Source organism: Rhodococcus mengyinensis, from assembly GCF_048381435.1.
GTDB classification, from domain to species: Bacteria; Actinomycetota; Actinomycetes; order Mycobacteriales; family Mycobacteriaceae; genus Rhodococcus_F; species Rhodococcus_F opacus_D.
Genome location: NZ_JBLWIT010000091.1, coordinates 110,789 through 168,261, shown reverse-complemented (window position 1 = coordinate 168,261; position 57,473 = coordinate 110,789). Strand labels below are relative to the sequence as shown.

The following is a 57,473-nucleotide window of genomic DNA, read 5'->3' as shown; positions in this document are numbered from 1 at the left end:
CCGCGTCGACGGATCGGCCTGGTACCGGCTGCATCCGCTGTTCGCCGAGGTGCTCCGCGCGCACCTCTCCCAGCGGTACCCCGGCCTCGAACCCCACCTGCGCGCCCAGGCGGCGCGCTGGTTCGCCGACACCGGGCGCGTCGCCGATGCCGTCACACAGGCCGCCGCCGCCGGTGACTGGCAGTTCGCCGCCGGTCAGCTGGTCGACAACCGTGCGGTCGGCTGGCTCCTCACCGGACTCGACACCGCACGACTCGCTCACGCGTTCGCCGCGATGCCGGCGGACCTGCCCGGCGCGGCTCCGGCGCTGGTGGACGCCGCCCTCCGACTCGCCGATGAAGACCTGACCGGTTGCACGGCCGCGCTGACCCGGGCCGATGAGTTCCTGCGCGCCGGGCCCGCGGCCCCGGCACCCCAGCTGGTCCGTTCGATGGTCGGGGTGCTCGCGGGACGGGCCGCCGGCGATCTGGCGGCCACCCGGCAGGCGGCAACCACCGCCGACCGGCTGCTCCACACGGTGCCGCAGCCCCTGCGCGGGCAACACCCCGAGATCCCCGCGATGGTGCTGGGCGGGCTCGGCTCGGCCGAACTCGGCGCCGGCCATCTCGACCGCGCCGAACAGATACTCACCGACGCGGTCACCGCGAGCGAGCAAACCGGAACCGAACAGCCGCTGCGGGATTCGCTGGGCTCCCTCGCCCTGGTCGAGCTGCTGCGGGGACGTCTGAGACAAGCCCTGGCACACTCGCGCCGAGCGCTCGCCGTCGCCGAGCGCTCGGCGGTGCCGCCGGACGACCTGGTCCGGCTCAGTCACCTCGTCCTGGCCGGAGTCGCGGCCGAACACGACGACCGCGTGGCCGCCCACACCCATCTCGACCTGGCAATCGAGCCCGGATCCCGGCCCGACCCCATGACGACGGCCACGGCCGCCGTCATCTGCTCCCGGCTTGCCACCGCCGACGGTGATTGGCGCGGCGCCCTCGAGATCCTGCGCACCGCGGAAACAGCTCTGGTCCACCCCCCGCCGCGGTGGGCGGCGGATGAATTGGTCATCGCCGCATCCTGCGCCCACCTCGCGCACGCCGACACCCGGGCGGCCCTCGATGTCCTCGACGCCGCACCCTCCGGCCGTCCGGAGCACGCCGTGGCACGGGCCCGGGTACAGCTCGCCACCGGTCACGACAACGCCCGCGCGCTGGAAGTCCTCGCGGACGTGCCGGCGGGCACATCGGTCCCGACCCGGGTGCAGGCGTGCCTGCTGCGGTCCCAGGCCGCTGCCGACGACGGGCACACCGACCAGGCCCGCCGACTGCTCCAGCAGGCGCTCGGCCTCGCCCGCCCGCAAAAGTTGCGGCGGGTCTTCGTCGAGAGCGGGCCCTGGGTGCACCACTGGCTCCGGCAGAATCCGCAACGGGCGAACGGACACGACTGGTTGCCCACCCCCCTCCGCCCTGATCCGCTCCCGGCCGGCGACCCGGCACTGCCCGCCGTGATCGAGCCCCCGACCCCACGAGAACTCGACGTGCTGCGCCAGGTCGCGGCGATGCTGACCACCGAGGAGATCGCGGCCGAATTGTCGATCTCGACCAACACCGTCAAGACGCACCTGCTGCGCATCTACCGCAAGCTCGGCGTCACGCGCCGCCGCGAGGCCGTCCACCGCGCCCGCGACCTCGGGATTCTGTAGCGGCGGGTCGCCCATACCGGGTGATCCCAACAGGCCCGGGCGGGGCAGATGATGAGGACAACTCGCCTTCGGCTCCGAGAATCGAGCTCACATGCGTTACGAATTCCGTGTCGCCGGCGTCGTGTCGCAGGCACTGACCGACGCCTTCCCCGAACTCGACCACGTCCGCATGCCCGATCAAACCCTGTTCTTCGGCGACGTGACCGACGAAGCCCACCTGTACGGGCTGCTCAACCGCTTCCAAAATCTCGGCCTGCAGGTCCTCGAGATGCGGCAGCTACCCGCCTCACGTGCCGGCCCACCCCCGGACGAATGAGCGTCTTTCGACACCGAACCTGCTCGCGCCCCGCCCGCCACAACGCATTCACCGCCTGACCATCCGAATCGGAGAAACCCAGATGAGCATCGACAGAAAAGTCTTGGAATCGCTCTCCGCCCCCGACCACCTCGAGACCCCATTAGGGGCACTCGAATTCACCGACGGCGCCCCGTCCAAAGAAACCGTGGAGAAGGCGTATGACCACCTCGATCTGATGCACGGAGTGAACGTTTTCCTCAACGCCTTTCCGGGCGCATCCACCTGGGCGATGCGTCAAGGTTTCCTCGGTATCGGCGCCGAAGACAACACGGTCGTGATGTTCTCCGAACTGATGGATTCCCAGTCCCTGTTCCTGACCGCCAACGCCGACACCGTCTATTACCTCTCGTTCGTGGATCTCAGTAGCGGGCCGATGGTGGTCGAGACGCCGCCGATGGCGTTGGGCGTCTTCGACGACATGTGGTTCCACTGGATCATCGACTTCGGCCTCCCCGGCCCCGATCGGGGCGAGGGCGGCCGGTTCCTACTCCTTCCCCCGGGTTACGACGGGCCCCTGCCCGACAGCGGATTCCATGTGGGCCAGTCGCAGACCAACCGCGCCCTGCTGCTCGGCCGGTCGTTCATGCAGGACAGCGACCCGAAGCCGACGGTCGAGGAGATCAAGGACCGGCTGAAGATCTACCCCTACGTGCCGGGTACATACGGGACCAGTGTCGCGACATTGCTGGAAGGAAAGGTCCCCCCGGGAAAGTCGGCGACGCCGCCGAAAACCAACTTCGTCGAGGCCAGCGGGAAGGCGTTCAACACCATCCCGCCGTCCGACTTCGGTTTCTACGAGACGCTCAACGCGATGGTCCAGGAAGAGCCCGCCACCGCCACCGACCCAGAGACGATGGGACAGCTGGCCGCGATCGGGATCGTCAAGGGTGAAAAGTTCGACCCGGACGAGCGGATGCGCAAGATTCTGCAGGAGGCGGCCGCGGTGGGCCATGCGACCTCGCGGTCATTGATGTTCGACGCCCGCGAGTCGGAGGGACATATCTACTACCCGGGATCGGCGTGGACCGCCATGCTCTTCCCCGGGGGCTACACCTTCGAGACACCCCCTCCGCTGGTCACCGAGGAGGGCATCAAACCGTTCCCGCCCGGCGGCGCGAAGAAGCTGCACCTGCGGACGTTGTTCTTCTACGGCTACACCGGCATCACCCCGGCGATGTGCATGCGACTGACCGGTATCGGATCGCAATACCTGGTGGCGTTCAAGGATTCCGAGAACAACTTCTTCGACGGCGCCAAGCACTACACGGTGACACTGCCCCCTGATATCCCCGCGGCGCGTTTCTGGTCGATCACCTTGTACGACAACCAGACCCGGTCGATGCTGCAGACGCAGCAACGCTTCCCGAGGTCCGGCAGTCAGAGCTACCCCACCCCGGCCGCGGAGGCTGATGCCGACGGGTCGACCACGGTCCACTTCTCTCCCGACAAGCCCGACGGTGTCGGCGAGGGCAACTGGATCCAGAGTGACCCGAACAAGGGATATTTTGTCATCCTGCGCCTCTACAGCCCGCTGCAAAACTTCTTCGACAAGACCTGGCGACCCAGCGAGGTCGATCCGGTGCGATGAGGCGGTGACACCGTGACGTGGGCATTTCCCGCAATCGCCGGAGTGCTGCTCGTCTTCGCCGCCATCTCCGGCCGCATCGAGGGTAGACCGATCACGGCCCCGATCGTCTTCACCGGTAGTGGCCTCGTCCTCGGTGCCAGCGTGGCCGGGCTGATCGACGTGGAAGCCACCGGCGAGATCATCAAACTCCTCGCCGAGGTGACGCTGGCACTGGTGCTGTTCTCCGATGCCTCCCACGTGGACCTGCCGGCGCTCCGCGCCGAGATCTCCCTGCCCGCACGACTGCTCGGCATCGGGCTGCCGTTGACCATCGCGGCAGGTTTCGGCGCCGCGGTGGTGATGCTCGGTGACTTCGCCTGGCCCGAGGCGCTGCTCCTCGCGGTGATCCTCGCCCCCACCGACGCCGCGCTCGGGCAGGCCGTGGTCACGCTCCCGCTTCTCCCGTCCCGGGTACGCCAGGGCTTGAACGTCGAGAGCGGTCTCAACGACGGAATCTGCGTGCCACTGTTTCTGGTCGTGCTGGCGATCGCCCAGGCCGAGTCGGGGACGATCGGGGGCGGCGCGGCCGTCCGGTTGGTCGCCGAACAGATCGGGTACGGCATCGTGGCCGGCCTCGGCGCCGGGGCGGTCGCCGCCGCGATCCTGATCACCGCCCAACGGCGCGGAACGATCGACCCGTTGTGGGCGCAGATCGTTCCCGTCGCGGCTGCTGTCCTCGCCTACACCTTCGCCGTGCCGCTGGGCGGGTCGGGATTCATTGCCGCGTTCGTCGGCGGACTGACCTTCGGGACCATCCGCCGCCGCAAGGCGGCCGGCAGTGACGGTGCGGGTCTCCTCGACGAGTCCGGGGACGTGTTCAACGCCGTGACCTTCATCGTCTTCGGCGCCATCCTGCTAGGCCCCGCCCTCGGTCACCTGTCCTGGGCGGTGCTCGGCTACGCGGTGGTGAGCCTGACCGTCGTCCGCATGATCCCGGTGGCGTTGTCGATGATCGGGATGCACGCCCGCGCACCGACCGTCGGCTTCATCGGCTGGTTCGGCCCACGCGGGCTCGCCACCATCGTCTTCGCCATTCTCATCCTCGAAGAACCGGGCGAACTACCCCACGAGGAACTGCTCCTGACCACCGCGATCGTCACGATCGGCCTCTCGGTCCTGGCCCACGGACTCAGCGCCTCGCCGCTGGCCAACCGCTACGCCACCTGGTTCCGCAACAACCCCCGCGGTGAGACACAACCAGCCCAGCAAACGACACCCTCGACATGACACATGACACATGACAACCGGGCACCGAACACACAAGGGAGAAGATCCGATGGCCACAGAATTCCGGGAGAGGGCCCGCCGGCTGCGCAACGCACTCGAACCCGTGGCGGCCGGGGTGTACTTCGCCCCCGAGGCGCACGCGGCGTACGAGAAACTCGGTTTCGCGGGCAGTCCCGTCACCCACGAAGGCGCCGCCCGCCCGGAAATGACGGCGTACTTCACCAGCCGCAGCGCCTGCATGGGCGACGTACCGGGGGAAGTGGTCGCCGCCGCCTTCGGCTGCTTCAACCCGAAGGTGGTTGTGCCCGCCGTCGAGAAAGGACGGCAGCTCGCCGACCGCGAAACAATCCTCGCAGCCCGGGAAAAGGGGGCGACCGCCATGCTGGCGCGGGTGCTCGGCGATAAGCCCGAGGGGCTCGCTCGGGTGACCGACCTGCTCCGCCGCGGCGCCGACGCGGCCCGGTGGGAAGCGCACCCGATCTACGGGGGCCTGCGCTCGCTCGGCTTCCCCGGCACCCCGATCGGTGACTTGTGGCGGGCGGCGGACCTGCTGAGGGAGCACCGAGGCGACAGCCACGTCATCGCCTGGGCGGTCGGCGGCGTCGACGCGGTCGAGATCCTCCTGCTGACCGAACAGTGGTGGGGACTCCCGGCCCGCGCCTACGCCCCGACCCGCGGCTGGAAAGCGGCCGATATGGACGCCGGCTTCGAGCGACTCGAGAAACGTGGACTTGTGACCGGCGACGAGAAGCTCACCGACGCCGGCCGCGCATTCCGCGAGGAAATCGAGGTCCGCACCGACGAACTCGAACGGTCCGTGCTGGACGCACTCGGCGACGACCTCGACGAACTGCTCTCACACCTCGACCCCTGGTCCGAGGCCGTCGTCGCCGCCAAGTCCTACCCCAAGCGGATCGCCGGTATCTACAACGTCGGCGGTGGGCCGCATTTCGGCTCCGGATTGACCATCGACACCGCGGCCGAAAAGTACGAGAACAAGGCATGAACCGCCCTGGCCGATAGCCAGCGTTAAGAGTGGAAGGGAACCGTCAGATGAGTGTCGACCGAAAAACCCTGGAATCGATCTCCGCGCCCGCCCGGATGGACACCCGGCTCGGCGCCGTGGACTTCACCGACGGCGCACCGAGCCGGGAGACCGTGGAAAAGGCGTACGACCACCTCGACTTCCTGCACGGGGTGAACGTCTACCTGAACGCGTTCCCGGGAGCATCCACCTGGGCGCTGCGCCAAGGCTTCCTCGACGCCGGCGCCGAGGACAACTCGATCCTCATCTTTTCGGAGCTATTGGATTCGCAGTCACTGTTCCTGACCGCCAACGCCGACACCGTCTACTTCTGGTCGATCGTGGATCTGAACGGCGGCCCGATGGTGGTCGAGACACCGCCGATGGCGTTGGGCGTCTTCGACGACATGTGGTTTCACTGGATCAGCGACTTCGGACTGCCTGGCCCCGACCGGGGCGAGGGCGGCCGATTCCTGCTCATCCCCCCGGGTCACGACGGTCCCCTGCCCGACAGCGGCTTCCATCTGGGCCACTCGCGGACCAACCGCGTCATGCTGATCGGCCGGTCGTTCATGCAGGACAGCGACCCGAAACCCACGGTCGCGGTGATCAAGAACACCCTGAAGCTGTACCCGTACGTGCCCGGTGGGTACGGCACCGCCGTCGCGACGCTGCTGGAAGGGAAGGTCCGGCCAGGGAAGTCGGCGGCGCCGCCGGAGACCCGGTTCGTCGAGGCGAGTGGGAAGGAGTTCAACACGATTCCGCCCTCGGACTTCGGGTTCTACGAACTGCTCGACGCATTGGTCCAGGAAGAGCCCGCCACTGCCACCGATGCCGAAACGCTGGGGCAGCTGGCCGCGATCGGCATCGTGAAGGGTGAAAAGTTCGACCCGGACGAGCGGATGCGCAAGATCCTGGAGGAGGCGGCCGCGGTGGGCCACGCGACCTCGCGGTCGTTGATGTTCGATGCCCGCGAGGCGGAGGGGCACGTGTATTACCCGGGGTCGGCGTGGACCAACATGCTCTTCCCAGGCGGCTACACCTTCGAAACGCCGCCGCCGCTCGTCACCGAGGAAGGCATCAAACCCTTCCCGCCCGGCGGTGCGAAGAAGCTGCACCTGCGGACGATGTTCTTCTACGGCTACACCGCGATCACCCCGGCGATGTGCATGCTGCTGACCGGCATCGGGTCGCAATACCTGGTTGCGTTCAAAGATAGCGAGAACGCCTATTACGACGGTGCGAAGACGCACACGATGTCGTTGCCGCCCGACATCCCCGCGGCCCGGTTCTGGTCGGTCACGTTGTACGACAACCAGACCCGGTCGATGCTGCAGACACCGCAACGCTTCCCGAGGGCAGGTAGCCAGAGTTACCCGTCCCCGGCCGCCGACGCCGACGCCGACGGGTCGACCACGGTCTACTTCGCCCCCGAAAAACCGGACGGTGTGGGCGAGGGCAACTGGATCCAGACCGTTCCGGGCAAGGGCTGGTTCGTCATCCTGCGCCTGTACAGCCCGCTGCAATCCTTCTTCGACAAGACCTGGCGACCGAGCGAAATCGAGCGGGTGCAGTAACGCGGTTGGGAAGTCTTCCGCGAGTGTCCCAGGGAGGCGACCTGATGTTCGACCACTCACCGGCGCCGACACGCGCGAGCCGGCGCGCACAGCTGCGCGGAGCGATTCTGCGTCCGATACTGACAACGGCACTGCTACTTGCGCTGTATTTTACTGTGCCACTGGACAATGTGAACGATCCACGGAGCTGGCTGCTGCTCGTCGGGACGATTTGCGTGTTCGGTGCGGTGACCACGTGGCAGTTCCGCCGGATCCTGCGATCGCGGTACCCGGTGCCCCAGGCCGTCGAGGCGATCGCCACCGTCCTGCCGCTCTACCTGCTCGGATTCTCGATCATGTACTACCTGATGGCGGCGGTGAACCCGGGCAGCTTCTCGGCCGCGCTGTCCCGGATGGCGTCGCTGTATTTCACCGTCACCGTCTTCTCGACCGTCGGATTCGGGGACATCCTGGCCGTCTCGGACACCGGACGGGCGGTGGTCACCACCCAGATGGTCACCAACCTGGTGCTCTTGGGGATCGGCGGCAAACTCCTCTACGGCGCCATCGAGCGCTCACGGAAGCGCCGAGAGCCCACGGACCCCGTCTAGAAGAATCGGGCTCGCCCTCGACGTCGTGCGACCGGAGGCGCGAGGCGTCGAACCGTCGTGTCGGTGCAATTCTCAGGATTTGGAGGCCTCGTCGATCTCCTTGCTGACCTGCTCCGTGTCCGCCTCTAGCTGCTTCTTGGTCACCTTGGAGGCGCGTTCGAGCGCCTTCTCGACGCGCGCCTCGAGGTCCGTCGCCGCAACGACGATCAGTCCGCTGTCACCCGCGTCGAGCAGCTCACCCACCTCCTTGAGGTCGGAGCGGCTCATCCCGGCCGCGACGTGCCCGCCGAGGGCCCCGAGACCAGCGCCGCCGGCGCCACCCAACAACAGCCCGGCCCCGAGCCCTACGGCTGGGAACAGGGCAACGAGCGCACCCCCGACCAGGCCGATGCCGAGTCCGCCCCAGGCGCCCTGCCGGGTCGGCTGCTCATGCTTCTTGACTATCTTGACCTTGCCTTTGTCCGTTCTGGTGATGACGGCGGCGTCGTAGGTATCGACCAGGCCCGTCTCGACGTAGAGCTCGTGCACGGCGTCGTAGTCGGCGATCGCGGCGTCCTGCGAGTCGTAGGTCGCCGCCAGGAGGGCGAATGTATCGAGGGCCATGGTTTCCTCCAATTGATGTGGATGACGGTGGGTCAGTGAAGGCGCGGGCTAGGTCGGCCACCAGGCCGGTGGGTCGCCCGGCTCGGCCAGTAGTTGGCCTTCGCGCGGAATGGCTCCGACCAATCGCGGATATCGATTGACGTCACCTCGATCCGGTTGTGCATGCTGTAGCCGCCTCGCATTGTTGTCCGGCTTCCAGCCTCGACACCCGCAGCGCCGGTCACATCCCCCGAAACGGGTGACTACCAGGCGACCACCCGGGTAGTGGGTGCGTGCTCATGAGGCTTACCGACATGTCGCGATTGCTCGTCGGGGTTGTTCACCCCTGTGCTGCCACATCGCGCCGGTGGCCTATTGGCCGACGTGTGGAGCAGTAACGCCTTTTCCGCAATGTCGGAGGCTGCGGAAATGTCTGGGGGAGAAAGGAAGTCGTCGGTGCCGTAGGCGGGATCGGGATAGTTGTAGTATCCCCGTCCTGTCTGCAATCCCAGCAGACCCTGATCGAGGAAGTTCTTCTCGATGTAGTGAGCATTCCGGAGCATCTGCTCGTCGTTGTTCACATGCCCCCAGTGGTCGAGAACATTGAACACGGTGGTCATACCGACGACGTCCATCAGCCCCAATGGGCCCATGGAGCAGCCTCGATTGACGATCATGTAGGTGCGGTCGACGTCCTCGGCGGTTGCGACATCGTTTGTCACGAGGGTTTGTGCGGCATTCAGCAGGGGAACGAGCCAGGTATTGATGGCGTACCCATTCTGCTGCTTCTGTATCGGGACGGGGACCATGCCGATTTCGATGCCGAACTCCGTTGCCGCGATCAACGTATCTCGCGCGGTCTCCGGGTGCGCCATGATCTCCACTGCATTCAGTTTCCAGATGAGATTGGCGAAATGCAGCGCGCAGTATTTTTCCGGACGGCCGGTCGCTGCTGCAAAGTCCTGCGGCAACAATGTCGACGAGTTCGTCGCGATCAACGTGTGTTCGGGGAGGTGCGGTGCCATGGTCTCGTAGACGCTGGTCTTCACGTCGGGCCTCTCCGATACCGCTTCGATGACCAAGTCTGCATGCTGAACGGCCTCGGAAATATCGGTGCTGTAGGTCAACCGTTTCCGGGTCTTCGCGATGTCCTCGTCGGTGGCGGCGACGTCCACGCGGTAGATGTCGGCGTACATTTCGTGCGCAGCACGGCAATTGTCGATGGCCTTCTGGTGTAGGTCGTAGACGACTACGTCCTTCCCTTTGAACGCGCTGTGCCATGCGATCTGCCCGCCGAGGACGCCTGCGCCCAATACGGTGACCCGATTCAGGTCTGACATAACTTCTCCATTCGTGTTCGGTGATGCATATTTCTGATGTGCGGTGGGTGCCGTCTCACATCGTCAGCGACGGCGTGCTGCGGACGGGGTCGAGGACTCGGTGCAGAAAGGCGAGCTGGTCGGCCAGTGCCTGCTGCTGCCAGGGCCCCTGATAGACGTCGAAGTGATCGACGGGGTACTCGCGCAGTTGCGCGAGCGGACCGGCCTTCGCGGCGGTCCGGCGCGCCGCGTCGGGCGGCGCGATGCGGTCGCGCGTGCCGACCTGCACCAGGATCGGGCAGGTGAGATGACGGGCGAAGGTAGTGGGCCGGTTCAAACCGACCTCCAGTGCGGTGCGTGCACACACTTCGTTGCGCCAGGTCGCGCCCGCCATGGAGGTGTAGGCCTCCTCGGCGCCAGGCGTGCTGATGATCGCCGCCGACCCGGGCTGACCGACCACCGGAACGTGGTGCGGCGCGCGCTTGGTCAGCGCACGGGCGACGTCCCGCAGCCCGTGTCCGGTGGCGCGAACCAGCTGGCCGGGGCCGGCGTAGCGGGCGATCTGCACCAGGGCGGCCAGCCCGTCGGTGGCCGGTGTCATGGAAACGACCGCCGAGACGCGCCCATCCTCCGCCGCGACCGCGATGACGTGACCACCGGAGTACGACGTCCCCCACAGTGCGATCCGGTCCGGGTCGACGCCCGGCAGGCGGCGGGCCGCATCGATCGCGGCACGGTAATCCTGTCGCTGACGCCGGAACGAAACATCCTGGCGTGGACTGCCGTCCGAGTCACCGAAGCCGCGGTAGTCGAAGACGAACGCATCGATGCCTGCCTGAGCGAATGCCTCGGCGTAGCCCAGCAGGCCGGTGTCCCGGGTGCCGCCGAAGCCGTGTGCCATGACCACGCACGGCCGGCCGGGTTCCCGGTCCAGCGCGTCGGTGGTGGCCGAAACGTGCCAGGCCGCACAGGTGACGCCGTGGCTGGTGAAGGTGATCTCGTTCTTCATCGTGCTCACTCCGATCACGAGGCCAGCAGAGCCGGCTGGCTGGCGGTGAACCGCAGGTCGCGGTCCTCGATCGGCCCCTCACGCAGCCGCTCGACGTCCTTCTCGTAGGCCATCGCGGCCGTCCACGGGCCGCTGGTGCCTGCACGGGGGAACGCGGCGACCGCACGCTGGACGTATCCGGAGGTGAGGTCGAGCAACGGGACCCGTTCCATGCCCGGATCGGTGAGGACCGGTTCGACGGTGGTGTAGCCGCGCTCGTCCATGTGGTCGAGCAGTCGGCAGAAGTGCTCGCTGATGAGGTCGACCTTGAGCGTCCAGGAGATGTTCGTGTAGCCGAGTGCGAACACGAAGTTCGGTAGGCCGCTGAGCATCATCGACTTGTAGACGGTCGTGTCGGGCGGATTCACCGGCTCTCCGTCGACTCTGATCTGGATCGCACCGAACGCGAGCATGTTCAAACCGGTGGCGGTGACGACGATGTCGGCCTCGAGTTCCTGGCCGGACTCGAGCCGGATCCCGGTTTCGGTGAAACGCTCGATCCGGTCCGTCACCACCGAGGCCTGGCCTGTCGAGATCGCCTTGAACAGGTCGCCGTTGGGCACCATGCACAGGCGCTGATCCCAGGGGTTGTAGCGGGGGGTGAAGTGGGTGTCGACGTCGAAGTTCTTGGGCAGCTGGCGGCGGACGTTGGCGATCAACAGCTTGCGCATGAGCTTCGGGGAGCGGCGGCAGGCCTTGAAGATCCCGCGGTGCATCATGATGTTCTTGCGCCGGATGATCGGGTAGGCCCGCTTCGGGCCGATCAGCTTGTTGAGCGTGTTCGCGATCGCGTCCTCGGCCGGCAGCGAGAGCACGTAGCTCGGCGAGCGCTGCAACATCGTGATGTGCTGGGCGGTGCCGGCCATCGCGGGGATCAGCGTTGCCGCGGTCGCGCCGCTGCCGATGACAACCACCTTCTTGCCGGAGTAGTCGAGCTCTTCGGGCCAGTGCTGGGGATGAACCACCCGGCCGGTGAAGTCCTCGATGCCGTCGAACTCGGGCGTGAAGCCGGTTTCGTGGTTGTAGTAGCCGGTGCCGGAGAACAGGAATCGCGCGGTGATCTGCACGGTCTCGTCGCTGCCGGAACGTTGCGCGGTCACGGTCCAGCGCCCTTCCGACGAGGAGAATTCCGCCGACGACACCCGGTATCCGAATCGGATGTGCTCGTCGATGTGGTTCTCGGTGACGGTCTCCTGCAGGTAGTCCAGGATGATGTGCGCGTCGGCGATCGCCTTCTTGTGCGTCCACGGCTTGAAGCCGAAGCCGAAGGTCGGCATGTCCGAGTCCGAGCGGATCCCCGGGTAGCGGAACTGGGTCCACGTCCCGCCGATCGCGTCCTTACCCTCCAGGATCGCGAACGTCGTGTCCGGCCGGCGGGTCTTCAGGTGGTAGGCCGCACCGATTCCGGAGATGCCGGCGCCGATGATCAACACATCGAAGTCCATGGTCTCCACCTCGGGGATGGTCGTGATCGTCACTGGGGTCTCCTGGTCGCTGTCGTGCGAGGTTGTGATGTGTTTCACAGTAGGTCTGCACCCGCACCCAGCGACATGTCCGCTCGCCTAATCCTTGCCTCCGGCTATGTGCGGTAGCACACTCTTCTCATGACCAGCGGAACGACCCCCGCGGTGATCGTCGGTCTCATGGGTGATGTCGCCGAGTCGATGCTCGCCGAACTCGATCAGTTCGTCGAAGACATGGACGCCGAGGAGGTCAAGCTGGCCCCAGCGCTGGGCGCCGATGCAGCAATCGCGGCGGAGATGTCGGCAAGCAACCGCGCGAACGTCGCGCGCCTACTCACTACACTCGCACGCCGCGACGGCCGCGCCGCACCGATCGACGTCCCACCGGAGGCGCTGGATGTGGTCCGCACCGTCGTTCGCCGCGGCATCGACCTCGACGTGATCTTCCACGCCTACCGCCGAGGGCAGAACCTGGTGTGGCAGAGCTTCATCGCGCACGCAGCTCGGGTCGTCCCACCGGGCCCGCAGCTCGTCGAGTTGTTGGAGGCGTTCTCGCAGCACCTGTTCGAATACGTCGACCACGTGATCGGCCGTGTCATTGCCGACGCGCAGCGCGAGCGCGAGGAGGTGCTCGGTGGTGCGCTCGCACGCCGCGCCGAGACCATTCGTCTGATCCTCGACGGTGCCCCGATCGACAGCCGCCGCGCCGGCGAACGCCTGGGGTACGAACTGGCCCGGCGCCATACCGCACTCGTGTTGTGGGCCCAACCGCCCGGCGAGGTGCAGGGCGCGCTGGAGTCCGCCGCCACCAGCCTCGCCCGCGCCGCCGGTGCGCGCCCTCCGCTGACCCTCCCCGCCGGGATCTCGACGCTGTGGGCATGGTTCGGCACCGACTCCGACCCCGCGCTCGACGCACTGCGCGACGCGCTCACCCGAGCGCAACCCAATGTCCGCGTCGCGGTCGGCCCCACCCAGCCCGGCATCACCGGGTTCCGCCGCTCACATGATGCGGCGCTGACCATCCAGCGGCTGCTCAGCGGGCACCCGAGCGGTGCGCGCCTGGCGCTCTACCGCGACCTCGAAGTCACGGCGCTGGCAGCGCAAAACCACGACCGCGCGGCCGATTTCGTCGCCACGACGCTGGGCCCGCTCGCCGCGGACACACCCGGCGCGGCTCGGCTCCGCGAGACCTTGCGGGTGTTTCTCGACGAAGCCGACAACGCACCCCGCGCCGCCGTCCGCCTGCACACCCACCGCAACACCGTCCTGCAACGCGTCGCGCGTGCAACCGAACTCCTCGGTCACCATCCCGGCGAACGCCGGCTGGCGCTCGAGCTCGCGCTCGAGCTCGCCCACCAGATCGGGCCACGGGTCCTCACCCGGACATGACGAACGATTCAGGATCTTGGGTCCGCGTGCGGACACTGGTCTCACAGGTCGCCGATGACGCCGGGGTGAGCAGATTCGGCCGAAATGCGAACATCCCACGTGGGCTTCGGTGTTCGGGACGTGGTGTGATTGCGGATTGCCGTCGATCGCGACTCTGTGACGGCTACGCTTGGTAGGTGCCGAACGATGTGATCGATGGTGCACCCGAGCGCGAAGCCGGTCCTGTCCGGCCACCCGGGCATCGCCGCTGGCTTCCCGACCGCTATGCCTTCGAGGGGCTGGTGGTCGCCGTGCTGTTCGTGTGGCTGTCGTTGACGCCGACACTGCTGCCGCGCGGTCCGTTCTTCCAGGGATTGGTCACCGGCGTCTCGGCGGCGATCGGCTACGCCATCGGAACCTCGGTTCCAAGTTGGTCCGCTACCTCGTGCAGCGGGAGGCGCCCACCCATGTGAAGACAATGGTGCGCCGGGTGGCGTCGGTGATCGGAATCGTCGGAACCGCGGCGATATTGGTGTGGTTCTGGGATTGGCAGTCGCAGTTGCGGGCGATCATGAGTGCCGCACCATTCCCGTGGTTCGGCTATCTCGTCATGGTGGTCGTGGCGGTGCTGATCTATGTCGGGTTGGTGGCGCTTGCCCGGGTTCTGCTGCGGGCGGTGCGGTGGGTCGAACGCAAGATCAGCCGGGTGGTGCCGCGGCGGATCTCGGCGACGGTCATCGGCGTACTGGTGGTGGCGCTGCTGTTCGCACTCGTCAACGGCGCGGCGGTGCGGGTGATCATGTCGGGGTTGAACAATTCGTTCGCCGCCGTCAACCAGGAGACGAAGGCCGGTGACGAGCCGCCGACGTCGTCGCTGCGCTCGGGCGGGCCGGACTCGCTCGTCACGTGGGATTCGCTGGGCCGGCAGGGCCGTTCTTTCATGTCGCGTGGTCCCACCGTCGACGAATTGTCCGCGTTCAATGGCGGGCGGCCCGCGGTGGAGCCGATCCGGACTTACGCCGGGCTCGCCAGCGGCGGCGATTCGATCAGCGGGAACGCCCAGCTGGCAGCGGACGAACTCGAACGCGCCGGCGGGTTCGATCGTGCGGTCGTGGGCGTGGCCACGACCACCGGTACCGGGTGGATCAACGAGAGCCTCGCCTCCTCGCTGGAGTACATGTACAACGGGGACACCGCGATGGTCGGATTGCAGTACTCCTATCTGCCGAGTTGGCTGTCCTTCCTGGTGGACAAGGAGCGTGCCCACCAGGCCGGGGAGGCATTGTTCGACGCTGTGTACGACAAGTGGAAGGTATTGCCACCGGAAACTCGTCCGAAACTCGTCGTCATGGGGGAGAGCCTCGGATCGTTCGGGGGCGAAAGTGCATTCGGCAGTGTCGACGACGTCGAGGCTCGCACCGACGGTGTGTTGTTCACGGGACCGCCGAACGCGAACGAGATCTGGACCGACGTCACCACGAACCGCGATCCGGGCTCGCCCGAATGGCTGCCGATCTACGAGCACGGCGAGACCGTCCGCTTCGGAGCACGCGCACCGGAGGACCTGCCGCGCCCCGACGCCCCGTGGGGACGGCCACGGATGGTCTACCTCCAACACCCATCGGACCCGATCGTCTGGTGGTCACCCGAACTCCTGCTGAGCGAGCCCGACTGGCTGAAGGAGGACCGTGGCTACGACGTCCTCGACAGCACACAGTGGTTCCCGTTCGTGACGTTCCTTCAGGTGGCGGCCGACATGGCGGTGTCGACGGGCGTTCCCGACGGGCACGGACACACGTACGTCGTCGACATCGCCGACGCGTGGAGCGCAATCCTGTCGCCCGACAGCTGGACCCCGGCGGACACCGAGCGCCTGCGGACGACGCTCGCCGAGATGGGGGAGGACGGCTGACCTGTCGCGTGCGCCGACGGCTACGGCGACGCGAGGAAGGACCTGACAGCGGGTGCGAGATCGGTTGCGTTGGTGACGATGTCGAGGTGACCGCCGGGGTGCAGGTGCAGCGTCGCGTGCGGCAGGAGCGCGTTCATGATGTGGGCGTTGGCGATGGGAATGATCGGGTCGTCTGTGCCCGCGACGATCAGTGTGGGCTGCCGGATGAGCGGAAGTATCGGCAGGCTCGTCCACATCGCCCCCGCGAGGAGTTGATGGAGATAACCGATGCGGGAGCCCGTGTGCATCTGTTTTCTGAAGACTCGCGCAACGGCTTCACCGCCGAGGCGCGCCGTGCCACCGTACAGGTCGCCGGCGATGGCAGCCGCATAGCCGGTGTCGGTGAACCGCCTCGGAGTCAGCATCTTCGCGAGCACACGCGGGTGGCCCGGAATCATCAGGGCCCCGGTCCCGGTGGCGACGAGGACGACGCGCCGACAGCGCCGCGGATTCTGCAGGGCGAACTGCTGGGCCAGCGCTCCGCCCCAGGACAAGCCGAGGATGTCGACGACATCGACCCCGATCTCGGTGAGGAGGCGGCTCAGGCCGCACGCGAGGGCAGGAATCCCGTACGGGACCGGTGAGGCCGGCGAACCCCCGGTACCGGGCACGTCGAAACTGATGATCGTCGCCGCCGGATCCATTGCGGCGACCAGCGGGTCCAGTACTTCCAGGCCCGCTCCGATGCCGTTGCACAGAACCAGGGGCACACCGGTCCCGCGGCGGATCCGCACCCGGATCCGCCGACCCCCGACCGGAACGACCCTGTCTTCGAACCGGTCGCCCCTGCCGAACAATTCGGTCACGCTCACGTGTAGAGCACCACGACGTCCGCGATGCATACCGGACGCGTTCCGCCGTCGATCTCGTAGGTCAACCCGAAGACTGCCTCGATGCCGGCCGGTTTCCGTTGCGCGGCGATCACGGACACTGTGACGCGCAGCGCGGAACCGACGGGCACGGGCGCCGGGAACCGCACCTTGTTCAGGCCGTAATTGAGGGCGGCGTGGACGCCGTCGACGGTGAGAACCTCGGCGAGGATGCTCGGCGCCAACGACAGCGTGAGATAGCCGTGCGCGATCGTGCAGCCGAAGGGGCCATGGGCCGCGCGTTCGGGATCGGTGTGGATCCACTGGTGGTCCCCGGTCGCGTCGGCGAACAGATTCACCTGATCCTGAGCAATTTTGAGCGTGCCGGTGGTTCCGACGGTCTGTCCGACGAGCCCGAGGAGATCGGTGGGGTGGGCAAGGTTCATGGTCATGGTGTGCCTCTGATCGTGTCGTGCGGGTCAGCTGTGATGGACGTAGGTGCCCGGTGCCGGGGCGAGTGGCGGGAACTGCCGGGCACCGAGGCCGTGGGGTGCGTCGATGTCGGGTCCGCTGCGCTCGGCCAGCCAGCGGGCGTAGTCGGGCCACCACGAGTCGGACGCGGTCTCCGCCGCGGCCAGCCACTCGTCCGGAGTCTCCGGGTCGGGCTGCCCGAATCGGAAGGACGCCCGCGGATTGCCCGGCGGATTCACGAGTGAGGCGATGTGACCGTTCGACGACAGCACGAAGCGGGAGTCCTTGCTGCCGAGAAGGCGAGCGCTCCGGTAGGTGGACTGCCACGGGCAGAGGTGGTCGGCGGAGCCGCCGACGACGTACGCGTCGGCGGTCACGGTGGCCAGGTCGACGGGTGTGCCGAGCATGGTCGCAGCGCCCGGCGTCGTCAGCGCGTTGCGCAGCCCGAGCAGGACGAGATCGCGGTGCAGTGCCGCCGCCATGCGGGTGGTGTCGGAGTTCCAGAACAGCACGTCGAAGGCGGCAGGAGCCCGGCCCTGCACGTAGTTGTTCACCCAGTACCGCCAGACCAGGTCGGTCGGACGCAGCCAGGCGAACATCTCGGCGAGGGTGCGGCCGTCGAGATATCCCTTGGCGGCCGAGTCGCGGATCGCGGCCGCGGCGGCGCGCTCGCTCATGACGGCAGCCGCGGTGCCGGCCTGGGTCTGGTCGAGGACGGTGACGGCCAGGGTGAGGCCGGCGATGCGGTCGCCCTCACCGATCTCGGCGAGATGTGCCGCGACCATCGCCGCGAGAATCCCACCCGAGCAGGTGCCCAGGACGTGGGCGCTGTCGGTCCCGGCAATGCACTGCGCCGTATCGAGCGCCTCCACGATCGCCGCGCCGTAGGTGTCGGCATCCCAGTCCCGGTGCCGGGCGTGGGGGTTGCGCCAGGAGATCGCGAAGACCTGCTGACCCTGCTGCAGGAGGTACTCGATCAGACTGCGGCCCGGTGCGATGTCGAGGATGTAGTACTTGTTGATGACGGGCGGGACGATCAACAGCGGTGTGGCGCGGACCTTCTCCGTCTGCGGCGTGTAGTGGATCAGTTCGAAGGTGCGAGTCTGCAGGACCACGGCACCCTTCGTCGCAGCCACGTCCTCCCCGACGGCGAACGCGTCGGGTTCGACCATGGCAGGCACGCGCGGTTTCGACAGCATGTCGCGGACGAGCGCGCGGACTCCGCGTGCCGCACTGAGGCCGCCCGTGTCCACCATTGCCTTCCAGCCCAGCGGGTTGAGAAGTGGATTGTTGGTGGGGGACAGGCCTTCGACGAGGTTGTCGAGGACGAACCGCATCCGCTCGTGGTCACGCCAGTCCAGTTCGGCGTCGTCGAGCAGGGCCGCAGCGGTGTGCGACGTCGCGAGATACGCCTGCATCGCCCGGCGCAGGGCCGGATTCTGCTGCCACGCGGCGTCGCCGAAGCGTTTGTCCGACTTCGCGGGAGTTCGATCCGAGGTGCCGACGGCGATGGCGCCGAGTTCGCGGACGAGGGCGCCGCCGCGCCGGGCAACGGTACCCGGCCGGCCGGCGAGGCCGACCCCGAGACGGGTCCACGAGCTGTCGGGGAGCATGCGGGCGGCCACGCCGCGGGTTCCGCTGGTGAGGAGAAGGTCGAGGGGAGCGGTGAGCTCGTCGGGGATGGTGGGGAGGGGAGTGTCGCTCACGCTTGTGCTTCCGGTATCAGAGTGCGGCCGCGGCGCGGCCGAGTTCGCGTTTGAGGATCTTGCCGGTGGCGGTCATGGGAAGGGTGGTGACGAATTCGACGGTGCGGGGGTACTTGTAGCTCGCCATCTGCTGCTTGGCCCAGGCGATCACATCGTCCGCGGTGACCCGTGCGCCGGGCTCGAGGATGACGTACGCCTTGATCTCCTCGCCGTGACTGTCGTCGGGGATGCCGACGACGGCGGCGAGAGAGATGGCGTCGTGGCCGAGGAGGACTTCTTCGATCTCACGGGGGTACACGTTGAATCCGCCGCGCACGATCAGGTCCTTGGCCCGGTCGACGATGTAGTAGAAGCCGTCGTTGTCGACGCGGGCGAGGTCGCCGGTCCGGAACCAGCCGTCCCGCAGCACTTCTGCCGTGGCGTCCGGGCGGTTGTAGTAGCCCTTCATGATGTTGTGGCCGCGCAACGCGATCTCGCCGATGTCACCGGCTCCGGTGACGGTGTTCCAGTCCTTGTCGACGAGCCGGGCCTCGATTCCCCACACGGGGACACCGATCGAGCCGGGCCGTGGATCGCCGCCGGGATCGCTGAACGTCGCGAGCGGCGAGGTCTCGGACAGTCCGTATCCCTCGAGGATCTGCACACCGAAGCGGTCGGCGAACCGGGTGAGGATCTCCACCGGCAGCGCGGCGCCGCCGGATATCGCGAGTCGCATGTTGCCGGCGATGCGGTCGATGTCGGCGGGGTGTTCGTCGAGGGCGCCGAGCAGACCCCAGTACATGGTGGGTACCCCGGCGAAAACGGTGATGTTCTCCCGTTCGATGAGATCGAGTGCGGCGGCGGCCTCGAACCGGGGCAGCAGCACGAGAGTCGCCCCGACCGAGATGCCGGCGTTGAGGGTGACGGTCTGGCCGAACGAGTGGAACAGCGGCAGGGTCACGAGGTACCGGTCGTGGGTGGCCGGTGTGCTGTCGAAGAGACGATTGGCGGTCAGCGCGTTGAGCACCATGTTGGCGTGGGTGAGCTCGGCGCCCTTGGGTTTTCCGGTGGTCCCGCTCGTGTAGAGGATGACAGCGGTGTCCCCGGGTTCGCGGACCACGGTCTCGCACTCGGTGGTGTGATCCGCGAGGGCGTCCGCGAGCGTTCCGATGCCGTCGATCGTGGCGGGAGCGTCCGGGTCGGTGGTGATGCGGAACATGGTGTGGCAGTGCGGACTCTGCGTGAACGCGGAGCGCCCGTACTCGCCCATCGGCAGGTCGGGGGTGCCGTCGTAGCACACGTACGCCTTGGCATCGGAATCTGCGAGGTGGTAAGCGATCTCGCGGTCCTTGAGGAGGACGTTGAGCGGTACGACCACGGCGCCGGCCTTGAGGATGCCGTAGTAGACCACGGGGAACTGGGGGATGTTGGGGCAGGAGAGCGCGACCTTGTCGCCGGGTTCGATGCCGCACGACATCAGCAGGTTCGCGACCTGGTTCGACCGGGCGGTGAGGTCGGCGTAGGTCATCCGTGCGTCGCCGAGGATCAAGGCATCACGGTCGGGGAATCGGCGGGCGGAGTCTTCGAGAAGGACGGAAAGGTTCAGCACGGGAGACTTTCTCGTGGTGGGAGGGTGGGAGAAGCGCTACGACAGCCCCGCTGCGGTGGCGGCGCGCACCAGGTCTTCGGTGACCCCGGGCGCGCACTCGCGCAACACGAGACCGGAGTCGGTGACGTCGACGACGGCCAGGTTGGTGATGATCCGGTGCACGACACCGCGTCCGGTGAGAGGCAGGGTGCAGCGCTCGACGATCTTCGGGGCACCGGACTTGTCGCAGTGCTCCATGACCACGATGACTTTGCGGGCGCCGTGCACGAGGTCCATCGCACCGCCCATGCCCTTGACCATCTTTCCCGGAACCATCCAGTTCGCGAGGTCGCCTGCCGCGGAGACCTGCATTCCGCCGAGGACGGCGGTGTCGATGTGGGCGCCGCGGATCATCCCGAAGCTGAGCGCCGAATCGAAGAACGACGCGCCCGCGTTGACGGTGACCGTTTCCTTGCCGGCGTTGATCAGATCCGCGTCCACCGCGTCCTCGTCCGGATACGGTCCGGTGCCGAGGATGCCGTTCTCGCTGTGCAGCGTCACGTCGAACCCCGCGGGCAGGAAGTTCGGGATCAGTGTGGGCAGCCCGATACCGAGGTTGACGTACTCACCCGGCGACAGTTCCCGGGCCGCACGGGCTGCCATGTCCTCGCGGGTCCAACCGATCGTCTCGACGATGGTCGTCATGTCAGTCCTTCCTCGCGGCGACGGTGCGCTTCTCGATCTGCTTGTCCTGAGCCCCGGTGTGAACGATCCGGTCGACGAAGATCCCCGGCAGGTGCACCCGCGCCGGGTCGAGGACCCCGGGCTCGACGAGCTGCTCGACCTGCGCGATGCAGATGCGGCCGGCCATCGCGGCGAGCGGGTTGAAGTTGCCTGCGGCCTTGGCGAAGACGAGGTTGCCTTCGGCGTCGCCGATGCGGGCGTGGACGAGTGCGAAGTCGGCGGTGATCGACTCCTCGAGCACGTACTGGCGGCCCGCGAACTCGCGCACCTCCTTCGGCGGAGACGCGACGGCCACCGATCCGTCGGCGGCGTACCGCCACGGCAGCCCGCCGTCGGACACGGGCGTTCCGACCCCGGCGGGGGTGAAGAACGCGGGGATCCCCGCACCGCCGGCACGCAGTTTCTCGGCCAGGGTGCCCTGCGGCGTCAGTTCGACCTCGAGTTCACCCGACAGGTACTGGCGGGCGAATTCCTTGTTCTCCCCGACATATGACGCGGTGACGCGGCGAATCCGGTTGCGGGTGAGCAGGATCCCGAGCCCGCGGTCGTCGACGCCGCAGTTGTTGGAGTACACCTCCAGGTCGGTGGCGTCACCGGCGGCGATCGCGGCGATCAGCTCGTCCGGGATGCCGCACAACCCGAACCCGCCGACCGCCAGCGACGCACCGGGCCCGATGTCCGCGACGGCGTCGGCGGCCGAACCGAACACTTTGCGCGTCATCGGGCATCTGCGTTCGCGAGGCCGGGGACGACCGTGCTCTCGATCAGTTCCCGAAGCAGTTCCTCGGCGTACGGCCAGTACCCGTAGCCGGCGGCGGGATTGAGGTGGCCGACCGCGCCGAGGTCGACGAGCTTGCTGCCCCACGACTCGGCCATCCCGGCGACCCGACGGAATCGGGCCATCGGATCGTTGGTGCTGGCGGCGACGACGCTGGGGAACGGCAGCCGGCCCCGGGGGACGGGATCCCAGCCACCCTGCTCGAGTTCCCCGGGGGTGGGATACCCCGCGGGCAGTGGTTCCTCGAGGTCCGGTGGGGTGACCAGCAGGGCGCCCTGGACCGGGCGGGTGGACTGCTGCGCCCAGTGGACGGTGATCGCCACTCCCGCACTGTGAGCGACCAGCACGACCGGGCCGTCGATGTCGGCGAGGACGGTGTCGAGGGCGGCGACCCGGGCCGCGAGGCTGAGCTTGTCCCGTTCGAGCGGCGGCACCGTCCGCGCGGTGTCGAGTCTCTCGGCGAGCAAGGTCTGCCAGTGGTCGGCGACGTGGTCCCGCAGTCCGGGCACGATCACCACGGTCGGTGCGGTGGAGGTGGAGGTGGTCACGGTCGACTCCAGTTCTTCGGAGGTGGATCAGGCGGGTGCGGTGGTGAGGGCGGCGAGCTTGCGGCGTCCGGCCGGGTAGGCGCGCTTGCCGAGGACGAGGGCGATGATCGCGACGATGTAGATCAGGGGAGCGATCTGCAAGGCAGTGACGAGCCCGAAGCGGTCGGCAAGCACCCCGACGACGAAGGGTCCCAGTGCCAGTCCGAGGAGGTTGTTCGCCAGAGTGAGCGTGCCGAAGGCCGAGGCGCGCACCGACGAGTGCGTGAGGTTCGCGACCATCGCGGCGATGGGGCCGGACGAGCCGGCGGAGAAGAAGGCTCCGATGCCGATCAGGACCAGTTGGGGCGTGCCGGTCGGCAACTGGAACCCGGCACCGAGGAAGACGAGGGAGATCACTCCGAAGACCACCGCGGTGGTCCATTTCCGAGCGGGATCGTTGCGGCTCACGCGGTCGGTGATGATGCCGCACACCACCATGCCGCTGCCGACGAGGAGGACGAAGATCGAGGCCATCGCACCGGCCTTGTCGAGTGCGAGACCATAGGATCGGTTGAAGAAGCTCGGCAGCCACGCCAGAAGCACACCTGCGGTGAACATCTGGAGACCACCACCGATGTAGGCGAACACGACGGCGGGGGTGGTGAACAGGCTCGAGATCGGCGCCCGGAATCCGGCGGGGCCGGGTGCGTCGGCCGGGTCGTCGTCGGCCGCATGCTGAGCAAGTTTGCGTTCGGAGACCAGAGCCCGGAACAGGGCGACGAGCATGAGCCCGAACACGGCCATGGCGGCGAACGACCAGCGCCAGCCGAGGTTGACGGCGATCACGCCGCCGAGGGCGACGCCGATCACGGACCCGAACGATCCGCCGCCCATGAAGGCGCCGCTGAGCGTGGAGTGCACTCGCGGGGCGAACACGCTGAGAACCACCGCGATGCCGACGCTGCCGTAGGCGGCTTCACCGACGCCGACCAGGAAGCGGGCTCCGAGCATCTGCTCGTAGCTGCTCGCCACGGCGCAGAGCAGTGTGGCGATGCTCCAGAGCACGGCCATCAGGACGAGGCTCTTCACGCGACCCCACCGGTCGGCGAGCAGCGACAGCGGGAGGGTCAGCAGTCCGACCATCAGCGCGACGACGCTGCTGAGCGACGCGAGCTGGGAATCTGTCAGCGTCCATTCGGTTTTGAGGAGCGGGAAGACGGCACTGAGGACCTGCCGGGACATGTAGTCCGACAGCAGCAGACCGAAGGTGAGTGCGAAGACGATCCACGGATAGAACCGGGACCGGGAGGCCGGGGCGGTGCTCCCGGTGGTGGCATTCGGGGTGGTGGTGTTCAGGGCGGTGGTGGCAGGCAGTCCCATGAGGCCTCCTATGGCCGTCAGGAGTGATAAAGGGGTGGGGGAGAGAGCCGGCCGTGCTCGTGTGAGCGGCGGTCTGTCCGGCTCTCTCCCCGGCGTGATGCAAATCCCCCGGCGCCGAAAAATCAGGCGTGGTGGGTGAAGCCGACCTGTCCGGGACGGCGGTTGGGCGCGTAGCCGAGCTTGGCGAGGGTTTCGTCGGCATCGGCGTAGGTCTGGCCGATCCGGTAGATGTCGCGGGCCTCCTTGCCGGTGGCCACTTCGCGGCCCAGTTCACCGGCGACGCGGACCAACTGCTCGACCTGCTGGACGGAGGTCATCTTCTCGCCCTTGCGTCCCCAGATGGTGTCTTCGTTACCGCAGCGGGGGTGCAGGCCCATCGCGATCGCCATCGCGTTGACCGGCAGCACGCTGCGCATCAGGGTCTCGAGGGTCAGGCAGGCGCCGTCCGGGACTCGCTGGATGAAGTTCATGATGTTGTACGGGTTGGGGCCGTCGAAGCCGCCGCCGATGCCGACCCAGGTCAGGTTGAGCGGGCCGGTGTAGATGCCCCGCCGGATGAGCCGCTCGACGGTCTCGAGCTGGGGGATGCTCGAGAGCTGGAAGTGCGGCTGAATTCCGGCGGCCTGCAGGCGACGCAGATGCTCCTCGACCCACGCGGGGCCTGCCGGGACCGTCATCTCCCGGTACGCCTCGGCGAGCTCGGGCCGCTCCATCGAGGTGCCGGCGATGTCGTCGGCGGTCATGAGTTCCATGATGTTCATCTGAGAGGTGTTGATCGCGATCGTCACCTGGTCGGGTGCGGGATCGAGGTCGGCCAGCATGTGCCGGGTGTCGTCCGAGAGCCACTTCGCGTCCGCCCCTTCGCCTTCGGGTGCGAAGGAGATCGATCCGCCGACCTGCAGGATCATGTCCGGCACCGCCTGGCGGAGTCCGGCGAGCAACTCGTTGAACTTCGAGAGCCGCTTGGAGCCCTTGCCGTCGAGTTCGCGGACGTGGATGTGCAGGACGGTGGCGCCGGCCTCGTAGCAGTCCACCGCTTTCTGGACGTGCTCGTCCATCGTCAGCGGCAGGTCTTCGCGGAAGTCGTCCGGCTCCCACTCGGGACCGTACGGGGCACAGGTGATGACCAGCTTCTCCTGGGTCTCGGGGAAGAGGGCGTCGTCGTGGAAGTGCATGGTGTTCTCCGTTCGAAATCGGATCTGATGAAAAGGGGCAGTGAGTAATTCAGAAGGGCCGGTCGCCGATGATGCCGGCGCGCTCCATCTTGCGGACGGCGGGCCAGTAGTCCTGGACCGCGTAGTGCTGGGTGGACCGGTTGTCCCAGATCGCGACGCTGTTCTTCGTCCACCGCCACCGCACCTGGTACTCGGGAATCGACGCCTGGCTGATCAGGTAGTTGAGCAGGTTGCTGCTGCCGGGCGCGTAGTCGATGCCGTACCGGATGTTCTCCGGGGTGTGGTAATTGACGAAGTGAGTCGCGAAAGCGTTGACGAACAAGATCTTTTCGCCGGTGTCGGGGTGCGTGCGCACCACGGGGTGCTCGGCGTCGGGGAACCTCTCGTGCAGCGCGTGCCGCTGTTCCGGCGGCTGCGCGGCACCGAAGGACGCCTCGATGCTGTGCCGGGCGCGGAGTCCGTCGATCTGCTTCTTGACCTGCTCGGGAAGCTTCTCGTACGCCAGGGCCATGTTCACCCAGATGGTGTCTCCGCCGATCGGGGGCGTCTCCACGCAGCGGAGCACGCAGCCCATCGGCGGGTTCTCCCGCCAGGTGGCGTCGCAGTGAAAGGCGTTCTCGTAGTGCTCGGCCGGGCTGTCGAGGTCCTTGTAGATTTGCACCAGCCCCGGGTGGTCGGGGTCGCTCCCTACGGCGGGGTGGTCCTCGAGCGGGCCGAACCGTTCGGCCAGCGCCACGTGCTCGGCGCGGGACATGTCCTGGTCGCGGAGGAACAAAACCTTGTACTCGAGCAGCAGTTCCCGCAGTTCGGCGAACAGGGCGTCGTCGCGGGCGGCGTCACCGAGGTTCACGTCGAACAGTTCGGCGCCGATCGAGCAGGTGAGCGGTGCGAATCGGAAGGATCCGGAAGGGGAGAGGATCGTGGGCGGTTCGGGCGAGTAGGTCAGTTGCGCGGTGTCGGTCATGGTGGTGTCTCCGTCGGGGTGAATGTGGTGGCGCGCTGTCAGAGTCGGAACACGGAGGAGCCGATGCTGCGGCCGGATTCGAGATCGTGGTGCGCCTGGACGGCGTCCTCGAGCCCGTAGCTCTGGTTGATCTCGATCCGGATCCGGCCGGCCTCGACGTGCCCGAAGAGTTCACCGGCGAGTTCGGCGCGCTCCGCCGGGTCGGCGATGTAGTCGGCGAGCGCGGGTCGGGTGACGAACAGTGAACCCTTGACAGCCAACTGCATCGCGTTGATCGGAGGAATCGGTCCGGAGGCCGTTCCGAAGCACACCAGCAGTCCGCGCCGGGCGAGGCAGTCGAGCGACGTGTGGAAGGTGGACTCGCCGATGCTGTCGTACACGACGGGGACGCCGGCACCGTCGGTGATTTCCCGAACCCGCTCGGCGACGTTCTCCCGGGTGTAGACGATCACGTGCTCACACCCGTGGGCGCGAGCGATCGCGGCCTTCTCGTCGGTGGACACGGTGCCGATCACGTTGATGCCCAGCAACTTTGCCCACTGCGTGAAGATCAGGCCGACGCCGCCGGCCGCGGCGTGCAGGAGCACGGTGTCGCCCGCCTTCAGCGGGTGGATGCGCCGCAGCAGGTAGGCCGTGGTCAGACCGCGCATTGTCATCGCGGCCGCGGTGTCGAAGCGGATCGCTTCGGGCAGCGGGATCAGCGGTGCGGCCGGCATCACGCGTTCGGTGCTGTAGGCGCCGAGGGGGCTGCCCGTGTAGGTGACGCGGTCGCCGACCTGCACGTGGGTCACGCCGGAGCCGACTTCCTCGACGACACCGGCCGCCTCCACTCCCATGCCCGCGGGCAACTCGGCCGGGTACAGGCCGGTGCGGAAGTAGGTGTCGGCGAAGTTCAGTCCGACGGCTTCGTGCCGGATCCGCACCCCGTGGGGCCCGGGCTCCCCGACCTCGACGTTCTCCCACTTCATGACTTCCGGAGCGCCGTGCTCGTAGAACCGAACAGCCTGTGCCACAGTATTTCTCCTTCGATGTGATGATCGGTGCGGTGCCGCCGCCGGACCGGTCGCGGTCGGGCGGGGCAGGGGTGGCCCGGTGTGGCGGATCACCTCTCCGACCGCTTCTGTGATGCACCTAACAGTACGGGCGCACCCGGTCGATTGCTTATCCTGACGGGACAGACGGCCTATCATTTCGGGACAGGGCATTGGAGGTGGCATGAAACCCCTTGCGCGCTACGCGTCGCTGAACGGATACCTCGAGCTGTGCCGGTCGCTCGGCGTCGATCCGGTGCCGTTGATGAGGTCCGCCGGCCTTGATCCGTCCGGCCTCGCACTGCAAGACCGATGGATCCCGGCCGCGGCGATCGCGCACCTGCTCGAGCAGTCGGTGGAGGCGTCCGGGCACGCAGACTTCGGGGTGCGCCTCGCCGAGCGCCGGCAGTTCTCCAACCTCGGCCCGCTCAGCCTCGTCGTGCGCGAGGAGCCCGACGTCCGCAGCGCCCTGCGCGTGCTCACGCGGTACACGCACACGTACAACGAGGCGTTGCAGACGCGGATGTCCGAGTCGAACGGTCTCGCGACGTTGCGCGTCGAACTGGACGTGGGGGAGGCAACCGAGACACGGCAGTCGGTGGAACTGGCGGTCGGAGTGCTGCACCGGCTGCTGCGCGGCTTCCTCGGGGGCGGCTGGAAACCGCTCGCCGTCTGCTTCCCTCATCCGGCTCCGGTGGACGCGGCGACCCACCGGCGTCTGTTCGGACCGGTGGTGAACTTCGACCACGAGTTCGCAGGCATCGTCATCGATGCCGGCGACCTGGCTGAGCCGAACAAGATGTCCGATCCACTGCTCCGTCGCTACACCCAGCAACTCCTCGAGTCCTGGGAGCCGTCGGATGACGTGACGATCGTGAGCCGGGTCCGCGAGCTGATCGAACTACTGCTGCCGACGGGCCGCTGTTCCGTCGAGCAAGTGGCTCGCAGTCTGGGGGTCGACCGGCGAACGGTGCATCGCCGCCTCGCCGAGAGTGGGGAGACGTTCTCGACCGTCCTCGACGCGACCCGCGTCGAACTCGCCGAACGGATGGTCGCGAATCCCCGCCTGAGTCTCACCGAGATCGCGGACGTGCTGGCGTTCTCGGCGCCCAGTAACTTCTCGCGCTGGTTCAGCGGGCGGTTCGGGTGCAGCCCGAGCCGCTGGCGCGCTCAGCGGTCGGGCGACGCCGGCTGAATCGGCCGGAACTCGTCCAGATCGAGCCTGCTGATGTAGTGGGCGCCGTCGTCGATGGGGTTGTCCGGCGGCAGGTAGCCCTCGCCGACGCGGCGGAAGCCGGCCTTCTCGAGCGCGCGCCACGACGCCCGGTTGGGGACGACGACGGGGACGACGATCGCGGTGGCGTCGGGTAGGTCGGCGCGGCACTTGGCGACGAACGCGCTGATCATCGCGGTTCCCAGTCCCTGTCCGGTGTGTTGCGGGTCGCCGACGTAGTAGTCGATGGAGATGCTTCCCGGCGGGATCTCGACGAGGGCCGTGAGGAGCGCGAGGTCCTCGGGGTAGTCCGCGATCCGGTACCGCTGGATGAATCCGAAGGGCACGCCGTCGCGCAGGACGAGGAAGTCCTCGCAGGGTTCGGTGCCGTCGATGCTGCCGCCGAAGTCGCGCTCGATGTCGGCGTCCGCGGTGTCGTGGTTCCAGAACCGCGCGACGTGCGGTTCGCGGAGCCATCGTTGCAGTTGGGGGAAGAATTCGCGGGTCGTGCGGACGAACTCGAAGGTGACTGCGTCGGCGCTCACCGTAGGAAAACTACAGGAACCACGTCGATTCAACTTCGGCATCGATAACGAGAATCTTTGACTTGGACATGTATCGAACATGCCTCTAGCGTGATTCCTATGACTCAGGTCACGCCTGGTAGCCGGGCGTGATCGGAGTCCTCCAACGTTCCCCGCACCACCAGCGCCAGCACACAGAGAGGAGTCACCGATGACCCTCCCCCTCGCCGTTTCCCCGGCAGTCGACAGCGCGGTCTCCAAGATCTTCCGTCGCGTCGTCCCGCTGTTCATCGTCATGCTCATCTGCAACCAGCTCAACAGATCCAACATCGGCTACGCGCAGACGCATCTCGAGGCGGACGTGGGAATCGGTGCTGCGGCGTACGGCTTCGGTGCGGGTGTCTTCTTCATCGCCTATGCAATCTTCGAACTGCCGTCGAACGTGCTCATGGAGAAGTTCGGCGCCAAGGTGTGGCTCACCCGCATCATGATTTCGTGGGGCCTGGTGTCCGCGGCGATGGCGTTCGTCAACGGCCCGGAGATGTTCTACGCCCTGCGGTTCCTCCTCGGTGTCGCCGAGGCCGGCTTCTTCTACTTCACCCGGTGGCTGCCGAACAACCACCGCAGCCGCGCCACGGCACTGTTCATCGCCGGATCCTCCATCGCGGCCGCCATCTCGGGACCGCTGTCCGGACCGCTGCTGTCCCTCGACGGACTCGGCGGACATCACGGCTGGCAGTGGATGTTCGCGCTGGAGGGACTGCTGTCCGTCGTCGTCGGATGCATCGCCTACCGCCTGCTCGACTCGAAGATCGACGACGCGAAGTGGCTCACCGGCCCGGAGAAGCACGACCTGCAGGCCGTCATCGCCGAGGAGGACGTGCTGCGCAGCGAGGCGTCCGCGAAGCGCGGCGAGTCGGGCTCGCGCTGGAAGCTGCTCCTGCAGCCGCGGATCCTGGTGTGCTGCGGCATCTTCTTCGCGATCACCATGGCGATCTACGCCAACACGTTCTGGCTCCCGTCGATCATCCGCCGCATCCCGGGCACCACCGACGTCACCGTCGGGCTGCTCTCCTCGCTGCCGTGGATCTGCGCGATCTTCGCGATGTACTACTCCAACCGCTCCGCCGACCGCACCGGACGGCACAAGCCCTACCTCGTCGCCGCGCTGCTCATCGGCGGTATCGGCACGATGGCCGCCGCGTTCGTCACGCCCTGGCTGGCGCTTCCGCTGCTGTGCGTCGCGACGATGGGATTCAAGAGCGCGAGCCCGCTGTTCTGGTCCATTCCGCAGCGCACACTCCACCCGATGGTGCTGGCGCCGGCGATCGCGATCATCAACTCGCTGGGCAACCTGGGTGGCTTCGTGGCCCCGTTCGGCTTCGGAGTGATCAAGGAGCAGACCGGCACGGTGACGATCGGCCTCGTCGTGTTGTCGCTCTTCGCCCTGGCCGCCGCCGCGGCGGTGACGTACTTCCGGCGCGACAAGGAAGACATCGACGACGTCGCCGACCTGCCAGAGGTGGGCTCCGACGAGCCCACCGTGGCAGCCAAGTGACCTCTCACCGGCACATACGAAACGCAGACGAGAACTCGAGGACTGAATCATGACAGCAACGGTGAACCGGACCGACGTGACCGGACAGATGATCATCGCAGGGAAGCCCGTCCAGGGTTCCGGCACGACGATCCACGGCATCGACCCCACCACCGACGGCCGGCTGGAACCGGGCTTCGCGCACGGTGACGAACGAGACGTCGACGCCGCCTGCGCCGCCGCCGCCGAGGCGTTCGCGCCGTTCCGCGCAACGAGCAGCGATAAGCGCGCCCAGTTCCTCGAGGCGATCGCCGACAACATCGAGGCCCTCGGCGAGACGCTCATCGCACGGGCCTGCGCCGAATCCGGACTTCCCCAGGGCCGTATCACCGGTGAGGTGGGCCGCACGTCCGGACAGCTGCGGCTGTTCGCCGGCGTGCTGCGTGACGGCGGCTGGAACGGTGCCCGCATCGATCCCGCGTTGCCCGACCGGACGCCCCTGCCCCGTGCCGACATCCGGCAGCGGAAGGTGCCGCTCGGACCCGTCGCGGTGTTCGGTGCGAGCAACTTCCCCCTCGCCTTCTCCGTTGCCGGCGGCGACACCGCGTCCGCGCTGGCTGCGGGCTGCCCGGTCGTCGTGAAGGCTCACGACGCGCACCCCGGCACCTCCGAACTCGTCGGCCGCGCCATCGCCGACGCGGTCACGAGCACCGGCATGCCTGCGGGCACGTTCTCCCTGCTGTTCGGCTCGGGCCGGGGGCTCGGCACTGCACTGGTCACCGACCCGCGCATCAAGGCCGTCGGATTCACCGGATCCCGTTCCGGTGGAACCGCTCTGGTCGCCGCTGCCGCCGGACGTCCGGAACCCATCCCGGTGTACGCCGAGATGAGTTCGATCAACCCGGTATTCCTTCTCGAGAACGCCCTCGCCACCCGCGGCGCCGACCTCGGCCGCGCGTTCGTCGGGTCGCTGACGCTCGGGTCCGGCCAGTTCTGCACCAACCCCGGACTCGTCATCGCCGTCGACGGTCCCGGACTCGCCGAGTTCGTCGCGGCCGCGAATGCCGCGGTCGCCGAGGCGGTGCCGACGCCGATGCTCACTCCGGTCATCGCCGGCTCCTACGCCGACGGTGTCGCCGCCCTCGAGGGTGCGGCCACCGTGGAGGCCCGCGGCGTCGAGTCCGACGCTCCCAATTCGTGCCGGGCCGCCCTGTTCAGCAGCGACGCCGACACGTTCCTGGGTTCGGAGGTGTTGCAGCAAGAGGTATTCGGTTCGTCCAGTCTGATCGTCAAGTGCCGCGACGCCGAGCAGGTGCGTGCCGTGGCGGCGCAGCTGGAAGGCCAGTTGACCGCGACCGTCCACGTCGACGACGCCGATCTCGACGAGGCCGGACGGCTGCTGCCCGTCCTCGAGCTCAAGGCCGGCCGGATCCTGTTCAACGGCTGGCCCACCGGGGTCGAGGTCGGCCACGCGATGGTGCACGGTGGCCCGCATCCCGCGACCTCCGACTCGCGTACCACGTCCGTCGGCTCGCTGGCGATCGAACGGTTCCTGCGTCCCGTTGCCTACCAAGATGTTCCGAGCTCGCTGCTCCCCGCCGCCATCGCCGACGGCAACCCCGACCAGTTGTGGCGTCGCATCGACGGCCGACTCACCCAAGCCTGATTTTCCCTTCGTGAAGGAGTTCCCCATGCTCGACGGCGTCTTGTTCTTCCCCGTCACCCCGTTCACCGCATCCGGCGACGTCGACTACGACCGGCTCGCCGAGCACGTTGCCAAGGGTGTCGACGCCGGCCCCGGAGGCGTCTTCATCGCCTGCGGCACCGGCGAATTCCACGCACTCGGGCTGGAGGAGTTCGGCAAGATCGTCGCCAGGGCCACCGAGGTCGTCGCCGGACGCGTCCCCGTGTTCGCCGGGGCCGGCGGCTCGGTGCAGCAGGCCAAGGAATTCGCCGCCAGCGCGAAGGAGAACGGCGCCGACGGCATCCTGCTGCTCCCGCCGTACCTGGTGACGATGCCGCAGGCCGGTCTGGTGGAGTACACCCGCGCGGTCGCCGACACCACCGATCTCCCGCTCGTCGTCTACAACCGCGGTAACGCCCGGTTCGACGAGGCGGCCGCCGTGGAGGTCGCGCAGTTCCCGACCGTGGTCGGGTTCAAGGACGGCACCGGTGATCTCGACAAGGTGGGCCGCATCGTGCGTGCTGTGAAGGATGCGCTCGCCCCGTCCGGCAAGCCGTTCCTGTTCTTCAACGGCATGCCCACCGCCGAGGTCACCCAGCAGGCGTACCGCGCGATCGGCGTCACGCTGTACTCGTCCGCGACGTTCGCGTTCGCGCCCGAACTCGCTCTCGGGTTCTACGAGGCGCTCGAATCCGGCAACGAGGAACTCACCGACGCGCTGCTCCGCGACTTCTTCCACCCCCTGGTGCGCCTGCGCGACCAGGTGCCCGGATACGCGGTGTCGCTGATCAAGTCGGGTGTCGCGATGGAAGGTATCGACGCCGGGTCGGTGCGGCCGCCGCTCGTTCCGACGAGCGAGGCCCACCTGCTCGAACTCGCGCAGATCACCGCGGCCGGCCGCGCCGTGCTCGCCGACGCCCTGGCTGTGCAGGCGGCAGTCTGATGGCTGCCGCACACATCCGGATCACCGGCGCGCGGATCACTCCCGTCGCGTTCGTCGACCCGCCGCTCCTCAACACCGTCGGCGTGCACCAGCCCTACGCGCTGCGTGCGATCATTCAGCTCGACACGGACGGCGGGCTCGTCGGCCTCGGTGAAACCTACGCCGACACAGCCCACCTCCTCCGGCTCGAGGCGGCCGCCGAGGCGATCGTCGGGCTGGACGTGTTCGCGCTCAACGCGATTCGCGCGGCGATCGACGAGAAGGTCGCGACCCTGACCGTCACGGGCGGTGACGGTGTCGCGGGCATGATCACCACGGCCAGCACCACCGACCGCGTGTTCTCCCCGTTCGAGGTGGCGTGCCTCGACGTGCAGGGCAAGGCCCTCGGCCGGCCGGTCTCCGATCTGCTCGGCGGCAAGGTGCGCGACGCCGTCCCGTTCAGCGCCTACCTGTTCTACAAGTGGGCCGGGCACCCCGGCGCCGAACCCGACGAATGGGGCGAGGCGATCGACCCCGACGGTCTGGTCCGTCAGGCGCAGAAGATGATCGGCGAGTACGGCTTCGAGGCCATCAAGGTCAAGGGCGGCGTGTTCTCGCCGGACGAGGAGATCGCCGGCATCAAGGCGCTGCGCGCCGCGTTCCCCGACCTGCCGCTACGTCTCGACCCCAACGCCGCGTGGACCGTCGACACGTCGATCAGGGTCGCGTCGGAACTCGACGGCATCGTCGAATACCTCGAGGACCCGACGCCGGGCCTCGACGGCATGGCCGAGGTCGCGCGGGAGGCGAAGATGCCGCTGGCCACGAACATGTGCGTCGTCGCATTCGATCAGCTCGAGCCCGCGGTGCGGAAGGATTCGGTCCAGGTCGTGCTGTCGGATCACCACTACTGGGGTGGCCTGCAGCGGTCGCGGTTGCTCGCCGGTATCTGCGACAACTTCGGTCTGGGCCTGTCGATGCACTCCAACTCGCATCTCGGCATCAGCCTGGCCGCGATGGTGCACCTCGCCGGCGCCACACCGAACCTCACGTACGCGTGTGACACGCACTGGCCGTGGAAGACCGAGGACGTCGTCAAGCCCGGTGTGCTGAAGTTCGTCGACGGCGCGGTCCCGGTGCCGACGACGCCGGGTCTCGGTGTGGAGATCGACGAGGACGCCCTCGCCGCCCTGCACCAGCAGTACCTCGACTGCGGGGTGCGCGACCGCGACGACACCGGATACATGCAGTCGGTGGATCCGACGTTCGAGAACACCTGCCCTCGCTGGTAACTGTCTCATCGGAGGCGCCGACCGCGGTCTCGGTCGGCGCCTTCGGGGTGGGATACATTGAGTCCACCCCGAGGCAAAGGAGTGGATCGAATGTTCTCCCTCGCGCGGCTGTCGTGTTTCATCGCCGTCGCGGAGGAACTGCACTTCGGTCGCGCCGCCGAACGCCTGCACATGACGCAGCCGCCGCTGAGCCGTCAGATCCAGCAACTCGAAAGCGAACTCGGCGTGCAGTTGATCGACCGCACCAGCCGATCCGTCACCCTCACCGCCGCCGGTACCGCGTTCCTGCCTGACGCCCGGCGCATCCTGAGCCTGTCGGAGAGTGCCGCACTGACGGTGCGGCGCGTCCCGGCCGGTGACCTCGGCACCGTCGTCGTCGGATTCACCGGCGCGTCCGCGCACGCGGTGCTGCCGAGGTTGCTCGAGGCCGCCCGGGACAGACTCCCGGACGTGAAAGTCGTTCTGCGGGAAATGGTCACCTCCGTGCAGATCGAATCGTTGATCAGCGGTGAACTGGACCTCGGGCTGATCCGCCCGATCCTCACCCGCCCCGGCATCGACACGCGCCCCATCCACCACGAACGGCTCGTCGCCGCGCTGCCCGCCGATCACCCCCTCGCCGACGCCGAGCAGCTGGCCGTGGAGGACTTCGACGATCAGCCCGTCGTCATGTATTCGCCCGTCGATGCGCGGTACTTCCACGAACTGCTCATCAGCACGTTCACGATCGTCGGCGCCTCTCCGCGCTACGTCCAGTATGTCACGCAGGTGCACACCATGCTGGTGCTCGTCCGGTCCGGGCTCGGCATGGCCCTCGTGCCCGAATCCGCGCAGACGATGCACCCGGAGGGGGTCGTGTTCCGTCCCGTCTCCGCCGTCCGCGACCGGCCCGTCCAGATGAACGCCGCCTGGCGGTCGGACAACCGGAACCCCGCGTTGCGCAGGTTCATGGAGGACGTCCTGCCGAAGCGGGAGTGGGAATGAGAACCGGAGTGCTCAGAGCGTGAGCTTGCACGTCTGACCGATGTCGAGCACCCGCAGTACCCGGCCCGTCCCCAGCCACAACGCGCACGAGAGCGCCAGGTCCGTCAGGATCTCGTCGGTGAACTGCTCGTGACACCGCTCCCAGAAGTCTTCGTCGTCGCGGAGCGCCGTGTGATCGGTGGCGAACCGGTGGGCGAACTCCGCCGCCGTCCGCTCCTCGGCGCTGTACCCGGGCCACGACTCCCACTCGAGAACGTGATCGTAGAAGTGCTCGTCGATCCCCGCATCGGCGCCACTCCTGTCGCGGGTGCCGAGGCACACGGCGCACTCATTGGCCTCCGCGACCGCCATCCGCGCGATCTCCCGGACCCGTAACGGTAACCGGTTCCGGTTGTACACGGCGTCCGTGAAAGCGCCGAGCGCACCACCCAGCTCGGGTGAGATCGACAGCCAACCTGCCACGTCATCGTCACTGTAGCTACCTACTCGACTCATCCCCGAATGCTACAGCGGGAGGTGTCGCGGGCGGAAGATCTGACACGTGTTCTATCTCTTCGGTGGTTACGCTTGCAGTATGCGGACGATGTCTTCGCGGGCGGCACGTGCCTGACGGATCAGGGGGAAGAGTGCGTAGTCGTGCTGCATCCCGATCTCCTCGATGTAGTCGACTGTCGTGCCGGCCTCGCGTGCTCGCTGAGTGAGCGCGCGGGAGTCGGTGACGAGAATGTCGTGGGTGCCGGTGTATACGCTCATGGGCGCGAGGCCGGTGAGGTCGCCGAAGAGGGGGCTGACGCGCCAGTCGGTGACCTCGAGGTCTCCCGCGTAGAGTCGGCCGGCTTCTTCCAGTCCTCCGCGCGCGAGGAGGATGTCGCGCTTCTCGATGGTGGCTTGGGTGGGGTCGCTCATGGTGGCGTCCAGCCACGGGGCGACAAGGATCAGCCGCGACGGCTGTGGTACGCCCCTCCGTTTGAGTTCCTGCGCTGCGGCGACCGCGAGCCCGCCACCGGCGGAATCGCCGATCACCGCCACGTTGTCGGCGCCTCGGGCGGAGATTGCCGATTCGACGAGGTCGGCCGCATCTACGACGGTGCGGGCGGCCGTCCGGTGCGGGGCGAGGGGGTAGATCGGTAGCAGAAGCCGGACCGATGCCGCCGCGGTGATGGTGCGCGCGAACAGCCAGTGGAAGGACGTTATTTCGCGGACATAGGCACCGCCGTGGAAGTCGACCACAGTCTTTCCGTATCGCCCGTTGTCCGGTTCGACGGTGAACACGGGAAATCCGCCGGTGCGGTCGGCGGACAGCCGCACCCCGCGCAGGAGCGGAGATGGTGGCGGGTTGAACGAGGCCGGCCGCAGCGTCGTCGCGTGGACGTCGCGCCGCGTGTCCTCGGCCGTGCGGAGTTTGGTGCGGCCCAGCAGTATCCGAACCCCGGTGTGAACGATTGCGGGGCGAATATCGGGAATGATCACGCCCCTCATTGTGACGTGTTCGCGGACTCGGCGCGGCCGCTCCGGCGAGTTGACACGGCAATTCGGTCCTCAGTTGGCCAGTCGTTGGAGGATTGCGTCCATTGCCGCGTCAGCGTTCTCACCGTCGAAGATGTTCTGCCCGTGGGCGGAGCCCGGCAGAAGGATCACTTTGTTGTCGGCGCCCGGTGAGCCGTCGGCGAGTTGCTGCGACACGCCGGCGACGGGCTCGTCCTCGCTGGCGATGAACAGCTTGGGCTCACTGCCGAGGCCGTCGACCACCCGATTCGGGGAGAGCAGCACCAGCTGGTCGGGAAGGTCGGGCTGCTGCGAGGCCAGTTGCAGGATGGCGTCGGCGCCCGCGCTTCCGCCCACCAGCGCGACGTCGGGGTGCCCATTGTCGATGAGGCTGGCGACGGTGGCCGCGATCGACTCCGGCGTGATGTCCTCGACGGCGATAACAGTGGCACCCTGGTTGGCGATCGCCGAGGCCTGGTCTTCCCAGCTGGCGGCGTCGAAGACGGCACCGTGGGCCAGCACCACTCCGTACTCGCCATCTCCCCACTGCAACGCGTCGCCGCCGCCGACCTCGATCTTGGTGGCGGACGTGTCACTGCCCGCCGACGGTGTGCTGTCATCGCCGGAGCAGCCCACCACGACGGCGAGCAGCAGAGACAGAAGGGCGAGTAAGGCCTTCATGTCTCCAACATACTGCCGAGGGCACGTTCGATGCGGCGAAAGGGTTCCGGTCTAGGTGACTTTCACACTGCCCGAGAAGAAGAACGGGGCCATGTTGCCGAAGCAGAACGCGGTCACGTTCGATCCCGTCGCGAATCCGTCGAGCGTACCGAGACCCGCCGCGAAGGCACCCGTCTTGAAAGTGAAGTTCGAGTCGAATGCGAAGCACGTCCAGCTTTCACCGGTCGGAACGTCGACCTTCACCTGACCGGATATGCCCGCGCTCAGTGTTGGTGCCGCCGTGGCGGGAGTGCCGCCCGCGAAAACCAGGGTGGGAGCGATGACGGCGGCCACGACTGCCGATCGCACAGCGAATTTGTTTTTCATAATGCTCACCTCATTCGATAATCCCCGACTCCTGCAGCGGAATTGTCAGTTTTCTCCCGAGATCGCGCCACCGATCTGTCAAATGTTCCTACGACACACTTGCGGAGGCGTATTACCCCTGTTCAGGGTGTGAATTCTCGGCTACCGGTGGGAGCCGAGAATCCCTGTCCTGGATCACTCGATCGTCAGCCGAGTGCGAGTAATACTCTTCTCTGTTGTTTCTGTGAACCACGGGATCGTCGATCTCCGCTTACTTTGCCTATCGCACACGGGTCTGCAGAACGTTTCGATTAATGACGCTTTTTCTCACATTCTGATATTAAACAACTGTCCACCATGATTTCGTCACGTCGGTAGGAATTGAATTCCTACGTGTCGTATATGTCGATCATGCGGGGCCGGCGCGCCAGCGCATCGATGAACCATCCCCATCGACAACGGGCAGCTGCCCCGGTTCAGTTGAGAGTGAGCTGTTGCCGGTGGAAGTCGAAGTGCTTCCCGGGGTATCGAAAGACCTGCTCGACGGTCATGGTCTCGGTGAAGAACGGGTCCCAGCGCACCGGAAAGGACATGCTGCGCTGTAGGTCTGCATCGGTCTGCCGGGCGAGGGAGCGTTGCAGCGAAGCGATGACGCGGTCGAAGTGGCGGCCCATCCGGTGGCGGTTGTAGACGACCGCTGCCAGGGCGGAGCCCCGATAGTTGACCTCGTCGAAGGCTGGGGTGGCCGCGTCGAGCACGTGCGCGAACCGTCGGCTCGCCCCCTCCGGCAACCGGGAGAACATCCGGATCAGCAGGAGCAGCCGGCGAGCGACCATGTAGCCGAAGACCATGTGGAACAGCAATTGCTCGTTGGTCCACCGGGTTCCGGACGAACGCCTCGCGAGATCTGGGGCACTCGCGCCGTCGAGTAATTCGTGCAGCACGCTCCGGGCGCGTTCGAGCTCCGCGGCGATCGCGGCACGATCGACAGGTTGATGCTCGGACATATTGTGCCCCAGTCGATTCGGAGGATTATCCGACGACGGGGGAACGGCGCTCGAGAAACACGGTGTCGCGCCATATGTCGTCGAGTCGGGCGATGCGTTCGCGGACACCGAGGGTGCGGAATCCGGCGGAGTGGTGCAGGGCGATGCTGGCCCGATTCTCGGGGAAGATCGAGGTCTGCAAGGTCCACAGTCCGGCCTCGTCGGCGGCGGTGACCTGGGAGCGCAGCAAGGCCTTGCCGACGCCGCGCCCGCGCATCCCGTCGGCGACGTAGATCGAGTTCTCGGCCACCCCGGCGTAGCAGGCTCGCCCGGACACCGGGGACAGGGCGGCCCAGCCGACCACGACGTCGTCGATCTCGGCGACCCACCGATGCCCGGGCAGCCACAGTCCATCGAGCGTCGCCTGGGTGGGGACCTCGGTGGTGAAGGTGGCGTTGCGGGCGGCGATGCCCTCGCCGTAGATCCGGCGCACGTCATCCCAGTCCTGATCGGTCATGGTTCGCACGGTGACGTCGCCGGGCAGGTCGTCCGGGCAGCAGGGGCGCGGGGTCAGCACACCCATCACTGCGTCGGCGGCGTGCGGCAGCCCGGTGCAGCAGGCCGGATTGACCATGACCACGGTGCTGGTTCCGCTCTTGCGGACCGAGACGAATCCGACGTCGGCAAGCTTGCGCACGTGGTGCGAGACAGTGGGCTGGCCTATGCCCAGAGCCTCGGCCAGCTCGCCCACGTTGATCCCGGCCGGGCGGGAGGCGACCTGGTGCAGCAGTCGCACCCGGGTGGGATCGGCCAGGCAGGCGAACCACCCGGCATAGGTGGCCGCGTCCTCCGGCGCCAACGCATCCACCACGTTGGCGACCGGAATGTCCTGTGCAGTCATGCACCCACTATATCGATATCCATCGATGGTTGCCTTCATCGACGCGTATCGATACTCTCCGCAGGGAAGATCGATGCATGTCGATGAAAGGACTTCCGAGATGAACTCTGTGCCCGTTGTCGTCGTGGGGGCCGGACCGATCGGCCTCGCTGCCGCGGCCCAGTTGCGTGAGCGCGGCCTGACCCCGCTGGTCTTCGACCGCGGTCCGATAGCCGGTGCGGCGATCGCTCAGTGGAATCACGTGCGGTTGTTCTCCCGTTGGGGTGAGCTGATCGATCCGTCGGCCCGCCGCCTGCTCGACGCCACCGGCTGGGTGGCGCCGGACGACCAGGCGTACCCGACCGGCCAGGACTGGACTGCGAACTACCTGCAACCCCTCGCTGCCGCACTCGGCGACACCGTGCAGCTGTCGACCGAGGTGGTCGGGGTGGCCCGGCGGGGCCGGGACCGTGTCGTCGACGCCGGCCGCGACACCGAACCCCTCTCGGTACACATCCGCCGCGCCGACGGCACCGAGGATCGGATCACCGCACAGGCCGTGATCGATGCCTCCGGCACCTGGGCCACCCCCAATCCCCTCGGCGGAGAAGGCCTGCCCGCGCTCGGCGAGCGCGCCGCCGCCGCCGTGACCGGCGACCACGCCGCCGCCGCCCGCGTCGAACTCACGTTGCCGGAGACCGGGGTATGCGGCGGCGGGGTCTTCGACGAACCCGAACCCGCCGCCGATGGCGCCACCATCTCCTGACCTGCCTGATTCTGCTGCGTGTGCGTCCAACTCGAGGTTCGTTCGTCTGAGGAAGCGGACTCCCACTCACTCCGGGTGGGAGCACACCTTCCGAGAGGAACCTCCGATGACCATCCACCCGACTGCCCGCCCCGCCGCTTACCGGTTCGGGGGTGTGCGATGAGAGCGCCGACCGTCGTGGTCGAGGATCTGCACGTCGCCTACGGCACGACGTGGGCCCTCGACGGCGTCGACCTGGAAGCTGCCGCCGGGACTACGCTCGGGGTGCTCGGCCACAACGGTGCCGGCAAGACCACCTTGATCCGCACCTTGACTACCCTGGTGCGCCCCACCGCCGGCCGCGTGCAGATTGAGAACCTCGACGTCGTCGTCCACGCCACCGAGGTCCGCCGCCGGATCGGCGTGACCGGCCAATACGCCGGTCTCGACGAATTCCTCACCGCCCGAGAGAATCTGGAGCTGATCGGCCGACTGACCGGGCTGCGCCGCACCGCCCGGGCCGACGCGCTGATCGACCGGCTCGGGCTGCAGGAATACGCGTCCCGGCGGGTCGGGGAACTCTCCGGGGGCTCGCGCCGCCGGGTCGTCTGGCCGCCAGCCTCGTCGGCTCCCCGTCGGTACTGTTCCTCGACGAGCCGACCACCGGTCTCGATCCCCTCGCCCGCGCCGGATTGTGGAACGTCGTCGACGAGCTCACCGACGCGGGCACCACGGTCGTGCTCACCACCCAGTACCTCGAGGAGGCCGACCGGCTCGCCGACCACATCGTGGTCCTGCGCCGGGGCCGGGTCGCCGCCCGCGGCACCCCCGCCGAGCTCAAACGGATCGTCGGCGGCAAGGTCCTCAGCGCCACCATCCCCGCCGGTCAGCTCGCCGCGCTGCCATTCATCCCGGACACCGATCCGCGGGTCGACGGCGACCGCCTGCGGGTGTCCGTCACCGTCGACGACGCCCCCGCCGCGACCGCGCTGGTCGCCGACCTGCACCGCGGCGGCATCGAGGTCACCGACCTGGACGTGACCTCACCGAGCCTCGACGACGTCTTCGCCCACCTCGCCCACACCCCCGGAGCCCACCGATGACCACCATCCGCACCACCACAGCCACCCCTTCGGTAGGGCGTCCCTCGGTCGGGGACCAGCTCGCCGCACTCACCGTCCGGAACCTGCGCACCAGCGCCCGCGTTCCGCAGCTGTTGATGTTCTCGCTGACCATGCCGATGGCGATGCTGGTGCTGTTCAGTCAGGTGTTCCGCAGCGTCGCCGCAGGACCGGGCTTTCCTGCCGGGGTCAGCTACATCGTCTTCCTCACCCCGGCGATGCTCGCCGTCTCCACGGTGATGGCCGGCACCAACGCCGGAGTCTCCGCCGCGATCGATCACACCAACGGCCTGCATGACCGCTTCGCGGCCCTGCCGATGCGGACGGCGCTGCCGGGGGTGGCTCGCACCATCAACGAGGCCGTCTTCACCCTCGCCCGGGCTGTGTTGCTCGGGATCGCCGCCGTCGCTTTGGGTTTCGAGTTCCACGGCACCGCAGGGGATGCTGTCGCCGCGGTTGTCGTGCTGGTGGTGTTGGCCGGGGCGATGAGCGCCCTCTTCGGGCTGATCGGGGACCGGCTCCGCCGGCCGGACGTGGTCCAGTTCGCCGGGATGATGGTGATGATGCCGCTGATGTTCGTCTCGAGTGCGTTCGCGCCGATCGAGACCATGCCCGGCTGGATGCAGGCCATGGCGACAGTGAATCCGGTTGCGCACGCCACCGACGCCCTGCGCGGCCACGTGCTCGGCACCGCCACCGCCGGGGACACTCTTACCGCCCTGGTCGCGGCGATCGGTTTGTGGGCGGTGGTGACCGCCGTTCCCGTCGTCACCCGAATGATTCGGTCAGCGCGCACCCGCTGACAACGAACCCGCCCCGTCCCCATCCCACGGGGACGGGGCGGGTTTTGGGTGTTCGATGTCCGTCCGGAGCCGGGCACTCTCCAAGCCCCTACCCGATGGAGGGGTAGAGGCTAGGAGAGCGCTGTGGTCAGCAGATGCGCCCGGTGCGGGCGTCGATGACGCTCATGCGGCGGCGTCGAGCAGTTGCAGCTCCTCCGCCACGATCAGATCGACCTCTTCACTGGTCAGGCCCGACAACAGATGTGTAGTCAGCATTGCTCTCACCTCCTCACCGTGCTTCTACTGGTACGTCGAACCGGAGCATCCGGAATCGACATCGACACCCATACAGACGAGGAACTTCGGATTCGGACGCAGGTGCGTCCGACCGCGGTCACCGTCGTCCGTACCTGAGAGAGGACGCCCTCAGGGGGTCGCGACCGCGCCGTAAGGCGGGGATCCTGAAAGACGGAGAGGAACCACAGATCATGAACGAGGACTCGGCCACCACCGCGACGACACCCCAGCCGGCACCAGCTGATCTCGACCAGCTCTGGCGCCGCTTCTCGAGCGACTTGCGGGCCTTCATCGCCCGCCGGGTCTCCCGTCCCGAGGACGCCGACGACATTCTGTCGATCGTGTTCCTGCGGATGGCCAAGAGCCTCGACAACCTGCGGGAGCAGGACCGAATCCTCGGGTGGATGTATGCCATCACCCGCAACGCGATCACCGACTACTACCGGTCCGCACCCCACCGCCGCGAGCTGGCTGTCGACAGTGTCTCCGACAACCGACCCGACGGAGAACCTGACGCCGACGAGACGGCGGAGAAGGAACTCGCCTCCCGCCTGGTGCCGATGCTCTCCGGGCTGCCCGCCGAGCAGGCCGCGGCGGTGAGGATGGTCGACCTCGACGCCCGAACCAACGCCGCCGCCGCCAGCGAGGTGGGAATCTCGGTGTCCGGGATGAAATCCCGGGTCCAACGCGGCCGCGCCGCCCTCCAGGCCCAATTGCACGCGTGCTGTCAGATCAGCCAGGATCGCACCGGCCATGTCCACGACTACCAGCCCCGCAGCGGATCCTGCGCCTGCGGAGCCACGCCATCGGACGACGAGTAGACCGGCGAATCATCTCTGGTGACGGCGACGGGGCGACCGGGCGAGGTCACGCTGACAAGACTGCGGTGCGGTGCGAGCCATCTTCGCTCGCACCGCACCGTTGTCACCTGAGGGCTACTGGCAGCCGCATCCGTCGCCGGCCGTCGCCGTCGGACCGCAGCACGTCGACTTCTCGCTGAGGTCGCAGCAGGTGGCTTGTCGTTCGGTGCTGCAACACGTGGGTGCCGCAGTCCGTGGGTTTGCGTCCGTCCGATCCGTCGTAGGGTTTTCGAACTTGTCGGCGTTGGTCATGGTGACTCCTTGATCCGTGGGGATGGGTACCAGATCAGACGGAGGAGACCGAAAATGGACGCACTGGCCCGTCGCGAAGGATGAGGTGCGCCCGTGCCTGGCCGCGCCCCCACGGAGATACGTGGCGTGTCGAAACTTGTGTGCGAAACCGTCGGCGACCAGCACGGATGAATCCTGCGGAGGACAATGGGACGATGCGATCCGTGCCGAACCTTGACGACGCCGGAACGGCGGCCGCGGGTGAGGAGCCCTGGTATGAGCTGGTGGCCGCTCTGCTGGGCCAGTTTGCAGGATCGCAGACCGGGCACCGGGTGTCCTTGGCCCAACGGTGGGGTATTGGGTGGCGTGGGCGATACCGCCGCCGCTCACGGTGTTGCTGGGCTTCACCGGTCTCTGCCTGATGTTCGCACCGCTGTGGATCTCGATCGATGTCGGCGGATCCCCGAGCTAGATCGCTCTCGTCGGCGCGCCGCATGCAATATCTTCAACCTGAGAGTCGAAGGGGCCTTGCACATAAAACCGATCGGTTGTATGTTTTGGGTGTGTCAGAAACAGATGAGGACCGGGCCGATGCCCTGTTCCACGCGCTGTCCGACCGAACGAGGCGCGACATCATGCGTCGCGTGCTGGCCGGCGAGCATTCCGTCTCGGCACTGGCAGCGAAGTACGACATGAGTTTCGCTGCGGTACAGAAGCACGTCGCCGTTCTCCAGAAGTCCGGCCTACTCGTCAAACGACGCAGCGGCCGTGAACAACTCGCCACGGGCGATGTGGACGCAGTTCGCGCGGTGTCGTCCATGCTCGCGGAGCTGGAACACGTCTGGCGTGGGCGAATCGCGCGCATCGACGAACTGATCGCGACAGAACCCCAACGGAAGGAATGAACGATGCCTGTCACCAATGTCAGCCACGACATCGACGCACTGACCCTGACCATCACCGCCGAGTTCGCCGCGCCCCGCGCGCGGATCTGGCAGATCTATGCCGATCCTCGCCAGCTCGAGAAGATCTGGGGTCCGCCGACGTACCCGGCGACGGTGGTCGACCACGAGTTCACTCCCGGCGGTCGGGTCACCTACTACATGACCGGACCCGAGGGTGACAAGCATGCGGGCTACTGGAACATCGTCTCCGTCGATGAGCCGACCGGCTTCACCTTCACCGACGGATTCGCCGATGCGGATTTCACCCCGATCGAATCGATGCCGGTGTCCACCAACGAGTTCTCCTTCGAGGAGAAGGACGGCAGCACCATCGCGACCTACGTCAGTACCTACGCAACCGCCGAAGGTCTCCAGCAGGTGCTCGACATGGGTGTGGTCGAGGGTGCCTCGCAGGCGATCGGCCAGATCGACGACCTCATCAAGGGCTGAGCCTGACGGTTCACCGCACAGACCGATCTCGCCGCCTCGCCCGCCACGTGCGAGGCGGCGAGCCGGCACGAAGGACGCGACACTCTTGTTGCGACCACAGTCGCCCACTCCGACGGCGATGAGTTTCGCAGTGGTTCCCAGTCTGTACCTACACCGATCACAACCACACTCGAGGAGAACGACATGACCGCGACCTACACCTTCGACGTCTTTTCCAGCCTCGACGGCTTCGGCGGAATCAGCGGCGGCGACTGGGGCGGCTACTGGGGCAAGCAAGGCCCCGAGTTGCTCGACCACCGCCTTGCCTTGTACGGCGCGGAGCAGCGGATGATATTCGGGGCCAACACGTATCGGGCGTTCGCGCAGATGCTGGCCTCGAGCACCGAGGAGTCCGAAGTGCGTGACCCATGGGTCACCCGGATGAGGAGCCTGCCGGCGACGGTGGTGTCGACGACGCTGAAAGGACCTCTCGACTGGCCGGACGCGACCGTCGTGAGCGGTGACGCCGTCGACGTCGTCGCCCGGCTCAAGAAGGAGTCCGAGGTGCCGTTGCGCTCGCACGGCAGCCTGTCGATGAATCGGGCGCTGATGGCCGCCGGCCTCGTCGACCGCCTGCAGGTGACGCTCTTCCCTGTGATCACCGGCCAGACTGGTGATGACCCGATCTTCCAGGGTGGGGCCGACTTCGACCTGGAACTGCTCGAGAACCGGACGCTGGACGGTCACATCCAAGAGCTCATCTACCGACCCACCCTCCATTGACCTGTAGGAATTCCGGCGCGGCCCATCAGCGATCGGCCCTCGCGTGCAGGAAATAGGTTGGACGGGATTCGGTTCAGGTTGATAGCGTGCGCGAAACCGTGACATCACGCGAGGAGGTGAGACCCATGAATGCAGTAACCATGTGGGTGCTCCCACTCGTGTTCACGGTTCGGCGATTGACATAGGTGTCGCCGGGAGCGCCTCGACAACAAGGCAATCCCGAAAGGCAACACCATGCATTTCACCTCTGAGACATCGTCGAACGGTGTCATCGAACGTACATTCACTCTGGATGAGATCACCGGCGTGCTCTGGTCGCCCACATCCGGAACCGTCGGCGCACCGCTGCTGCTGTCGGGGCACTCCGGCGGCATGCACAAGAAGGCACCGGGGCTGGTAGCCGGTGCACTCCACTGCGTGACCACCTATGGGTACACCGTCGCCGCCATCGACGCACCAGGACATGGTGACCGGCCGCGAAACCTTCAGGATCAGCGGTGGGCCGAGGCGATCCATCAGGCCCGGGCGGTGGGCGAGCCGATCGCCCCGATCGTGATCGACTACAACATGTCGCTGGCGGAGCGTGCGGTGCCGGAATGGCAGGCGACTCTGGACGCACTGCAGGCGCTGCCCGAGATCGGCGTCGAAGCGCCGATCGGCTACGGCGGCATGACGTTGGGTGTCGTGACCGGGCTGATGTTGACGGCGGTCGAATCCCGGATCGCTGCCGTGAGCTTCGGTGGGGTTTTCGTGTGCGACGCTCTGATCGAGGCGGCAAGAAAGATCACCGTCCCGGTCGAGTACCGGATTCCCTGGGACGACGAGGAATTCGAGCGCGCCTCTGGGGTCGCGTTGTTCGACGCCTTCGCCTCGAAGGAGAAGACATTGCACGCCTACCCGGGCAGGCACTACCCGGTACCCGAATACGAACGCGACAGCTCGGCCCGGTTCTTCGCCCGCCACCTCGGCCGGGCCACCGACACGGCTTCGGACTGACGTGAACGGTATCGGCGTCCGGTCCCGCGCCGGACGCCGATACCGCCGGTGCCGCGCTCCCGCCGGCCTGGATCAGGGCAGGTATTCGGCGCCGGTGTCGTCGGGAGCGGTGTCCTCGCACAGGTGCGGGCCGGCATCGAACCTCATCGCTTTTCTGGCGTCGTCGTAGGTGGGCCAGCCGGGATCTCCGTGGGTTGCGAAGTCGAGCCAGGCTTGGTGCATCGCGTGGGTGAGGGCGCCGGGTGCGTCATCGCCGATGAGGCCGCGGCATGCCTGTGTGGTGTCGAAGACGAAGGGGACGTCGAGGCCGTGTGCGGCGCCGTGCAGTGGTGATCGCCATGCGAATTCGTAGACGTAGGTGGGGCCTGGGTGGCGGCGGGCGGTGCGGCGGCTCGGTGATCGGAACATCAGGTCCGTGTAGGCGGCTGTGAGTGCACGCGCGGGGGTGACGGCCGGGTCGTGGAGACCGTGTCGTTCGAGGAGCGCTTCGGCATCGGGGTAGGTGGCGGCCAGGTCGGCTACGGCGTCATGCGCGTCGAAGGCGGCGAACTCGTCGGCACCGAAACCGAGGTTGGCCTCCTCGAGTGTTGTGCCGATCAGCAGGTCGACGCCGCGCGAATGTGTGCTCGGGACTCCGACCGGGGCGGGGAGGACGTCGTCACCCGTGGTGGGGAGGAACAGTGCACGACGGTGGCCCGGGTCGACACCGTTGCCGTCGCGCAGGTCTGGGTGGGGTTCGTTTCTGAGCAGAGCTGCCTGTGCGCGCAGCAGGTCGGGGGCAGAGAATGCTCGGAATGCGTCTGTGGTCGGGGAGGTTCCGAGCCGGGAGGCGAGTGCCTTCGTGAGTTCTTCGGTGACCTCGAGCGGGCGGGCCATCTCGTCGTGTCCGCTCTGGACGATCGCGCGCCGGAACAGTCCGGCGGCCAGCGGGGAGCGCAGCAGGAACGCGACCGAGGAGCCGCCGGCCGATTCGCCGAAGACGGTGACGTTGTCCGGGTTCCCACCGAACCCGGCGATGTTGTCGCGAACCCAGCGCAGGGCCGCGATCTGATCACGCAATCCGATGTTCGTGTTCGCGACCTCACCGGACAGTGCGAGGAAGCCCTCCGCCCCGAGTCGGTAGTTGACGGTGACCAGGACGACGCCGTCGCGCGCGAACGAGGTGCCGTCGAAGGCGGGGGCGGCACCCGAGCCGATCATGAACCCGCCGCCGTGGACGTAGACCATCACCGGAAGCCCACCCGTGCCGGGGTCGGGTGTCCAGACGTTGAGATTGAGGTAGTCGCCGTCTCCGGCGACCCATCCAGGCCCGATCAGCGGCGCCAGATTCGCGTGAGCGGGGTGCAATGCCGGCTGGGGTGCGGTAGCGCCGTAACCGGTGGCGTTCCTGGTCCCTGCCCATCGCTCGGTAGGACCAGGGGGTGCGAATCGGCGTTCGCCCGCTGGAGCTGCCGCGTAGGGGATTCCCAGGAATCGGGCGACCCCGTCGGTGTGGTCACCGGAGAGTCGCCCTGCCTCTGTGTTCACGGTGCGGACGGTCATCGGCGACGTCCCCTTTCATCTGTGCGCCTCACCTCGGATGGTCGGGCCGAGGGTGGCCGTGTGAATCAGCACCCCACCTCGTCCCAGCCTGCCATGGGCTCGGTGTCCGGCCTGAGATAGTCGCCGCCAGGTCGTTGTGGGTCGTGGTAGACCTCACCGACGGTCCGGCTCCGTCCTGGGAAGACCAGTGGCCACGAGGGGCCGCGCGACGAAGTAGGAGAACCAGCATGACGATTCAACGGATGGAGCAGTTCAGCTGACAGAGTCGATCGAAACATCGTGGGCGCGCCGGTCGGGACTCGGCGGTGCCGCAGTAACAACACTGCTCGGAAACGCGAAGTTGATCTTGTGCGGACACTGATACTGATCGGAACGGCCTTCGGACTCGGAGCGGGACTGGTGTGTACCAGTATGTTCGCGTGGTGGCTGTCGTACCCGGTGCACCTCTACGTCGGCAGCTATGAACCGCTCGGCGTCGGCGGAAGCGTGGGTCACATGGAATCCGTGAGCCCGATCCCGTTTCTCGCAGCCGGTCTGATCATCAGCGCAGTCCTCGGAGCGGTCTCCGGTTTCGTTGCCGCGCGCCGCGGCTGGCAGCTGACAGGACCCGGGGCCTGACGAGGACAAGGTGGGAACGCGTGACCGAGATGAGCGAGAAGACAGCGGAACTCGGTGATGCACTGCGTGTCGGTGTCTCGCTACATCGATTCCGTGTGTACGAGCGATCTCTGCTTCCGTCACGAAGGAGCGCCGGCCACACGGGGTGACCGGCGCTTCGATATCGCGGCAGATTGATGGTCTGAAGCTACAGGGAGGTGGGAAGGACGACGAGGAGCCAGGCGAGGATCGGGGCGACGAGGGCGACGTAACCGGTGTATTTGAACAACGATCGTTGGAACTTGTCGCGGTCGGGGACCTGGGCGTTGGCGAGGACCATGACGCCGTTGCTCGACAGGGGGCTGACGTCGACGATGACTGCGGAGAAGGAGACGGCGGCGACGAATCCGATGAGGCCGACCTCGCCCATCATCAGGAGCGGTGCGGCGAGGGGGAGGACGATGCCGAGGGTTCCGATGGACGAGCCGACGGCGGAGACGGCGGCGACGGCGTAGCAGAGGATCAAGGCCGTGAGGAGCGGAGAGCCGAGGGAGGCGGCCGCGTCACCGAGGAACTCGAGAGTGCCGTTGGCCTTGAGCACGCTCATGTAGGTGAGCATTCCGCAGACGAGGAGTACCGCGGACCAGGTGACGTTGTTGACGGCGGGCTTGTGCTTGTTGGGTGCGAGGACGAGGAGGATGGCCGCGATGACCATCGAACAGACGCCGACGTCGATCTGGAAAACGGCGGATCCGATGAGCAGGGCGACCATGCCGAGCAGGGTGAGTACGCGCAGCGGTGTGAATCCGGTGGATTCGATCTCGTCGAGCCGGTCCGGTTCGCGTCCGGGCTGCGGCGATCCAGTGGTCAGCACCATGGGGCCGGCACCGTGTCGGGCGGAGGTGGCGTGCTGGCCGGCGCTCGCTCCGGTTGTGACGAGGTCGCCGCCGCGTGGTTGCGGTGCGGGACTGCCTGCGACGGTGGGGTTGTCGGCGGTGAGGTCATCGACATCGATGGTTTGGTCGTCGGCGCGGAGCAGGTCACGGCCGCGGACGAGGAAAAGCGCCAGCGCGAGCAGGAAGCTGAGTCCGAGGGGGATGACGTACAGGGCGAGGGGGTTGGTGGGTAGGCCGGCGGACTGGAGCCAGCCGTTGGTGAATGCGCCGTAGACGGTTATCGGGGAGAAGGCCGCACCGAGTACGCCGTGGCTGATCATCATGCCCATCAGCAGGGGGTCGATCTTGTAGCGCTTGGCGATCGGCATGGCGATGGGGGCGAGCATCCCTACTGCCAGCACCGAGCCCATGGTCATCAGGCCGGCGCCGAGGAGGAACATCAGCCAGACGATGGCCCAGCGTTTGCCTCGGACGAGTTTGAGTGCGCCGCCCACGAGGAGGTCGACGGTGCCGTTGACCCGGGCGATCCCGAACAGCAGGGTGATCCCGACGATGATGGTGAAGATGCTGCCGGGGAAGAACCCGAAGATGTCGTCCATGGATAGTCCGGACAGCCAGCCGCCGATCACGAAGGCGGCGGCGAACGCCAAGACCCCCATGTTGATGGGTGTCATGGTGCCGATCGCGAACAGGGCGATCAACGCCGCGATCGAGATGAAGTAGAGCATCGGAGGTAACCCTTTCGGTGGATGCCCGGGGATCCGAGCCGCCTGCCGGTGTGAACCGGTGGCAGTGAGCCGATGGCGGCGACGCCTGATCCGTCGGGGACCGCATGTGGCGTTGCCGTGCCCCGCCATTGAAGGGTGACGGCGGTCACAGAATCAACTGCCTCGCCGAGAAAGCATCCAGTTGCTCAACGTGAACCAGTCGCGGTCAGGGCCGTTGAGCCAATAGCTCAGTATCCCGGCCCTCGCGTGGCGGATGGTTCAACTGAATCGCGAGCAGCGAGCCAGAAGCTCGGCTGTCCCGGGATCCGGCAGATCAATTTTCTGCCCGCAGTTTCTCCACGATCGGAATGGTTCGGGGCCAGATGCGCCGGCTCAGGACGATCTCGGAGCGGGTGCGCAGGACGCCTTCGGTCTTCATGACCGACTGGAGGACGTCCTCGAAGTGGGAGTTGTCTCGGGCGACGAAGCGGCACAGTAGATCTCCTTCACCGGAGACGGTGTTGGCCTCGATGAGTTCGGGGATCGCGGTCAGCCGTTCCAGGGTTTCGTTGACCTGGCTCTGGGCGATGTGGACGTGCACGAACGCCATGACGGCGTATCCCAGCGGGGCGAGATTGATTTGAGGGCGCCAGGTGACGATCACGCCCGCTTTTTCGAGTTTGGTGATCCGGGCCTGGGCGGTGTTGCGGGCGATGTTGAGTCTTCGGGAGTACTCGCGCACGCCTGCGCGGGGTTCTTCGACGATGAGTCGGAGGATGTCTAGGTCGAGTTTGTCGAAGCCGTCCATTGGTACTCCTGTCGTGAGGGCGGGAAAGTAGTCCAGATGCGCATCCGGTTGTTCCGAGGTCGCCGGTAGTTGAGCACTTGGCATCATTTTTTGTGCGTGTGTTTATCTCACGGTACAGGTCTGCATATGTTATGGGTCACATCGAGCACGGCGGTCCGATCCACGGACGACCGCTCTGCACACTCCACCTCACCACTGTGGGTCGATGGTGGAACGTGGCTAGGAAGGAATGAGTGCTGATCATGGGCTACACACTTGCGGACAAGATCTGGAGGAGCCACGTGGTGCGGTCCGCCGAGGGTGAACCGGACTTGGTCTACATCGACATGCACCTGCTGCACGAGGTGAACACCCCCGCCGCCTTCGCCGGTCTGCGTGCCGCCGGCCGCACCGTCCGCCGCCCTGACTTGACCCTGGGCACCGAGGATCACAACACACCGACCGACGACGTGCTGCGGATTATCACCGACCCGGGCGCGGTCGAGCAGCTCGACCACATCCGGCGTAACTGCCGGGATTTCGGTATCGAGTTGTACTCGCTCGGGGATTCCGCGCGGGGGATCGTGCACGTCATCGGTCCCGAGCTCGGACTGACCCAGCCCGGGATGACGCTGGTCTGCTGTGACTCGCACACCAGCACCCACGGTGCTTTCGGAGTTCTCGCCTTCGGTATCGGCACCAGCCAGGTCGAGCACGTTCTCGCCACCCAGACACTGCCGATGGCGCCGATGCAGAACATGCGCGTGGTCGTCGAAGGTCAGCTGCCACCCGGAGCAACGGCGAAAGACCTCATCCTCGCGGTGATCGAACACATCGGTACCAGCGGCGGGCAGGGCCACGTCATCGAGTACCAGGGTGAGGCCATTCGTGCCTTGTCCATGGAAGGCCGGATGACGGTGTGCAACATGTCCATCGAAGCCGGAGCCCGGGCCGGTCTCATCGCCCCCGACGACGTCACCATCGAGTATCTGCGCGGCCGCCCGCACGTGCCGTCCGGGGCCGCGTTCGCGGAGGAGGCCGCGTACTGGCGCACCTTCCATTCCGACGAGGACGCCGTCTTCGGCAAGGAGGTTTACCTCGACGCCGCCACCATCGCTCCTCGGGTGTCCTGGGGGACGACTCCTGCCCAGTCCCTGCCACTCGACGCCGACGTCCCCGACCCGGGCACCTTCGTCGACGTGGTGGATCGCGCCGCCGCCGAACGCGCTCTGGCCTACATGCAGCTGACTCCGGGAACGCCGCTGCGCGACATCGCGGTCGATGCGGTGTTCATCGGTTCGTGCACCAACGGCCGGATCGAGGACCTGCGGGAGGTGGCCGCCGTGTGGGAGGGTCGGCGCATCGCACCCGGTGTCGACGTTCTCGTCGTTCCCGGGTCGGAGGCCGTCCGCGCCCAGGCCGTCGAGGAAAGCCTCGACGAGATCTTCGCCGCTGCCGGTGCCCCGCTGCGGTACTCCGGGTGCTCGATGTGCGTTGCGCTCAACGACGACCGACTGCGGCCGGGCCAGCGGGCGGCGTCGACCAACAACCGCAACTTCGAGGGCCGGCAGGGGCGGGGTGTGATGACACACCTGGTGTCACCCGCAGTGGCTGCCGCGACCGCGATCACCGGACGTCTCACGGCGCCCGCAGACCTGGAGGACTGACCACCCATGAAGAGTTTTACCGAACACACCGGAATCGCTGCGCCGCTGCGTATTTCCGATGTCGACACCGACCAGATCATTCCGGCGCGCTTCTGCACCGGGGTGACCAAGCAGGGCTATGAGGATGCCTTACTCCACGATTGGCGCCTCGACCCGGAGTTCGTGCTCAATCGACCCGCCTACCGGAACGCGTCGATCCTGGTGGCCGGGGAGAACTTCGGCGTCGGATCGTCCCGGGAAATGGCGGTCTGGGCGTTGCAGAACTTCGGCTTCAAAGCCGTTCTCGCCCCGCGGTTCGGGGACATCTTCCACGGCAACTCCCTGAAGAACGGGCTGCTGACGGTGACGCTCGCGCAGTCGGTGATCGACGAACTCTGGGACACGATCGACAGCAGACCCGGGAATCCCGTCACCGTCGACCTGGTCCGACGGGAGGTCCGTGCGAGCGATGCCATTTACCCGTTCGACCTGGACGACAATGCCCGCTGGCGACTGCTGGGCGGCTACGACGACATCAGCCTGACCCTGCGCGACGTCGAGGACATCGACACCTACGAGGCGGCCCGCCGGCGCACCTTGCCGACGTCGCGGCGTGTCGTGATGGAAGGAGCAGGCCGTGGCTGACACCGACCTCACCGACAGCCGCGCGCGCATGACCGGCACCGTTCCGCCGTCGAAGATCCTGACCACCGACATCCCGCGCTACGTCGAAGACTATGCGTCCCGGTTACTTGCGATACCGGACACGGCATCCGCCGTCGCCGACGCCCTCGACGAACTGGGCATCGGCACCGCGATCACTGCGACCGACCTGACACCCGTCTCGGCACAGGCGCGAATGTGCGGCCCCGCGGTGACGTTGCGGTATGTGCCCCTCGGAGGGGACGTGACCGGCAACCGCGACAGCAGGCGCGGCACCACCTTCGGCGACCGCGACCTCTACGGCCTCGGGCGCCCCGGCGACGTCGCTGTCATGGACTGTTCGGGATCGCGGTCCGGCTCGGTGATGGGCGCCCTGTCGGCCCGCTGGGCGGTGAAAGCGCAGATCGGGGGATGCGTCGTCGACGGCGCGATCCGCGACACCGCCTCGATCCTCGCCAGTGGTCTGCCGGTGTGGAGTGCCACCCGGAATCCCGCCGCCGCCCGCTACCGCTACGAGACCGTGCAGATGAACGGTCCGGTCTCGTTGTGCGGGCATCAGGTCAACCCCGGCGACTACGTCGTCGCCGACATCGACGGTGTCTGCGTGCTCCCGTTCTTCGACGTCCCACGGGTCGTCGAGCATTGCGAAAACGCCCACCGCACCGAAGTCGCCTTCATCGACCGCATCGACGCGGCCGCAACCTTGGAAGAACTCGTCGCCGGGCTGACCCCGGGCACTGCCCCCGCCTGACCGCCGACGTCGACATCACACGAAGGAACACAGCCTTGTCCTCCACCACGCAGACCCGCCCGCCCACGTTCTCCCTCGACGACCGCTACGTCCTCGAAGACGGATCGGTCTACCTGACCGGCATCCAGGGGTTGGTACGCGTGCTGCGGGACAGGGCCATCCTCGACCGGCGGCACGGTCACCGCACCTCGTCCTTCGTCTCCGGCTACGAAGGATCACCGCTGGCCGGGTACGACCTCGAGATCGCCCGCAAACGCAAGATTCTCGACGAGTACGACCTCGTGCACCGTCCCGGTGTCAACGAAGAACTGGCCGCAACCGCCGTGCTCGGCACCCAAATGGCACCGCAGATCGGACACCTGCGTTCGGACGGGGTCACCGGGTACTGGTACGGCAAGTCCCCCGGACTCGACCGCGCCTCCGATGCCATCCGGCACGCCAACCTCGTCGGAACCGACCCGCACGGCGGCGCCGTCGCCCTCGTCGGCGACGACCCGGGCGGGAAGTCCTCGAGCCTGGCGTGCGCGTCCGAGGTCGCCATGGCGGATCTGCTCATCCCCACCCTGTACCCGGCCGATTCCCAGGAGGTGCTCGACTATGGGCTGCATGCACCGTTCCTGTCCCGGTTCACCGGCCTGTGGTCGGGACTGAAAATCGTCACCGCCGTCGCCGACGGCGCGAGCTCCGCCGTTGTGCATCCCGACCGGATCGACCCGAGCTTCGGTGATATCGGACCGAGTACGTACACCCCGAACGCCAACCTCGTCGGCCCCAACCTGCTCACCCTCGAACGCAGCCAGATGATGGACCGACTGCCCCGCGCGCTCGACTACGCTCGCATCAACACACTGAACGACATCGTGCAATCCGGGCCCGACGACCGGATCGGCATCGTCACCTCCGGGAAGACGTATCTCGATCTGCGCGAGGCACTCTCACTGTTCGGTCTCGGACCTGCAGACCTGCGCCGGTACGGGATCCGCATCCTCAAGCTCGGCATGATCTACCCCGTCGACCCCGAGATCGTGCACCGGTTCGCTGCGGGGCTCGGCGAGATCATCGTCCTCGAGGAGAAGCGGGCGTTCCTCGAGACCGCGGTCCGCGACATCCTCTACCGGCGAGCCAACGCCCCGGTTGTCATCGGTAAGACCGACCCGAACGGCAAATCCCTGGTCAACATCTTCGGAGAGCTCGACGCCGACCTGATCGCCAACGCCCTCAGCCGCCGACTGGGCGACGAATACTGCATCGAACCGGTCCAGCAGTGGAAGCAGCGCCCCCGGACCTCGAAGATCGCACTGCCGCTGCTGAACCGCACCCCCTACTTCTGCTCGGGATGCCCGCACAACTCCTCGACCAAAGTGGCACCCGACACGCTGATCGGCGGTGGAATCGGCTGCCACGCCATGGTGATGATGATGGACGACAAACAGGTCGGCGACGTGATCGGGCTGACCCAGATGGGCGGCGAAGGCGCCCAATGGATCGGCATGGCCCCGTTCCTCGAGGAGAACCACCTCATCCAGAACATCGGCGACGGCACGTTCATGCACTCGGGCAGCCTGGCGCTGCGCGCTGCCGTCGCCTCCGGAGAGAACGTGACCTACAAGCTGCTCTACAACGCCACCGTCGCCATGACCGGCGGACAGGACCCGGTCGGCGCCATGCCGCTGGACCGGATCACCCGGCTGCTCCTCGCCGAAGGCGTCGAGAAGGTAGTGGTCACCACCGAAGACCGTAGGCGCATCAGCTCACTGAAACTCCCCAAGGGCGTCGAGATCCGGGACCGGGACGACCTCGTCGACGTTCAGACGGAACTGGCGGCGATCCCCGGGGTCACCGTCCTGGTACACGACCAGGAATGTGCCGCCGAGAAGCGCCGCAAACGCAAGCGCGGCACACTGCCCACCCCGACCACCCGGGTGATGATCAACGAACGCATCTGCGAAGGCTGCGGCGACTGCGGGGAGAAGTCCAACTGCCTGTCGGTGCACCCCACCGACACCGAATTCGGCCGCAAGACCACGATCCACCAATCCTCCTGCAACCTCGACTACTCCTGCTTGAAAGGGGACTGCCCGTCCTTCGTGACGATCACCCCCGGCCCGAAGGAACAACGCACACCCGTCCCGGCCATCGCCGCCGACCTGATCACCGAGCCCGACGTGCCGGCGATCGACGGTCAGTTCGGGATGCGGATCATGGGCGTCGGCGGCACCGGTGTCATTACCGTCGCGCAGATCCTGGCCACCGCCGCCGTGATCGATGGAAAGTTCGTCCGCAGCCTCGACCAGACCGGCCTGGCGCAAAAGGGCGGCGCCGTGGTGTCGGATCTGAAGATCAGCGCCGAACCCCGCGAGGGCGCCTCGAAGATCGGCGAGGGCCGCTGCGGTCTCTACCTCGGCTGCGACTCCCTCGTCGCCACCGACCCCGCCAACTTGAAGGTGGCCAACAGCTCCGACACCGTCGCCGTCGTCTCCACCACCGAAATCCCCACCGGTCAGATGATCGTCGACACCGCAGTGCATTTCCCGGAACTGAGCACCATTCGTAGCGCCATCGACGGTGCCACCTCCCGCGCGATCTACCTCGACCCGGCCCTGCTCTCGCGTGAGCTGTTCGACGACGAGCAGTACACGAACATGCTCCTGATCGGAGCCGCCTTCCAGACCGGTGTCCTCCCCATCGCTGCGACCGCAATCGAACAGGCGATCACCCTCAACGGTGTCTCGATCGAGGCGAACCTGCAGGCATTCCGCCGCGGCCGCCAGGTCATCGCGGACCCCGAAGCCCTCACCGCCGCCATCGACGGCAACCGGCGGGCCGACTTCGAACCGATCGCCCCGTCCCCCCAGGCCCTCGCCCTCGCCGGCACGGTCCGGGCCGCAGCCGATTCCGAACTCGCTCGCATCGTCGGGCTGCGCACCGCCGAACTCATCGACTACCAGGACACCGACTACGCCCGCGATTACGCGCAGTTCGTGGAATCGGTACGCAGGCAGGAGGCTGCGCTGACCGGACACTCCACCGCGCTGACCGAGGCAGTCGCGAAGAACCTGTTCAAGCTCATGGCCTACAAGGACGAGTACGAAGTCGCACGCCTGGCCTTGGATCCAGCCTTCGACGCCGCCGTCAAAAACGCCTTCGGTGCGAGCGCGAAACGGTCCGTCCGGCTACACCCCCCATTGCT

50 protein-coding genes and 3 pseudogenes (2 of these 53 running past the window's edge) are annotated in these 57,473 nt (G+C 67.1%); 28 read left to right on the top strand and 25 right to left on the bottom strand.

The features are described 5' to 3' along the window. From ACNJ7E_RS17555 to ACNJ7E_RS17525, 7 genes are all read left to right on the top strand, one after another. Positions 1–1,687, top strand: the 3' portion of a protein-coding gene (locus tag ACNJ7E_RS17555; protein WP_418340552.1) for a winged helix-turn-helix domain-containing protein. The gene continues 1,013 nt to the left of window position 1, outside the view; the window shows 1,687 of its 2,700 coding nt (coding positions 1,014–2,700); the start codon falls outside the window, past its left edge; its stop codon occupies positions 1,685–1,687. A 91-nt stretch (positions 1,688–1,778) separates the two neighbouring features. Further along, positions 1,779–2,003, top strand: a complete 225-nt coding sequence (locus ACNJ7E_RS17550) for a DUF8691 family protein (protein WP_418340551.1) — start codon at positions 1,779–1,781, stop codon at positions 2,001–2,003. Between the two features lie 82 nt (positions 2,004–2,085). Beyond that, complete coding sequence (locus ACNJ7E_RS17545) at positions 2,086–3,633, top strand: DUF1254 domain-containing protein (protein WP_418340550.1); 1,548 nt, start codon at positions 2,086–2,088, stop codon at positions 3,631–3,633. A 12-nt stretch (positions 3,634–3,645) separates the two neighbouring features. Continuing rightward, on the top strand, positions 3,646–4,899 hold the full coding sequence (locus tag ACNJ7E_RS17540) for a cation:proton antiporter (RefSeq protein WP_418340549.1): 1,254 nt from the start codon (positions 3,646–3,648) through the stop codon (positions 4,897–4,899). A 49-nt stretch (positions 4,900–4,948) separates the two neighbouring features. Beyond that, entirely contained in the window at positions 4,949–5,905 is a 957-nt protein-coding gene (locus tag ACNJ7E_RS17535) for an SCO6745 family protein (RefSeq protein WP_418340548.1), read from the top strand. A 47-nt stretch (positions 5,906–5,952) separates the two neighbouring features. Beyond that, positions 5,953–7,500, top strand: a complete 1,548-nt coding sequence (locus ACNJ7E_RS17530; RefSeq protein WP_418340547.1) for a DUF1254 domain-containing protein — start codon at positions 5,953–5,955, stop codon at positions 7,498–7,500. A gap of 170 nt (positions 7,501–7,670) precedes the next feature. Continuing rightward, complete coding sequence (locus tag ACNJ7E_RS17525) at positions 7,671–8,090, top strand: ion channel (RefSeq protein WP_418340546.1); 420 nt, start codon at positions 7,671–7,673, stop codon at positions 8,088–8,090. Between the two features lie 72 nt (positions 8,091–8,162). Here the strand turns inward: ACNJ7E_RS17525 and ACNJ7E_RS17520 are convergent, their stop codons facing one another. The 4 genes from ACNJ7E_RS17520 to ACNJ7E_RS17505 all read right to left on the bottom strand — a co-directional run bounded on the left by ACNJ7E_RS17520 (position 8,163) and on the right by ACNJ7E_RS17505 (position 12,484). Beyond that, positions 8,163–8,693: a DUF1269 domain-containing protein gene (locus ACNJ7E_RS17520; protein ID WP_009476842.1), complete on the bottom strand. Its 531-nt coding sequence runs from the start codon at positions 8,691–8,693 to the stop codon at positions 8,163–8,165. A gap of 242 nt (positions 8,694–8,935) precedes the next feature. Further along, the gene (locus ACNJ7E_RS17515; RefSeq protein WP_418340545.1) at positions 8,936–10,012 is read right to left on the bottom strand and encodes a 3-hydroxyacyl-CoA dehydrogenase; all 1,077 of its coding nucleotides are present in this window, start codon (positions 10,010–10,012) and stop codon (positions 8,936–8,938) included. A gap of 55 nt (positions 10,013–10,067) precedes the next feature. Next, positions 10,068–11,000 (bottom strand): alpha/beta hydrolase, encoded by a 933-nt coding sequence (locus tag ACNJ7E_RS17510; RefSeq protein WP_418340544.1) that lies wholly within the window; start codon positions 10,998–11,000, stop codon positions 10,068–10,070. A 14-nt stretch (positions 11,001–11,014) separates the two neighbouring features. Further along, positions 11,015–12,484 (bottom strand): flavin-containing monooxygenase, encoded by a 1,470-nt coding sequence (locus tag ACNJ7E_RS17505; protein ID WP_418340559.1) that lies wholly within the window; start codon positions 12,482–12,484, stop codon positions 11,015–11,017. Between the two features lie 159 nt (positions 12,485–12,643). On the opposite strand from ACNJ7E_RS17505, the gene ACNJ7E_RS17500 reads away from it, so the two are divergent. Both ACNJ7E_RS17500 and ACNJ7E_RS17495 read left to right on the top strand, forming a co-directional pair. Then, positions 12,644–13,891: a PucR family transcriptional regulator gene (locus ACNJ7E_RS17500; protein ID WP_418340543.1), complete on the top strand. Its 1,248-nt coding sequence runs from the start codon at positions 12,644–12,646 to the stop codon at positions 13,889–13,891. Positions 13,892–14,067: 176 nt separating this feature from the next. Then, a pseudogene (locus tag ACNJ7E_RS17495) lies at positions 14,068–15,782 on the top strand (alpha/beta hydrolase). A gap of 20 nt (positions 15,783–15,802) precedes the next feature. Here the strand turns inward: ACNJ7E_RS17495 and ACNJ7E_RS17490 are convergent. From ACNJ7E_RS17490 to ACNJ7E_RS17440, 11 genes are all read right to left on the bottom strand, one after another. Next, the gene (locus ACNJ7E_RS17490; RefSeq protein WP_418340542.1) at positions 15,803–16,633 is read right to left on the bottom strand and encodes an alpha/beta fold hydrolase; all 831 of its coding nucleotides are present in this window, start codon (positions 16,631–16,633) and stop codon (positions 15,803–15,805) included. Next, positions 16,630–17,082: a MaoC family dehydratase gene (locus ACNJ7E_RS17485; RefSeq protein WP_280782851.1), complete on the bottom strand. Its 453-nt coding sequence runs from the start codon at positions 17,080–17,082 to the stop codon at positions 16,630–16,632. Before ACNJ7E_RS17485 ends, ACNJ7E_RS17490 begins: the two co-directional genes overlap by 4 nt. A gap of 27 nt (positions 17,083–17,109) precedes the next feature. Beyond that, positions 17,110–18,807, bottom strand: a complete 1,698-nt coding sequence (locus ACNJ7E_RS17480; RefSeq protein WP_418340541.1) for a PHA/PHB synthase family protein — start codon at positions 18,805–18,807, stop codon at positions 17,110–17,112. Positions 18,808–18,823: 16 nt separating this feature from the next. After that, the gene (locus tag ACNJ7E_RS17475) at positions 18,824–20,395 is read right to left on the bottom strand and encodes a long-chain-fatty-acid--CoA ligase (protein WP_418340540.1); all 1,572 of its coding nucleotides are present in this window, start codon (positions 20,393–20,395) and stop codon (positions 18,824–18,826) included. Positions 20,396–20,431: 36 nt separating this feature from the next. Next, the gene (locus tag ACNJ7E_RS17470) at positions 20,432–21,079 is read right to left on the bottom strand and encodes a CoA transferase subunit B (RefSeq protein ID WP_418340539.1); all 648 of its coding nucleotides are present in this window, start codon (positions 21,077–21,079) and stop codon (positions 20,432–20,434) included. A 1-nt stretch (position 21,080) separates the two neighbouring features. After that, positions 21,081–21,839 carry a CoA transferase subunit A gene (locus tag ACNJ7E_RS17465; protein ID WP_418340538.1) on the bottom strand — a complete coding sequence of 253 codons (759 nt, stop codon included), beginning with the start codon at positions 21,837–21,839 and terminating at the stop codon, positions 21,081–21,083. Beyond that, positions 21,836–22,444: an RBBP9/YdeN family alpha/beta hydrolase gene (locus ACNJ7E_RS17460; RefSeq protein ID WP_280782846.1), complete on the bottom strand. Its 609-nt coding sequence runs from the start codon at positions 22,442–22,444 to the stop codon at positions 21,836–21,838. Before ACNJ7E_RS17460 ends, ACNJ7E_RS17465 begins: the two co-directional genes overlap by 4 nt. A gap of 27 nt (positions 22,445–22,471) precedes the next feature. Next, entirely contained in the window at positions 22,472–23,803 is a 1,332-nt protein-coding gene (locus ACNJ7E_RS17455) for an MFS transporter (protein ID WP_418340537.1), read from the bottom strand. A 122-nt stretch (positions 23,804–23,925) separates the two neighbouring features. Then, positions 23,926–24,978 carry a beta-keto acid cleavage family enzyme gene (locus tag ACNJ7E_RS17450; protein ID WP_009476856.1) on the bottom strand — a complete coding sequence of 351 codons (1,053 nt, stop codon included), beginning with the start codon at positions 24,976–24,978 and terminating at the stop codon, positions 23,926–23,928. 49 nt (positions 24,979–25,027) lie between these two features. After that, positions 25,028–25,942 carry a TauD/TfdA dioxygenase family protein gene (locus ACNJ7E_RS17445; protein ID WP_418340536.1) on the bottom strand — a complete coding sequence of 305 codons (915 nt, stop codon included), beginning with the start codon at positions 25,940–25,942 and terminating at the stop codon, positions 25,028–25,030. A gap of 38 nt (positions 25,943–25,980) precedes the next feature. Continuing rightward, the gene (locus ACNJ7E_RS17440) at positions 25,981–26,955 is read right to left on the bottom strand and encodes a quinone oxidoreductase family protein (protein WP_418340535.1); all 975 of its coding nucleotides are present in this window, start codon (positions 26,953–26,955) and stop codon (positions 25,981–25,983) included. A 202-nt stretch (positions 26,956–27,157) separates the two neighbouring features. Between ACNJ7E_RS17440 and ACNJ7E_RS17435 the strand changes: the two genes are divergently transcribed. Beyond that, positions 27,158–28,168 (top strand): AraC family transcriptional regulator, encoded by a 1,011-nt coding sequence (locus ACNJ7E_RS17435; protein ID WP_280782843.1) that lies wholly within the window; start codon positions 27,158–27,160, stop codon positions 28,166–28,168. On the opposite strand, the gene ACNJ7E_RS17430 is transcribed toward ACNJ7E_RS17435, so the two are convergent. Further along, positions 28,144–28,731 (bottom strand): GNAT family N-acetyltransferase, encoded by a 588-nt coding sequence (locus ACNJ7E_RS17430; RefSeq protein ID WP_280782842.1) that lies wholly within the window; start codon positions 28,729–28,731, stop codon positions 28,144–28,146. The genes ACNJ7E_RS17435 and ACNJ7E_RS17430 overlap by 25 nt on opposite strands. A 190-nt stretch (positions 28,732–28,921) precedes the next feature. Between ACNJ7E_RS17430 and ACNJ7E_RS17425 the strand changes: the two genes are divergently transcribed. From ACNJ7E_RS17425 to ACNJ7E_RS17405, 5 genes are all read left to right on the top strand, one after another. Next, a complete protein-coding gene (locus ACNJ7E_RS17425; protein WP_418340534.1) occupies positions 28,922–30,268 on the top strand; it encodes an MFS transporter in 1,347 nt (448 codons plus the stop codon). 49 nt (positions 30,269–30,317) lie between these two features. Then, positions 30,318–31,913 (top strand): aldehyde dehydrogenase (NADP(+)), encoded by a 1,596-nt coding sequence (locus ACNJ7E_RS17420; RefSeq protein WP_418340533.1) that lies wholly within the window; start codon positions 30,318–30,320, stop codon positions 31,911–31,913. 25 nt (positions 31,914–31,938) lie between these two features. Then, the gene (locus tag ACNJ7E_RS17415; protein ID WP_280782839.1) at positions 31,939–32,874 is read left to right on the top strand and encodes a 5-dehydro-4-deoxyglucarate dehydratase; all 936 of its coding nucleotides are present in this window, start codon (positions 31,939–31,941) and stop codon (positions 32,872–32,874) included. Next, a complete protein-coding gene (locus ACNJ7E_RS17410) occupies positions 32,874–34,145 on the top strand; it encodes a glucarate dehydratase family protein (protein ID WP_418340532.1) in 1,272 nt (423 codons plus the stop codon). The genes ACNJ7E_RS17415 and ACNJ7E_RS17410 overlap by 1 nt, the downstream gene beginning before the upstream one ends. Before the next feature lie 90 nt (positions 34,146–34,235). Then, the gene (locus ACNJ7E_RS17405) at positions 34,236–35,129 is read left to right on the top strand and encodes a LysR family transcriptional regulator (protein WP_280782837.1); all 894 of its coding nucleotides are present in this window, start codon (positions 34,236–34,238) and stop codon (positions 35,127–35,129) included. Between the two features lie 12 nt (positions 35,130–35,141). On the opposite strand, the gene ACNJ7E_RS17400 is transcribed toward ACNJ7E_RS17405, so the two are convergent. From ACNJ7E_RS17400 to ACNJ7E_RS17375, 6 genes are all read right to left on the bottom strand, one after another. Further along, positions 35,142–35,624: a carboxymuconolactone decarboxylase family protein gene (locus ACNJ7E_RS17400; RefSeq protein WP_418340531.1), complete on the bottom strand. Its 483-nt coding sequence runs from the start codon at positions 35,622–35,624 to the stop codon at positions 35,142–35,144. A 66-nt stretch (positions 35,625–35,690) separates the two neighbouring features. Further along, entirely contained in the window at positions 35,691–36,608 is a 918-nt protein-coding gene (locus ACNJ7E_RS17395; protein WP_280782835.1) for an alpha/beta hydrolase fold domain-containing protein, read from the bottom strand. 60 nt (positions 36,609–36,668) lie between these two features. Further along, positions 36,669–37,295, bottom strand: a complete 627-nt coding sequence (locus ACNJ7E_RS17390; protein WP_280782834.1) for an alpha/beta fold hydrolase — start codon at positions 37,293–37,295, stop codon at positions 36,669–36,671. A 51-nt stretch (positions 37,296–37,346) separates the two neighbouring features. Continuing rightward, complete coding sequence (locus ACNJ7E_RS17385; protein WP_280782833.1) at positions 37,347–37,661, bottom strand: hypothetical protein; 315 nt, start codon at positions 37,659–37,661, stop codon at positions 37,347–37,349. Positions 37,662–38,116: 455 nt separating this feature from the next. Further along, the gene (locus tag ACNJ7E_RS17380; protein WP_418340530.1) at positions 38,117–38,647 is read right to left on the bottom strand and encodes a DinB family protein; all 531 of its coding nucleotides are present in this window, start codon (positions 38,645–38,647) and stop codon (positions 38,117–38,119) included. Positions 38,648–38,672: 25 nt separating this feature from the next. Further along, the gene (locus ACNJ7E_RS17375; RefSeq protein WP_418340529.1) at positions 38,673–39,527 is read right to left on the bottom strand and encodes a helix-turn-helix domain-containing GNAT family N-acetyltransferase; all 855 of its coding nucleotides are present in this window, start codon (positions 39,525–39,527) and stop codon (positions 38,673–38,675) included. A gap of 100 nt (positions 39,528–39,627) precedes the next feature. Between ACNJ7E_RS17375 and ACNJ7E_RS17370 the strand changes: the two are divergent. From ACNJ7E_RS17370 to ACNJ7E_RS17335, 8 genes and pseudogenes are all read left to right on the top strand, one after another. Further along, positions 39,628–40,206 (top strand): annotated as a pseudogene (locus tag ACNJ7E_RS17370) (FAD-dependent oxidoreductase); the annotation flags it as partial. Between the two features lie 225 nt (positions 40,207–40,431). Further along, positions 40,432–41,354, top strand: a pseudogene (locus ACNJ7E_RS17365) (ATP-binding cassette domain-containing protein). Next, on the top strand, positions 41,351–42,175 hold the full coding sequence (locus ACNJ7E_RS17360; RefSeq protein WP_418340528.1) for an ABC transporter permease: 825 nt from the start codon (positions 41,351–41,353) through the stop codon (positions 42,173–42,175). Before ACNJ7E_RS17365 ends, ACNJ7E_RS17360 begins: the two are co-directional and overlap by 4 nt. Positions 42,176–42,642: 467 nt before the next feature. Next, on the top strand, positions 42,643–43,272 hold the full coding sequence (locus tag ACNJ7E_RS17355; RefSeq protein WP_418340527.1) for a sigma-70 family RNA polymerase sigma factor: 630 nt from the start codon (positions 42,643–42,645) through the stop codon (positions 43,270–43,272). 833 nt (positions 43,273–44,105) lie between these two features. Beyond that, positions 44,106–44,447 carry an ArsR/SmtB family transcription factor gene (locus tag ACNJ7E_RS17350; RefSeq protein WP_280782828.1) on the top strand — a complete coding sequence of 114 codons (342 nt, stop codon included), beginning with the start codon at positions 44,106–44,108 and terminating at the stop codon, positions 44,445–44,447. 3 nt (positions 44,448–44,450) lie between these two features. Further along, the gene (locus ACNJ7E_RS17345) at positions 44,451–44,936 is read left to right on the top strand and encodes an SRPBCC family protein (RefSeq protein WP_283335774.1); all 486 of its coding nucleotides are present in this window, start codon (positions 44,451–44,453) and stop codon (positions 44,934–44,936) included. Between the two features lie 183 nt (positions 44,937–45,119). Beyond that, positions 45,120–45,698: a dihydrofolate reductase family protein gene (locus ACNJ7E_RS17340; protein WP_418340526.1), complete on the top strand. Its 579-nt coding sequence runs from the start codon at positions 45,120–45,122 to the stop codon at positions 45,696–45,698. 234 nt (positions 45,699–45,932) lie between these two features. Further along, a complete protein-coding gene (locus ACNJ7E_RS17335) occupies positions 45,933–46,694 on the top strand; it encodes an alpha/beta hydrolase (RefSeq protein ID WP_418340525.1) in 762 nt (253 codons plus the stop codon). 72 nt (positions 46,695–46,766) lie between these two features. On the opposite strand, the gene ACNJ7E_RS17330 is transcribed toward ACNJ7E_RS17335, so the two are convergent. Next, complete coding sequence (locus tag ACNJ7E_RS17330) at positions 46,767–48,221, bottom strand: carboxylesterase/lipase family protein (RefSeq protein ID WP_418340524.1); 1,455 nt, start codon at positions 48,219–48,221, stop codon at positions 46,767–46,769. Between the two features lie 414 nt (positions 48,222–48,635). Here ACNJ7E_RS17330 and ACNJ7E_RS17325 point away from each other — a divergent pair, with 414 nt between their 5' ends. Then, positions 48,636–48,854 carry a hypothetical protein gene (locus ACNJ7E_RS17325; RefSeq protein WP_418340523.1) on the top strand — a complete coding sequence of 73 codons (219 nt, stop codon included), beginning with the start codon at positions 48,636–48,638 and terminating at the stop codon, positions 48,852–48,854. 187 nt (positions 48,855–49,041) lie between these two features. Here the strand turns inward: ACNJ7E_RS17325 and ACNJ7E_RS17320 are convergent, their stop codons facing one another. Continuing rightward, positions 49,042–50,457 (bottom strand): SLC13 family permease, encoded by a 1,416-nt coding sequence (locus ACNJ7E_RS17320; RefSeq protein WP_280782822.1) that lies wholly within the window; start codon positions 50,455–50,457, stop codon positions 49,042–49,044. A gap of 313 nt (positions 50,458–50,770) precedes the next feature. Next, positions 50,771–51,244 carry an Lrp/AsnC family transcriptional regulator gene (locus tag ACNJ7E_RS17315; protein ID WP_011593973.1) on the bottom strand — a complete coding sequence of 158 codons (474 nt, stop codon included), beginning with the start codon at positions 51,242–51,244 and terminating at the stop codon, positions 50,771–50,773. A gap of 242 nt (positions 51,245–51,486) precedes the next feature. Between ACNJ7E_RS17315 and leuC the strand changes: the two genes are divergently transcribed. The 4 genes in view from leuC to ACNJ7E_RS17295 are tightly spaced (at most 35 nt apart) and all read left to right on the top strand, a layout consistent with a single transcriptional unit that may run on beyond the window. Then, the gene (leuC, locus tag ACNJ7E_RS17310; RefSeq protein WP_418340522.1) at positions 51,487–52,890 is read left to right on the top strand and encodes a 3-isopropylmalate dehydratase large subunit; all 1,404 of its coding nucleotides are present in this window, start codon (positions 51,487–51,489) and stop codon (positions 52,888–52,890) included. A 6-nt stretch (positions 52,891–52,896) separates the two neighbouring features. Beyond that, entirely contained in the window at positions 52,897–53,514 is a 618-nt protein-coding gene (gene leuD, locus ACNJ7E_RS17305) for a 3-isopropylmalate dehydratase small subunit (RefSeq protein ID WP_418340521.1), read from the top strand. Then, positions 53,507–54,283 (top strand): RraA family protein, encoded by a 777-nt coding sequence (locus ACNJ7E_RS17300; RefSeq protein WP_280782819.1) that lies wholly within the window; start codon positions 53,507–53,509, stop codon positions 54,281–54,283. The genes leuD and ACNJ7E_RS17300 overlap by 8 nt, the downstream gene beginning before the upstream one ends. Before the next feature lie 35 nt (positions 54,284–54,318). Further along, positions 54,319–57,473: the 5' portion of an indolepyruvate ferredoxin oxidoreductase family protein gene (locus ACNJ7E_RS17295; RefSeq protein ID WP_418340520.1), read on the top strand. It continues 355 nt past the right edge of the window; only the first 3,155 of its 3,510 coding nucleotides appear in the window; the start codon lies at positions 54,319–54,321; its stop codon lies off the right edge, out of view.

What these genes read in the sequence shown, in the direction of transcription:
- ACNJ7E_RS17550 (WP_418340551.1), top strand. Translation starts at nt 1,779, where the DNA reads ATGCGTTACGAATTCCGTGTCGCCGGCGTCGTGTCGCAGGCACTGACC.
- ACNJ7E_RS17545 (WP_418340550.1), top strand. Translation starts at nt 2,086, where the DNA reads ATGAGCATCGACAGAAAAGTCTTGGAATCGCTCTCCGCCCCCGACCAC.
- ACNJ7E_RS17535 (WP_418340548.1), top strand. Translation starts at nt 4,949, where the DNA reads ATGGCCACAGAATTCCGGGAGAGGGCCCGCCGGCTGCGCAACGCACTC.
- ACNJ7E_RS17530 (WP_418340547.1), top strand. Translation starts at nt 5,953, where the DNA reads ATGAGTGTCGACCGAAAAACCCTGGAATCGATCTCCGCGCCCGCCCGG.
- ACNJ7E_RS17520 (WP_009476842.1), bottom strand. Translation starts at nt 8,693, where the DNA reads ATGGCCCTCGATACATTCGCCCTCCTGGCGGCGACCTACGACTCGCAG.
- ACNJ7E_RS17515 (WP_418340545.1), bottom strand. Translation starts at nt 10,012, where the DNA reads ATGTCAGACCTGAATCGGGTCACCGTATTGGGCGCAGGCGTCCTCGGC.
- ACNJ7E_RS17510 (WP_418340544.1), bottom strand. Translation starts at nt 11,000, where the DNA reads ATGAAGAACGAGATCACCTTCACCAGCCACGGCGTCACCTGTGCGGCC.
- ACNJ7E_RS17505 (WP_418340559.1), bottom strand. Translation starts at nt 12,484, where the DNA reads ATGGACTTCGATGTGTTGATCATCGGCGCCGGCATCTCCGGAATCGGT.
- ACNJ7E_RS17500 (WP_418340543.1), top strand. Translation starts at nt 12,644, where the DNA reads ATGACCAGCGGAACGACCCCCGCGGTGATCGTCGGTCTCATGGGTGAT.
- ACNJ7E_RS17485 (WP_280782851.1), bottom strand. Translation starts at nt 17,082, where the DNA reads ATGACCATGAACCTTGCCCACCCCACCGATCTCCTCGGGCTCGTCGGA.
- ACNJ7E_RS17470 (WP_418340539.1), bottom strand. Translation starts at nt 21,079, where the DNA reads ATGACGACCATCGTCGAGACGATCGGTTGGACCCGCGAGGACATGGCA.
- ACNJ7E_RS17465 (WP_418340538.1), bottom strand. Translation starts at nt 21,839, where the DNA reads ATGACGCGCAAAGTGTTCGGTTCGGCCGCCGACGCCGTCGCGGACATC.
- ACNJ7E_RS17455 (WP_418340537.1), bottom strand. Translation starts at nt 23,803, where the DNA reads ATGGGACTGCCTGCCACCACCGCCCTGAACACCACCACCCCGAATGCC.
- ACNJ7E_RS17450 (WP_009476856.1), bottom strand. Translation starts at nt 24,978, where the DNA reads ATGCACTTCCACGACGACGCCCTCTTCCCCGAGACCCAGGAGAAGCTG.
- ACNJ7E_RS17445 (WP_418340536.1), bottom strand. Translation starts at nt 25,942, where the DNA reads ATGACCGACACCGCGCAACTGACCTACTCGCCCGAACCGCCCACGATC.
- ACNJ7E_RS17435 (WP_280782843.1), top strand. Translation starts at nt 27,158, where the DNA reads ATGAAACCCCTTGCGCGCTACGCGTCGCTGAACGGATACCTCGAGCTG.
- ACNJ7E_RS17425 (WP_418340534.1), top strand. Translation starts at nt 28,922, where the DNA reads ATGACCCTCCCCCTCGCCGTTTCCCCGGCAGTCGACAGCGCGGTCTCC.
- ACNJ7E_RS17420 (WP_418340533.1), top strand. Translation starts at nt 30,318, where the DNA reads ATGACAGCAACGGTGAACCGGACCGACGTGACCGGACAGATGATCATC.
- ACNJ7E_RS17415 (WP_280782839.1), top strand. Translation starts at nt 31,939, where the DNA reads ATGCTCGACGGCGTCTTGTTCTTCCCCGTCACCCCGTTCACCGCATCC.
- ACNJ7E_RS17410 (WP_418340532.1), top strand. Translation starts at nt 32,874, where the DNA reads ATGGCTGCCGCACACATCCGGATCACCGGCGCGCGGATCACTCCCGTC.
- ACNJ7E_RS17405 (WP_280782837.1), top strand. Translation starts at nt 34,236, where the DNA reads ATGTTCTCCCTCGCGCGGCTGTCGTGTTTCATCGCCGTCGCGGAGGAA.
- ACNJ7E_RS17400 (WP_418340531.1), bottom strand. Translation starts at nt 35,624, where the DNA reads ATGAGTCGAGTAGGTAGCTACAGTGACGATGACGTGGCAGGTTGGCTG.
- ACNJ7E_RS17395 (WP_280782835.1), bottom strand. Translation starts at nt 36,608, where the DNA reads ATGAGGGGCGTGATCATTCCCGATATTCGCCCCGCAATCGTTCACACC.
- ACNJ7E_RS17390 (WP_280782834.1), bottom strand. Translation starts at nt 37,295, where the DNA reads ATGAAGGCCTTACTCGCCCTTCTGTCTCTGCTGCTCGCCGTCGTGGTG.
- ACNJ7E_RS17385 (WP_280782833.1), bottom strand. Translation starts at nt 37,661, where the DNA reads ATGAAAAACAAATTCGCTGTGCGATCGGCAGTCGTGGCCGCCGTCATC.
- ACNJ7E_RS17380 (WP_418340530.1), bottom strand. Translation starts at nt 38,647, where the DNA reads ATGTCCGAGCATCAACCTGTCGATCGTGCCGCGATCGCCGCGGAGCTC.
- ACNJ7E_RS17375 (WP_418340529.1), bottom strand. Translation starts at nt 39,527, where the DNA reads ATGACTGCACAGGACATTCCGGTCGCCAACGTGGTGGATGCGTTGGCG.
- ACNJ7E_RS17360 (WP_418340528.1), top strand. Translation starts at nt 41,351, where the DNA reads ATGACCACCATCCGCACCACCACAGCCACCCCTTCGGTAGGGCGTCCC.
- ACNJ7E_RS17355 (WP_418340527.1), top strand. Translation starts at nt 42,643, where the DNA reads ATGAACGAGGACTCGGCCACCACCGCGACGACACCCCAGCCGGCACCA.
- ACNJ7E_RS17345 (WP_283335774.1), top strand. Translation starts at nt 44,451, where the DNA reads ATGCCTGTCACCAATGTCAGCCACGACATCGACGCACTGACCCTGACC.
- ACNJ7E_RS17340 (WP_418340526.1), top strand. Translation starts at nt 45,120, where the DNA reads ATGACCGCGACCTACACCTTCGACGTCTTTTCCAGCCTCGACGGCTTC.
- ACNJ7E_RS17335 (WP_418340525.1), top strand. Translation starts at nt 45,933, where the DNA reads ATGCATTTCACCTCTGAGACATCGTCGAACGGTGTCATCGAACGTACA.
- ACNJ7E_RS17320 (WP_280782822.1), bottom strand. Translation starts at nt 50,457, where the DNA reads ATGCTCTACTTCATCTCGATCGCGGCGTTGATCGCCCTGTTCGCGATC.
- ACNJ7E_RS17315 (WP_011593973.1), bottom strand. Translation starts at nt 51,244, where the DNA reads ATGGACGGCTTCGACAAACTCGACCTAGACATCCTCCGACTCATCGTC.
- leuC (WP_418340522.1), top strand. Translation starts at nt 51,487, where the DNA reads ATGGGCTACACACTTGCGGACAAGATCTGGAGGAGCCACGTGGTGCGG.
- leuD (WP_418340521.1), top strand. Translation starts at nt 52,897, where the DNA reads ATGAAGAGTTTTACCGAACACACCGGAATCGCTGCGCCGCTGCGTATT.